The 57,671-nt window shown below is 64.6% G+C and carries 49 protein-coding genes; 16 read left to right on the top strand and 33 right to left on the bottom strand.

The window, feature by feature from the left end; all coding sequences use genetic code 11:
• Positions 1-123: 123 nt before the first annotated feature.
• The 5 genes from U9J41_RS14015 to U9J41_RS13995 form a co-directional block, all read right to left on the bottom strand.
• Complete coding sequence (locus U9J41_RS14015; RefSeq protein ID WP_322402815.1) at positions 124-651, bottom strand: YggT family protein; 528 nt, start codon at positions 649-651, stop codon at positions 124-126.
• Between the two features lie 75 nt (positions 652-726).
• Positions 727-2,232: a transcriptional regulator gene (locus U9J41_RS14010; protein WP_322402814.1), complete on the bottom strand. Its 1,506-nt coding sequence runs from the start codon at positions 2,230-2,232 to the stop codon at positions 727-729.
• A gap of 715 nt (positions 2,233-2,947) precedes the next feature.
• A complete protein-coding gene (locus U9J41_RS14005) occupies positions 2,948-4,603 on the bottom strand; it encodes a glycosyltransferase family 4 protein (protein ID WP_322402813.1) in 1,656 nt (551 codons plus the stop codon).
• Entirely contained in the window at positions 4,600-5,886 is a 1,287-nt protein-coding gene (locus U9J41_RS14000) for a glycosyltransferase family 4 protein (RefSeq protein WP_322402812.1), read from the bottom strand. Before U9J41_RS14000 ends, U9J41_RS14005 begins: the two co-directional genes overlap by 4 nt.
• 183 nt (positions 5,887-6,069) lie before the next feature.
• Positions 6,070-6,750, bottom strand: a complete 681-nt coding sequence (locus U9J41_RS13995) for a purine nucleoside phosphorylase YfiH/LACC1 family protein (RefSeq protein WP_322402811.1) — start codon at positions 6,748-6,750, stop codon at positions 6,070-6,072.
• Positions 6,751-6,836: 86 nt separating this feature from the next.
• On the opposite strand from U9J41_RS13995, the gene U9J41_RS13990 reads away from it, so the two are divergent.
• On the top strand, positions 6,837-7,577 hold the full coding sequence (locus tag U9J41_RS13990) for a DUF6445 family protein (protein ID WP_322402810.1): 741 nt from the start codon (positions 6,837-6,839) through the stop codon (positions 7,575-7,577).
• A 28-nt stretch (positions 7,578-7,605) separates the two neighbouring features.
• Here the strand turns inward: U9J41_RS13990 and U9J41_RS13985 are convergent, their stop codons facing one another.
• From U9J41_RS13985 to U9J41_RS13920, 14 genes are all read right to left on the bottom strand, one after another.
• Positions 7,606-8,508, bottom strand: a complete 903-nt coding sequence (locus U9J41_RS13985) for a T6SS immunity protein Tli4 family protein (protein WP_322402809.1) — start codon at positions 8,506-8,508, stop codon at positions 7,606-7,608.
• A 174-nt stretch (positions 8,509-8,682) separates the two neighbouring features.
• The gene (locus tag U9J41_RS13980) at positions 8,683-8,949 is read right to left on the bottom strand and encodes a PAAR domain-containing protein (protein ID WP_322402808.1); all 267 of its coding nucleotides are present in this window, start codon (positions 8,947-8,949) and stop codon (positions 8,683-8,685) included.
• A gap of 3 nt (positions 8,950-8,952) precedes the next feature.
• Positions 8,953-10,338: a T6SS immunity protein Tli4 family protein gene (locus tag U9J41_RS13975; RefSeq protein ID WP_322402807.1), complete on the bottom strand. Its 1,386-nt coding sequence runs from the start codon at positions 10,336-10,338 to the stop codon at positions 8,953-8,955.
• On the bottom strand, positions 10,335-12,062 hold the full coding sequence (locus U9J41_RS13970; protein ID WP_322402806.1) for an esterase/lipase family protein: 1,728 nt from the start codon (positions 12,060-12,062) through the stop codon (positions 10,335-10,337). The genes U9J41_RS13975 and U9J41_RS13970 overlap by 4 nt, the downstream gene beginning before the upstream one ends.
• A gap of 14 nt (positions 12,063-12,076) precedes the next feature.
• Positions 12,077-14,824 (bottom strand): type VI secretion system Vgr family protein, encoded by a 2,748-nt coding sequence (locus tag U9J41_RS13965; RefSeq protein WP_322402805.1) that lies wholly within the window; start codon positions 14,822-14,824, stop codon positions 12,077-12,079.
• A 423-nt stretch (positions 14,825-15,247) separates the two neighbouring features.
• Positions 15,248-16,351, bottom strand: a complete 1,104-nt coding sequence (locus U9J41_RS13960; RefSeq protein WP_322402804.1) for a ribonucleotide-diphosphate reductase subunit beta — start codon at positions 16,349-16,351, stop codon at positions 15,248-15,250.
• Between the two features lie 132 nt (positions 16,352-16,483).
• Complete coding sequence (locus tag U9J41_RS13955) at positions 16,484-19,402, bottom strand: ribonucleoside-diphosphate reductase subunit alpha (protein WP_322402803.1); 2,919 nt, start codon at positions 19,400-19,402, stop codon at positions 16,484-16,486.
• Positions 19,403-19,838: 436 nt separating this feature from the next.
• Positions 19,839-21,299, bottom strand: coding sequence for a sigma-54-dependent transcriptional regulator (locus tag U9J41_RS13950; RefSeq protein ID WP_322402802.1), 1,461 nt, complete (start codon positions 21,297-21,299; stop codon positions 19,839-19,841).
• Positions 21,300-21,316: 17 nt separating this feature from the next.
• Positions 21,317-23,005 carry a sensor histidine kinase gene (locus tag U9J41_RS13945; protein WP_322402801.1) on the bottom strand — a complete coding sequence of 563 codons (1,689 nt, stop codon included), beginning with the start codon at positions 23,003-23,005 and terminating at the stop codon, positions 21,317-21,319.
• Positions 23,006-23,013: 8 nt separating this feature from the next.
• Positions 23,014-23,301, bottom strand: a complete 288-nt coding sequence (locus U9J41_RS13940) for a PP0621 family protein (protein WP_322402800.1) — start codon at positions 23,299-23,301, stop codon at positions 23,014-23,016.
• Positions 23,298-24,101: a cytochrome C assembly family protein gene (locus tag U9J41_RS13935; RefSeq protein ID WP_322402799.1), complete on the bottom strand. Its 804-nt coding sequence runs from the start codon at positions 24,099-24,101 to the stop codon at positions 23,298-23,300. Before U9J41_RS13935 ends, U9J41_RS13940 begins: the two co-directional genes overlap by 4 nt.
• Positions 24,102-24,287: 186 nt before the next feature.
• Positions 24,288-25,097, bottom strand: a complete 810-nt coding sequence (locus U9J41_RS13930) for an ABC transporter ATP-binding protein (protein ID WP_322402798.1) — start codon at positions 25,095-25,097, stop codon at positions 24,288-24,290.
• Position 25,098: 1 nt separating this feature from the next.
• Positions 25,099-25,932 (bottom strand): ABC transporter permease, encoded by an 834-nt coding sequence (locus U9J41_RS13925; protein WP_322402797.1) that lies wholly within the window; start codon positions 25,930-25,932, stop codon positions 25,099-25,101.
• A gap of 86 nt (positions 25,933-26,018) precedes the next feature.
• Positions 26,019-26,993: an ABC transporter substrate-binding protein gene (locus U9J41_RS13920; protein WP_322402796.1), complete on the bottom strand. Its 975-nt coding sequence runs from the start codon at positions 26,991-26,993 to the stop codon at positions 26,019-26,021.
• Between the two features lie 250 nt (positions 26,994-27,243).
• On the opposite strand from U9J41_RS13920, the gene ffh reads away from it, so the two are divergent.
• The 3 genes from ffh (at position 27,244) to U9J41_RS13905 (ending at position 30,313) form a co-directional block, all read left to right on the top strand.
• The gene (ffh, locus tag U9J41_RS13915) at positions 27,244-28,611 is read left to right on the top strand and encodes a signal recognition particle protein (protein ID WP_322402795.1); all 1,368 of its coding nucleotides are present in this window, start codon (positions 27,244-27,246) and stop codon (positions 28,609-28,611) included.
• A 232-nt stretch (positions 28,612-28,843) separates the two neighbouring features.
• Positions 28,844-29,248 carry an SWIB/MDM2 domain-containing protein gene (locus U9J41_RS13910; protein WP_075793316.1) on the top strand — a complete coding sequence of 135 codons (405 nt, stop codon included), beginning with the start codon at positions 28,844-28,846 and terminating at the stop codon, positions 29,246-29,248.
• A gap of 171 nt (positions 29,249-29,419) precedes the next feature.
• Positions 29,420-30,313 carry a LysR substrate-binding domain-containing protein gene (locus U9J41_RS13905; RefSeq protein ID WP_322402794.1) on the top strand — a complete coding sequence of 298 codons (894 nt, stop codon included), beginning with the start codon at positions 29,420-29,422 and terminating at the stop codon, positions 30,311-30,313.
• A gap of 159 nt (positions 30,314-30,472) precedes the next feature.
• Here U9J41_RS13905 and U9J41_RS13900 read toward each other — a convergent pair whose 3' ends face one another.
• Together U9J41_RS13900 and U9J41_RS13895 are read right to left on the bottom strand one after the other, a co-directional pair.
• Complete coding sequence (locus U9J41_RS13900; protein WP_322402793.1) at positions 30,473-31,123, bottom strand: lytic transglycosylase domain-containing protein; 651 nt, start codon at positions 31,121-31,123, stop codon at positions 30,473-30,475.
• A complete protein-coding gene (locus U9J41_RS13895) occupies positions 31,123-32,856 on the bottom strand; it encodes a proline--tRNA ligase (protein WP_322402792.1) in 1,734 nt (577 codons plus the stop codon). The genes U9J41_RS13900 and U9J41_RS13895 overlap by 1 nt, the downstream gene beginning before the upstream one ends.
• Before the next feature lie 326 nt (positions 32,857-33,182).
• On the opposite strand from U9J41_RS13895, the gene U9J41_RS13890 reads away from it, so the two are divergent.
• The 3 genes from U9J41_RS13890 to U9J41_RS13880 all read left to right on the top strand — a co-directional run bounded on the left by U9J41_RS13890 (position 33,183) and on the right by U9J41_RS13880 (position 36,134).
• The gene (locus U9J41_RS13890) at positions 33,183-33,884 is read left to right on the top strand and encodes an RNA pyrophosphohydrolase (RefSeq protein WP_322402791.1); all 702 of its coding nucleotides are present in this window, start codon (positions 33,183-33,185) and stop codon (positions 33,882-33,884) included.
• 119 nt (positions 33,885-34,003) lie between these two features.
• On the top strand, positions 34,004-35,605 hold the full coding sequence (locus U9J41_RS13885; protein ID WP_322402790.1) for a retroviral-like aspartic protease family protein: 1,602 nt from the start codon (positions 34,004-34,006) through the stop codon (positions 35,603-35,605).
• A 103-nt stretch (positions 35,606-35,708) separates the two neighbouring features.
• The gene (locus tag U9J41_RS13880) at positions 35,709-36,134 is read left to right on the top strand and encodes a DUF1841 family protein (RefSeq protein ID WP_056450148.1); all 426 of its coding nucleotides are present in this window, start codon (positions 35,709-35,711) and stop codon (positions 36,132-36,134) included.
• A 60-nt stretch (positions 36,135-36,194) separates the two neighbouring features.
• Here the strand turns inward: U9J41_RS13880 and U9J41_RS13875 are convergent, their stop codons facing one another.
• The 3 genes from U9J41_RS13875 to U9J41_RS13865 form a co-directional block, all read right to left on the bottom strand.
• Positions 36,195-37,700, bottom strand: coding sequence for a SulP family inorganic anion transporter (locus U9J41_RS13875; protein ID WP_322402789.1), 1,506 nt, complete (start codon positions 37,698-37,700; stop codon positions 36,195-36,197).
• Between the two features lie 94 nt (positions 37,701-37,794).
• The gene (locus tag U9J41_RS13870; protein WP_322402788.1) at positions 37,795-38,151 is read right to left on the bottom strand and encodes a c-type cytochrome; all 357 of its coding nucleotides are present in this window, start codon (positions 38,149-38,151) and stop codon (positions 37,795-37,797) included.
• Positions 38,152-38,161: 10 nt separating this feature from the next.
• Positions 38,162-38,500, bottom strand: a complete 339-nt coding sequence (locus tag U9J41_RS13865; protein ID WP_322402787.1) for a c-type cytochrome — start codon at positions 38,498-38,500, stop codon at positions 38,162-38,164.
• Positions 38,501-38,728: 228 nt separating this feature from the next.
• Here U9J41_RS13865 and U9J41_RS13860 point away from each other — a divergent pair, with 228 nt between their 5' ends.
• From U9J41_RS13860 to U9J41_RS13835, 6 genes are all read left to right on the top strand, one after another.
• Entirely contained in the window at positions 38,729-39,583 is an 855-nt protein-coding gene (locus tag U9J41_RS13860) for an AAA family ATPase (protein ID WP_322402786.1), read from the top strand.
• Positions 39,580-40,167 carry a GNAT family N-acetyltransferase gene (locus U9J41_RS13855; RefSeq protein WP_322402785.1) on the top strand — a complete coding sequence of 196 codons (588 nt, stop codon included), beginning with the start codon at positions 39,580-39,582 and terminating at the stop codon, positions 40,165-40,167. The genes U9J41_RS13860 and U9J41_RS13855 overlap by 4 nt, the downstream gene beginning before the upstream one ends.
• A 12-nt stretch (positions 40,168-40,179) precedes the next feature.
• The gene (locus U9J41_RS13850; protein ID WP_322402784.1) at positions 40,180-41,349 is read left to right on the top strand and encodes a vWA domain-containing protein; all 1,170 of its coding nucleotides are present in this window, start codon (positions 40,180-40,182) and stop codon (positions 41,347-41,349) included.
• Positions 41,350-41,495: 146 nt separating this feature from the next.
• Positions 41,496-42,686 carry a cation:proton antiporter gene (locus U9J41_RS13845; RefSeq protein ID WP_322402783.1) on the top strand — a complete coding sequence of 397 codons (1,191 nt, stop codon included), beginning with the start codon at positions 41,496-41,498 and terminating at the stop codon, positions 42,684-42,686.
• A complete protein-coding gene (locus U9J41_RS13840; RefSeq protein ID WP_322402782.1) occupies positions 42,676-43,794 on the top strand; it encodes a YbdK family carboxylate-amine ligase in 1,119 nt (372 codons plus the stop codon). The genes U9J41_RS13845 and U9J41_RS13840 overlap by 11 nt, the downstream gene beginning before the upstream one ends.
• A 92-nt stretch (positions 43,795-43,886) precedes the next feature.
• On the top strand, positions 43,887-44,333 hold the full coding sequence (locus U9J41_RS13835) for an SRPBCC family protein (protein ID WP_322402781.1): 447 nt from the start codon (positions 43,887-43,889) through the stop codon (positions 44,331-44,333).
• On the opposite strand, the gene U9J41_RS13830 is transcribed toward U9J41_RS13835, so the two are convergent.
• On the bottom strand, positions 44,334-44,678 hold the full coding sequence (locus U9J41_RS13830; RefSeq protein WP_322402780.1) for an antibiotic biosynthesis monooxygenase family protein: 345 nt from the start codon (positions 44,676-44,678) through the stop codon (positions 44,334-44,336).
• On the bottom strand, positions 44,675-45,004 hold the full coding sequence (locus U9J41_RS13825; RefSeq protein ID WP_322402779.1) for an NIPSNAP family protein: 330 nt from the start codon (positions 45,002-45,004) through the stop codon (positions 44,675-44,677). Before U9J41_RS13825 ends, U9J41_RS13830 begins: the two co-directional genes overlap by 4 nt.
• 75 nt (positions 45,005-45,079) lie before the next feature.
• On the opposite strand from U9J41_RS13825, the gene U9J41_RS13820 reads away from it, so the two are divergent.
• Entirely contained in the window at positions 45,080-45,754 is a 675-nt protein-coding gene (locus U9J41_RS13820; protein WP_322402778.1) for an ArsR/SmtB family transcription factor, read from the top strand.
• A gap of 1 nt (position 45,755) precedes the next feature.
• Here U9J41_RS13820 and U9J41_RS13815 read toward each other — a convergent pair whose 3' ends face one another.
• Positions 45,756-46,106 carry a hypothetical protein gene (locus U9J41_RS13815; RefSeq protein WP_322402777.1) on the bottom strand — a complete coding sequence of 117 codons (351 nt, stop codon included), beginning with the start codon at positions 46,104-46,106 and terminating at the stop codon, positions 45,756-45,758.
• A gap of 170 nt (positions 46,107-46,276) precedes the next feature.
• Positions 46,277-47,278, bottom strand: coding sequence for a gamma-glutamyl-gamma-aminobutyrate hydrolase family protein (locus U9J41_RS13810; protein ID WP_322402776.1), 1,002 nt, complete (start codon positions 47,276-47,278; stop codon positions 46,277-46,279).
• Between the two features lie 305 nt (positions 47,279-47,583).
• Between U9J41_RS13810 and U9J41_RS13805 the strand changes: the two genes are divergently transcribed.
• On the top strand, positions 47,584-49,584 hold the full coding sequence (locus U9J41_RS13805; protein ID WP_322402775.1) for a DNA topoisomerase IV subunit B: 2,001 nt from the start codon (positions 47,584-47,586) through the stop codon (positions 49,582-49,584).
• A gap of 124 nt (positions 49,585-49,708) precedes the next feature.
• Entirely contained in the window at positions 49,709-52,048 is a 2,340-nt protein-coding gene (gene parC, locus U9J41_RS13800; protein WP_322402774.1) for a DNA topoisomerase IV subunit A, read from the top strand.
• A 225-nt stretch (positions 52,049-52,273) separates the two neighbouring features.
• Here the strand turns inward: parC and U9J41_RS13795 are convergent, their stop codons facing one another.
• The 5 genes from U9J41_RS13795 to ltrA form a co-directional block, all read right to left on the bottom strand.
• Positions 52,274-52,999, bottom strand: coding sequence for a DsbC family protein (locus U9J41_RS13795; RefSeq protein WP_322402773.1), 726 nt, complete (start codon positions 52,997-52,999; stop codon positions 52,274-52,276).
• Between the two features lie 20 nt (positions 53,000-53,019).
• Positions 53,020-53,751 (bottom strand): hypothetical protein, encoded by a 732-nt coding sequence (locus tag U9J41_RS13790; protein ID WP_322402772.1) that lies wholly within the window; start codon positions 53,749-53,751, stop codon positions 53,020-53,022.
• Between the two features lie 5 nt (positions 53,752-53,756).
• Positions 53,757-54,278, bottom strand: a complete 522-nt coding sequence (locus U9J41_RS13785) for a nuclear transport factor 2 family protein (protein WP_322402771.1) — start codon at positions 54,276-54,278, stop codon at positions 53,757-53,759.
• A gap of 104 nt (positions 54,279-54,382) precedes the next feature.
• Positions 54,383-55,315: a hypothetical protein gene (locus tag U9J41_RS13780; protein WP_322402770.1), complete on the bottom strand. Its 933-nt coding sequence runs from the start codon at positions 55,313-55,315 to the stop codon at positions 54,383-54,385.
• 588 nt (positions 55,316-55,903) lie between these two features.
• Entirely contained in the window at positions 55,904-57,271 is a 1,368-nt protein-coding gene (gene ltrA, locus U9J41_RS13775; RefSeq protein WP_322401867.1) for a group II intron reverse transcriptase/maturase, read from the bottom strand.
• Between the last annotated feature and the right edge of the window lie 400 nt (positions 57,272-57,671).

The following is a 57,671-nucleotide window of genomic DNA, read 5'->3' as shown; positions in this document are numbered from 1 at the left end:
CCGGCGCGCTTTTTTATTGCGCTTGCGTGGCCGCCAGCCGTAGGGTGGGCTCCCGGAGCCCACCATGCGTTCGCATACCGCACGCGCTTGGCGGACACGGGGTGCCCCCGCGTGAGGCAGCCGTCAGATGTAGAACACCTGGCGCAGCAGGTATTGCACGATCTGGATCAGGATCAGCGCCACCAGCACCGTGAGGTCGAGGCCGCCGACAGGCGGAATCACGCGGCGCAGCGGCCGCAGCAGCGGGTCGTTGAGGGCGTGGACGAACGGCGCCAGCGGCGCGTGCGGGTTGATCCAGCTGAAGATCACCTCGATGATCAACAGGCCCATGAAGCCGTACAGGATCCAGTCGAGAAGGCGGAACAGCGCGATCAGCACGACGGCCTGCCCGCTCGTCCCGGCCAGCAGCAGGATCGACGACGCCGCCAGCACGACGAGGAAGGCGCCGAGCAGGCTGGCCCAGTCGTAACCACCCATGCCCGGCACGATGCGGCGCAGCGGGCGCACGAGCCAGTCGGACAACGTGAACGTAAATTGCGCGACGGAAGCCGGTGGACGCACGCGCGTCACCTGCATCCAGAAACGCAGCAACAACACTCCACCCAGCACGCCGGCCACGGTATCGACGATCAATTTAAGAATGGGCAGCACGACGACTCCTTGAAAAAAAAACCGCTGTGTGAAAGCTCACACAGCGGTATTTTGCCTGAACCAGGCAGGAATGGCTTACGGACGGCTGCTCGTCGGGAACGGCCATGCTGCCGGTGCGATCACCGACTTGGCGGCCGGCGCCGGGCTTGCTGCCTGAGCGGCGCTGTCCTTGCCGTCGGTCTTGGCGTCGGTCTTCGTGTCCGCTTTCGCTTCGGTCTTGGCTTCCGGCTTGGCTTCGGCCTTGGCCGCGGGCTTCGCAGCGGCTTTCTTGACGGCCGGCTTCTTCGCTGCCGTTGCGGCAGCTTCCGGCTTGGCTTCGGCCTTGGCGGCAGGCTTCGCAGCGGCTTTCTTCACTGCCGGCTTGGACTCGGTGCTTTTGGCGGCCGGCGCTGCCTTGGTTGCGGCGGTCTTGGTGGCGCTCGCCTTCACCGTCGAAGCCGCACCCTTGGTCGCGGCCGGCTTGGTGGCGGCCGGCTTGGCGGCGGCGGTCTTGCCGGCGGCTTTGGTCGCGGTCGACTTGGTTGCAGCAGTCTTGCCGCTCGTCTTCGCAGACGAGCCCTTGGTGGCGGTCGACTTGGCGGCGGTCTTGCCGGCGGCTTTGGTGGCGGTCTTGGCAGCGGTCTTGGCAGCGGTCTTGCCGGCGGCTTTGGTCGCGGTCTTGGCGGCGGTCTTGCCTGCTGCTTTGGCCGCGGGTTTCTTGGCAGCGGTCTTGCTTGCTGCTTTGGTCGCGGTCGACTTGGCGGCGGTCTTGCCTGCTGCTTTGGTCGCAGGTTTCTTGGCAGCGGTCTTGCTTGCTGCTTTGGTCGCGGTCGACTTGGCGGCGGTCTTGCCTGCTGCTTTGGTCGCAGGTTTCTTGGCAGCGGTCTTGCTTGCTGCTTTGGTCGCGGTCGACTTGGCGGCGGTCTTGCCTGCTGCTTTGGTCGCAGGTTTCTTGGCAGCGGTCTTGCTTGCTGCTTTGGTCGCGGTCGACTTGGCAGCGGTCTTGCCAGCTGCTTTGGTCGCGGTCGACTTGGCAGCGGTCTTGCCTGCTGCTTTGGTCGCGGTCGACTTGGCAGCGGTCTTGCCAGCTGCTTTGGTCGCGGTCGACTTGGCAGCGGTCTTGCCCGCTGCTTTGGTCGCGGTCGACTTGGCGGCGGTCTTGCCTGCTGCTTTGGTCGCGGTCTTCTTGGCGGCGGTCTTGCCGCTCGTCTTCGCAGACGAGCCTTTGGTCGCGGTCGACTTGGTTGCAGCGGTCTTGGTTACTGCGGCCTTTTTAGCTGCCGGCTTGGCAGCGGTCTTGGTTGCAGCGGCCTTTTTAGCTGCCGGCTTGGCGGCGGTCTTGGTCGCAGCGGCCTTTTTAGCAGCCGGCTTGGCGGCGGTCTTGGTTACAGCGGCCTTTTTGGCAGCCGGTTTGGCAGCGGTCTTGGTGGCTGCCGGTTTGGCGGCGGTTTTGGTTGCAGCGGCTTTTTTCGCTGCCGGTTTGGCGGCTGCTTTAGCGGCTACGGTTTTGCTTGCCGGTTTTTCTGCTGCTGCCTTTGCGGCCGGTTTGGTGGCGGCTTTTGCGGCCGGCTTTGCTGCTGGTTTTTTCGCGGCGGTTGCCATTTTCTATTCTCCTTCTCTGCGATGAGAAATTACGCTACATGGTTTGAACCCGTCCAACCCGGTCTGCTTGGTCGGGCGAATTATTCATCGGCGCAAACGCTCTGTTTGCGTCAATGAATCCGGCACAGCCGAACTGCTGCGGCAATTCGATAAAACCCGAAAAACTTCCGGGCATTCATCCCCGATTTACGCTATACTGTGTTTTCATACAGTAGATTCAATCGGGGCTGTTCGACCTCCGCGACACTCCAGCTATCGTCGTCGCCGACGACCGAAACGACTAAAGTCCGATGGTTCACTGCGCTGTCCACATCGCAGCCCGTATGACCGCGAAAAGAAAAAGCCGCCATGCCCGACATTTATCAGGCAATGCGGCTTGTTCTTTTCGCTAAGCTTACGTGCATACTGAGTGAATCAGCGTCCCTTTTTTGATCGGTTTGTTTCACGTTCGACGCTCCAAAAATTGACGTCTTCACGTTTTGACAAATTCAATCACGTAAAGTACACGAAAACCTTGTCAGTGCGCAACCCGCACACAGTATTTTTCATGTCTTTCACAGGCGAACCAGCGATTACATCAACCGAAACGATCGCTGCGATAACACTTGATTCCTTCCTCGTTCTGCTCGGTCTCCAAAAACAAGCGCGCAAATCGATGCGCATTACCTTACTGCCATTTCGCATAACGCCTTTATATAAAGGCTTTATGCCGAATTCAATCCTCCGCCGCGCCGATGCGCAGCAAGTCCATCTTGCACAGCCACGCGAGTCCGCGCAGCAAAGTCGCCCGGTCGCACGGTCCGAGTGCGTCGAGCAGCTCGTCGACCTGCATCGGACGCGATTCGATCGATCCGAAGATCTGTCCGAACTCTTCCAGCGTCGGCAGCGACGCGTGCGCGAAGCGGTTGATCGCGAGCTCGCGATACTGGCGCAGCAGCGCGAGCGATGCGTCCGGCGCGAGTTCGACCATCGCCGCCGGCGTGATCTGCATGCTCGGATACGTCGCGAACAGTTCGAACGGATCGAGCCGGTCCGGCACCACCGCCGGCAACGCCGGACCCGGTAGCGCATCGGCGCGGCGCCGTTCGTCGAGCTCGCGCCACAACGCGCGGTAACGCCCGAACACGACGGGCCAATCGAATTCCTCGCGCACCCGCTGGCGCGCATTCTCGCCCAGCCGGCGCCGCAGGTCGGCATCGCCGGCAAGGCGCACGCACGCCTGCCTGAGCGCCGCGCCGTCCATGGCCACCGCCTGACTCGTATGACCGCAATACGCGTCATAGCTGTCCACGCCATCGTCGTAACGCTGCGCGAGATCAATTCCGGCGCCCGCACCGGGCATCACGGTCGGGATGCGGTAGCCGTCCACGCCGTCGCGCACCGTGTCGCGGTAGCCGTTCCAGTCGCTGACGATGCACGGCAAGCCGGCCGCCATCGCTTCCAGTGGCGTCAGGCCGAAGGTCTCCTGCACGTTGTCCGCAAGCGAGATGAAGACGTCGGCGGCGGCCCAGGCGTCAAGCTGGTTCGACGCCACGCGGCCATCCAGCACGGCCAGGCACACCGATGGGCACAGCTGCGCGGCCGCCTCGTGGAAGGCCTGGTCGATGGCCGCATTGGCGAGCCAGCCGCACAGCACGAGGTGCACGCGCCGGCCCGTTTGCGCCGCCCGCTCGAGCGCCAGGAACATCTGCTGCGGATGGGCCTTCGCGTGGAACGACAGGCGGCCGAAGAACAGGAAGGCAACGTCGTCGCCATCGATGCCCAGGCGCCGGCGCACGGCGGCGCGATGGGCGGCATCGATGCCGAAGTCGGCAGCGTGCACGCCGAGCGGGATCAGGGGCAGCTGCGGCAGTTCGAAGCGCTGTGCGCCAAGACGCGCGCCGAGGTACTCGGCCTGGCGCTCCAGCACGCGGCGCACGCTGTCGCGCACGACGCGCGACGTGCAGATCACCGCGTCCCAGCTGCGCACGGGCGCCACGAGCAGGTTCGCGAGGCCGGACATCACGGCGTGGCTGGCCGTCGCGTGCGTGATGCCGCACAGGCTGTAGCGGCGCGCGCCGATCCCCAGGCGGCGCCACGCGAGGCGCTCGATGCCGGGCGCGGGGTGGTACAGCGTGCCGTAGCGCTCCAGATCCTGCGGGCGGCCCTGGGCAATCCACTCGACCTTGCCGCCATAACCGTAGTCGCGCAGCAGGCGCTCGCCCTCGGCCGCGTGGGCCTGGCCGCCGGTGAAGCAGCCGACCGTGTCCAGGCCGGGCGCGCCCGCGATGGCGCGCAGCAGGCCGGCGCCTGCGGCCTGCCGTCCCATCAGGCGCGGGCCCGCGGTCGAGTAGCCGTCCGGCGCGTAGTGAATGGCGACGCGGTCCGTCATGCGACCTCCTGCGCATCAGCGTCCGCGCGTTCGTCCACGCGTTCGTCCAGGGGCTTGAGCAGGTCGAGGTAGACCGGCAGGCCGACCGTTTCGAAATCGTAGCGGGCGAGCACGGTCGCGCGGCCGGCCACGCCGACCTGCGCGATCTCGTGCCGGCGCGCGATGAGGTCAAGCGCGCGGTCGGCGAGCAGCGCGACGTCGAAGAACGGCGTGAGGAAGCCGTTCTCGCCGTCGCGGATCACTTCCCGCACCGGCGCGGTATCCGAACCCAGCACCGGCACGCCGACGGCCATCGCCTCCAGCATCGACCAGGACAGCACGAACGGATACGTCAAATAGAGATGCAGGCTCGCCACCTGCAGCGCGCTGCGGTAGGCGGCATACGGCACCTTGCCGAGGAAGTGCACGCGCGACCAGTCGACGGCATCAAAGCGCTCGTCCAGCTCGGCCTTGAGCGCCGCGCGGTAGCTCGCGTGACCTTGCGGCGGACGACGGCCGTAGCTGACGCCATCGCCGCCGATGACGACGATCTGCAGCTCCGGGTTTCCGGCCAGCAGGCGCGGCAGGCTGCGCATGAAGACGTGGAAGCCGCGGTAAGGCTCGAGGTTGCGCGCGACGAAGGTCAGCACCGGCTGCGCGCGCGTGAGCACGGCGCCGCCGGGCAGCACAAAGCGCGCGTGCGGATCGGGGGCGAGCTGCTGCGTGTCGATGCCTTCGTGAACCTCGCGGATCTTGCCGCGCAATTCGGCCGGATGCACGCCGCGCTGCCAGCGCGTGGGTGCCACGCCGTCGTCGGCCGCCAGCAGCGACTGCATCAGCACGGAGTTCTTGATGCGGATGCGCAGGCGGTCGTCGAGGCTCACCGGATACTCGGGATCGAAACCGACGTCCAGTCCATCCGCGGCCCACCAGAACTCGCAGAACACGACGAGGCGCGCGCGCGGAAACACGTCCTTGACGAACAGCGCCTCGCCCCAGCCCGGGTGGCACACGACGACGTCGGGCACGAAGCCCTCCTGCTTCAACCCCACGCAGACGCGCGCGACGGCCTGGCCGCGACGCACGCAGCCCTCGAAATGGCGCAGGTAGTGATGGGTCTTGTCGCCCGGACCGTCCGGCTTCGCATAGCCGATCACGCGCAGCTTCGGCCCTCCCGGCTCGCGCCGCACCGCAGTCTCTTCGCCGATCGCGACGACTTCGTAGTCGGGCCGCGTCTGCAGATACCGCATCAGCCGGCGGAACTGGCCCGGCAGATTCTGGTGGATGAAGAGAACTCGGATCATGACGTTCGGTTCGCGTGGCGACAACGACAAGTTGGAATTGAACGCATGATAGCCTCAGACTTCACCGAGTGGCGCGACGCACACGCAAAATCGTGACGAATGCGTGCGTTGCGCCACGCAAGACGGCATCTGGCTTGCCGTCGAAGGCACGGACGCAGGTCCGCGCGCGCGGTCTTCGCGGTCTTAACGGTGCGCGATGGCGATCGCGGACCAGTGCACGTCGACCACGGGCGTGCGCGTCTCGCGGTCGCGGCGGTAGCTGTGGAAGGTCCAGCGGCCATCGGCGCACGCGTGGCACATCGTGCATTCGGCACGCGCCGCCACGCTTCCCAGGCCGGCCCGTTGCAGCTGGTGGCGCACGATCGCGGGCAGGTCGAGCCGGCGCGGCCGCGGTGCGACGAAGCCGGGCGCGAGGTCCCAGCGCGCGACGAAACCGTCGATCACCTCCTGCCCCACTTCGTAGCAGCAGGCATGCGCCGCCGGTCCGGCGGCCGCGATCCACTCGGCCGGATCGCCGCCACGCGCACGCACAAGCGCCGCGAACGCATCGACGATGCCGGCCAGCGCGCCGCGCCAGCCGACGTGCAGCGCGGCCACTTCGCGCCCGTCCCGGCGCGCGAGCAGCACCGGGACGCAGTCGGCGGTGGCGATCGCCAGCAGCAGTCCGGGGCGGTCGGTGAGCATGCCGTCGGCTTCGCCGCAATCCTCGTTCGCTTGCGTGACGACCGCGATACGCGTGCCGTGGCGCTCATGCTGGACGGGGCGGCGCGGCCAGTAGTCGGGCAGCAGCGCGGCCATGTCGTCGTGCCGCGTGCCGAAGCCGTGCACGATGGCGGGGTGGTCGAGGAACGGGCTGGTGAGCATGACGGACTGCGGAGATCGCGGTGACGAAGTGGCGGCAGCATAGCATGGCGTTGTACCATGGGCACCCCGCCACGTCTGGAGCCATCATGCCGCACAGCGACGCCGCTGCCACGCTTCCCCTGCTCAATCCGCACCCGCACGTCAGCGTGGTGCCGATCTTCGACGGGCACCAATGCGTCATCATCGACGACTTCATGCTGGAGCCGGAAGCGCTGGTCGACTACGCGGCGCGCAACCACGCGCATTTTCAGGATGTGTCAGGCAACTACTATCCGGGCCCCGAACTGCCGATCTCCGGCACCTTTGCGGCGCGCATCCATGACAGCTTTCTGCAGCACGCGCGCGCGCCGCTGAAGGCGCGCCGGATACTCGACGTGAAGAGCCGCCTGTCGCTGGTGACCCGCCGCCCCGAGGAACTGCTGCCGGGCCAGCGCCTGCCGCACCGCGACTTCACCGGCCTGCCCCCGGGCCAGGGGGCGGGCGCCATGGTGCTGTATCTGTTCAAGGACGAGCGCTTCGGCGGCACCAGCTTCTTCAAGCCCAGGATGCCGGAGCACGAGATCAAGGCCCTGCTGGACGATCTGCAGCGCCGCGAGCAGGCCGGCGAAGCCGCGCCGCCGGATGTGCCGCCGACCTTCGCGATCGCATCGAGCCCGCACTTCGACAAGGTGCTGACGATCGCGCCGCGTTACAACCGGGCGATCTTCTACTGCGGCGAAGTGTTCCACTCGGGGCACATCGACGCCCCCGAACTGATGGTGAACGACCCGCTCACGGGGCGCCTGACGGTGAATGCGTTCTTCCGGCTGCGGATGGCGGCGGGCTGAGGGATCGGCAACGACACCGCCACCGTCCTCACTGCGCCGTCGGGGCCGGATCGCGCACGGGACGCAAGCGGAAGCTGCCGAGGACGTCGTCCCACAGCTTCATCGCCTCTTTATCAGTGAGGCTCGTTTTCTGTTGATTGCCCTTGCCGTCGCGGTAGCCGGTCGTCAGTTCGATCTTGATGGCGGGCGTGTCCAGCGTACCGTCGCCCTGCGTCTCCCACACGAACGCGTGGCCGCGCATGCCGTTGCTGCCGGGTGCGGACGCCAGGTGTTCCTGGCCCGGATATGGTCCGACCTGCCGGTCGCCCTTGCGCAGCACGCGGACCGACGTGACGAGGTTGCCAAGGAACTGCACCATGCCGCCCATCCGTTCTAATAGAGGTCTGTCGTGCTTGCTACTGGCGAGCGGATAGATCCAGACCGACAAGAATACGTCGGGGTGACCGGCGATGTCGATGTCCAGGCTGGTCTCTTCGTTACGCCAGTGCGGGTTGGCGATAAAACCGCCTGCGAAGCAGTAGCCGGGGTCAGCGGAAATGTCGGTATCGGCAGGGGAGCTTAGGCGAGAGAGCGCTTCTTGCATCCGCAATATACCTTGCTCCTGCTTGTCGCCAGCAACCTCCTTTTGAAACAGGAACCGGCTTCCATTGATCCAACGATAGCCAAAGATACTAATCTGATAGATACTAAAGTTCGCACTCCAAGCCGCAAATATCCTGGTACGGTTCTCCGGCTGCACAGACTTAAGCAACATGCTTTGCTCGGTCTTCTCGTTGACAGCAGATCGGAGCTTCGATTCAAACCCATCCACTTCCGCTCCAAACTCTTCCTTTGTCATGGCCTTGACCGGTTCAATACGGATGAAGTCATACTTGTAGTTTCCACCACTAAGGGTGGACCCGGCAGGCACGTCGATCAGGAAGCGTCCCATGCAAAACGTGGATATGGTCGAGGAAGGCGCGCCATTGGCGTTACGCGATGCATTGTTGGGTAGCGCCGTGCAGGCCCCGAGCGCCGCGCAGACAGCTGCCACGAGAGCGGAAGAGAGCGATCTATAAAACGTCATGATGCTGGTGGTGAGGTCATCGGATGAGACGAGATCGGGTTATTGCCCGCTGAAATTACCTGTCGTGGCAATCAGCGACGCGCCACACGTCGTTTTATGCCCTTCGTAGGCGACCGCGACGCCGTCGATCACATGGTGCGGATCGCCTTCGGCAATCGTGCAGACGGTGTGACCCGAGATGGGACAGATGCACACATCCCCAACGCGGGCGACGGGGATGCCGTCGACCGTAAATTGTTGGGCGCTTACGCTCACGACCTTGCCACCGTGTGACGTCGGGTCTCCAAGACGAATCACATTGCGCATCGTTCAGCCTTTGTCGTGGCTCGACGATGCGTCGTCGGGTGCAGCTTTTGCGATCGTCTGCGTGTGGTTCTCCTCGGCCGCGTGAGCGGGTGCCGCATCGTAATCGACCAGTTTCCACACCGTCGCCGTACGATAAGACGGTCGCGCGCCCTTGAATTTTTGCCACAAGGACGATTCGCCCAGCGTGGTCACCTGCGGCATCGTTTCGCCTTCCTTGAAATACTGACGCGCGCCGCCTTCGATCTCGCCAGCTTCACTGGCTTGCCACCAGCCTGTCTGCGGACATGCGCGCCCGGTTGCGGCGAGTTCGCCAAGCGGGACGTGTGGTTCAGGGCCGACGTCACTCGTCTTTACCGGGGTTCCGGTAGGACGCAAGCGGAAGCTGTTGAGGATGTCGTCCCACAGTTTCATTGCCTGCTCATCCGTGAGACTGGTTTTTTGTGGGTTACCCTTGAGATCCTGATTGCCCGTCGATAATTCGATCTTAATGGCAGGGGTATCCAGGGTACCATCGCCCTGCGTTTCCCAGACAAATGCATGTCCGCGCATGCCGCCACTACTGGGAGCAGACGCCAAATGCTCCTGTCCCTTATACGGCCCAACCTGCCGATCACCTTTACGGAGCACGTGCACGGAGGTGGCTAAATTTCCGAGGAGTTGTGTCATGCCCCCCATACGTTCAAGCAATGGCTTGTCGTGCTTGTAGATGGAAAGAGGATAAAACCAGACGGACACGATTGTGTCAGGATGGTCTGCAATACGAAAATCCACCCCGGCTTCTTCATTTTCCCATTCTGGGTTCGCGATAAAACCTCCCGCGAAGCAATAACCTGGCCCAGCCGGAATTTCAGTCCCAGTGCGAGTGCGCAGATAAGAGAGCGCCTCCCGCATCCGATTCATTCCAGACGCTTGTTTGCCATTACCAACATCCACTCGAAATAGAAATTGGCTGCCGTCGATCCAACGATAACCATCGATATTGATAAGCGCCGTACTGAAGTCGTCTTTCCACGAAGCCAATATCTTCATATTTCTCTCTGACTGGGCAGACTGGAGCAACATGCTTTGTTTAGTGCGTTCATTTGTGGCTGATTTGAGGGCAGTTTCACGCTCCGCTATTTCTTTATCAAAATCCTCAAGACTCATTACTTTTATCGATTCAATATCAATGAAATCGTATTTGTAATTTCCCCCTGTAACTTTAGAACCTACAGGCACGTCGATCAGGAAGCGTCCCATACAAAACGTAGATGTAGTTAAGGAAGATTTCGTGTTTGAACTGTTATTTGCCATGATCGATGACTCAGATTGATTGGATGCAGCCGAGCAAATATTGGCCGTCGCGTAAAAAAACGCAATGAAAACAATTAAGTATGAGCAAATTTTCATAATTTAGGCAAATTTTCTTTCAGCCAAGTGGAGTCAGCCACAATCTTGACGATAGAATACAGTGTCACCGCTTGCGCTATCTTCGCTTTGTAAGAGCTTTGATGATCGTAGCTCTCATGGCCTTTACTTTTGCCCTCGTGTCGAAAGATCTGCACTACATGCGGAGTAGGAGCAGCACCGGACTCCGCAGGCACAGTACCGTCGCCCGGGCCTTTCGGCTTCTGGATTTCAAAACTGTTTTTACTTGTCCCAAAGGATAGTTGCACCATTCCGTTTAAATCATCTTCTGTCAGCAGTCCGAGCTTGAGATCGCCATCAATCATTTTACCGCCCTTCCAATGAACTTCGTTCCATGCCAATTGTGCAGGATCAGCACCGTAATATGCGTAAGTATTCGGATGATATTTATCTTCAATTAGATTGTGGAGCTTAAACGCAGCATCCATATTACGCTGGAATCTTAGAAAGTCAGGTTTATCAGAATTTTCGCCGACGACCTTCCTTCCTTGCTGTCTAGATTTTTCTCGCTCCTCTTTACCGGCCGGATCGATCAGGTCTTCCTTCACCAATCTCCACCAGCTTTCACTATTATTCAGATAAACATTTGCATAAGGATCGCCGTCGCCAAGTAGGGCGTCGACTTCTTCCTCCATTCCTTGCATATTTACGCTTGTATAGCTTGCACGCAGCCAGTGCCGCGCTCCTTTATCGGATTGCGCTTTATACTGAGAAGTGGGTAACAACTCCAATGGCCCTGGGGCATTGGCCATGACCGCCGTACATTCCGCGGCGTTCCGCCCCAAGAGAATTTGCTCGATCTTTTCGAAGCCAGCCCGGATACGTTTATAGGTCGCGGGGGCGCCGATCGCCGGCATGACACCGTGCACGATGCCGAGAATGCGATCCGTCGCGCCTGGGACTTGCGTACAAGCCCGCGCGACGAGGCCGCCCATGCTGTGCGTGACGATAACGACTTTTTCGCAAGTTTTTCCCTTGCTGCGGTAATGAGCGGTAATGCGCTCGATTTCCTGAGCCAGCCGCTCTCCGGATTCCTTGTTACTGCGCAGCCAGTTGTATCCGACGCCATGCACAGGATAAAGCACATCGGCAGCATCGCGCAGATGGGCTTCCTCCAATGGCGCGAACGGTTTCTGCGCGCCGAGCTTGGCGGCATCCTGCTGGTCCATGACCAATGTTTTCCAGGTCGCGGTGAGTTTTTTTCCTTGGCTGGCCGGGTCGAAGATAAGCGCCAGGCTCTTCTCGAGCAAGGAAAGAATCTCGGCATAACTGACACCATATAGCTGTCCCCAACCCCGCCATTTGGCGCGCTCGGCGTCGGTGGCACCCGGCGCGATCGCCAGCAGAGCCTTGCTGGACTCGTCGGGGTGCGCAGGACCGTTATCATCGATTTCGGTATTGTCCGGATCGAGCATTTTTTGCCGGTCGGCGGCAGACTTGTTGAGATGTTTAAGTATCGTAACAATGCCTTCCCACGTATTTTCCGGCGGATACCAAGCCGAGGCATCTCTTTTTTTGACCTTGAGGCGCGTGCCCATGATGCCTGGCACGAACAGCACAGGCACGACAAGATCAGGCGTCGTCAGGCACAACGCCCGGACTTTCAAATTGGTGCCGGTCAGGACGGACTGCGCCGTATCGTTGCCATGTTCATCCCAGCCAGTGCCGACCAGGCGGGTAGCGGTATCGGTATCGGAATCGCTCATGCTTTACGCTTTCGTTACGCTTTCAAAAGGGTCAGGCGCGCGATCTTGAGCGCCATGTCTTGCGTCAGTTCGGTATGACCTTGATGGTTGGTCACACCTTCGATGGTGCGGCCATCGTCCAGCTCGATCCGGTAACGCTGGTTGGCGTGCGGACGGCCGCTGCCGCGGCGGGCGAGCACGAATTTCTCGTCCGTTTTCAATGTGCTGGTCGGAAGCTCCACACCCTGCGGCGTTCCGCCACCCGGCCCCACGTGCGCAAACGTCGACGACTTGATCGTATGCGCCCCGCTGCTCTGCTGCGTGATGGCGCCGCCGCCGATATCCACCTGCGCACCCTGCGTGACGAAGCGCACCTTGGGGGCCTGCAGCACGATCTCGTCGGCGGCCGTCAGCACGATGCGCTTGGCCGACGTCACGTCGATGTCGTCGCCGTGGGTCTGCAATTCGAGCTTGCCGGTGGCGGCGATCAGCTTGATGCCCAGGCGGTGTGCAAACAGGCTGATGCTTTCCGACACGCGCGCGAGCAGCCGTTTGCCGACAGAGAACTGGGTATTGCCGACGCTGACCACGTCGACATGCGTCTGCGCGCCGAGCGCGATATTGTTCTGGCTCGCCAGGGCCATCCCGGCCGGCGCGGACAGCGCGACGACGGGTTGCCCGCCCCCGCTCGCACCGCCGCTGGCCGTGTTGCTGCCGGCCTCCCATTGCTTCAAGTAACCGAGCAATTGCTTCAGTTCCTGGTCGTCGGTATCGTCCGCGTGGTGCGTCGTCGACAATTCGGACAACTGCCGCTGGACGCCTTGCAACACCTCGATCAGGCCGGTCAGTTCGGCGCGATCCAGTTGCTTGCCGCCGGCTTGCGTGCGCGCGTCGGCACTGATCAGGACGCCCTTCGCGCCGCGCACGGCGACGGCATGGTCGCTGCGCAATTCGGCCCCTTCACCGCGCGCCTCGCCCTTGCCCTCGCTGCGGGGATGCGTGAGCCAGCCCAGATTCAGTTCGCTATGGCCATGTTCGGAAGACAGCTGCGCATTGATTTCGCCCGGCGTGTCGTCCAGCCGCAGCTGGTTGTAGCGGGTGCCCTGCACTTCCTTGCTCTTAATGCCGGCGAGGTATTTATTACCGGGCAGTGTGCCGGTGTGGGTGAACGACGGCGGCGGCGCCGTGCCGCCATATACCTGCGCGACGATGATCGGCTTGTCCGGGTCGCCGCCCAGGAAATCGACGATGACTTCGTCGCCCACGCGGGGCAGCGTGATCGTGCCCCATTGATTGCTGGCCCACGTGCTGGCGACGCGGACCCAGGCGGAATCCCGATCGCTGTCGCTGGCACCGGCATCCTGCGCATGGCCGTGGTCGTCCGATCGGGTGCCGGGAAAGCGCACCTTGACCCGGCCATGTTCGTCGCAATGCACTTCCTCGCCCGCCGGCCCGACCACGCGCGCGCTTTGCAGCCGTGGCCTCGGCAAGTCGGTGCGCGGATCGAAAGCCGGCACGATGGGAATGCCGCGCCGTACGCACGAAAAGCGATTCGTGTAACGCACACCCCGTTCCCCGCTGGCTTGACGCAGCGCGTTATCGAATAAAGCGTCATCCCAGCGGTTCAGCGCGAACAGGCGTTGCGCCTGGTCGTCGACGGTCTTGGGCAGATTGTTTTCCGCATCGACTTCCAGCCGCGTCACGATGAATTCCCGCTCGTTCTCGGGGTGCGTGTCGATGTCCGGATGGCCCGTCAAGGCGACCCATTCCCCGACACACAAGGCGCGCACGCTTCCCTCGCCATAAAAGCATTTGGATTCGTATTCGTGGCGCTTCATGCGCAATTCGCCGAGCTTGCGGTAATCGTCGCCGTCCTCGCCCGCATGCGGCATGTCGATCAGGTAGTCGTCGAGGCTGGCCGCGAACTGGTTCCCGGTCGCTCCCTGGTCGATGCGGGACGATGTATTGCTCGTCATCGGACGGGATTGCAGATAATCCCAACTCTGGCGTGAAACGTTGCCCGGCCTGAGCGTGCGTACGGCACTCCAGGCGATCACGGTATCGCTTTGCTCCGTGCCGTCGTCGCGGTGATAGCGCACCGTGCCGGCGGCATTTTGCGGCAGCGTGAAGGCGTCGTCGGTCAACACGAGGGCATGGGCCGGCGTATCCTGATCGTGCGCTTGGCTGGCCCGGCCGGGACGGATGAACCATGCGATGCCGCGCCGTTTCCACAGGCGCCGCAAAAAGTCGGCGTCGGACTCGTTGTGCTGCATCGTGAATTCACGGGCCGGATACGTGCCGGCGATATGCGACCAGTCCACATCGAACGCCTTGGCCAGCACCGGATTATTCTGGCGCCATTCGTCCAGGATGACTTCGGTGATGTCGAGTTCGTTCTTGTTACGGAAGATGCGGGTATTGGTGCGGTGTTCCATCAATGCGAGGGCATCGCGCACCACGAGTTCATACGTCGCCAGGCCGCCATCGCCCTGGCCGGCCGCCGCCTGCGCCACGATGCCGCAGACGGCGCGCAGGTCGCCGCGATCCGTCACGAACTGGAGCTCGACCGGCAGGGTGATGAATTCCTTCAGCGGAAAATGAGCCTCCGTCGAGACGCACAACAACCGGTATTCCAGTCCGCCGCACAACGTCTCGCTGCCGGTCACGCGTTTGACCAGCAACACATCGTCGAGTACGTGCTGCTCTTGTGACAGCCGCAAACGGATGGGGCGCTTCGCTTCGGACAAGCCAGCGAATGCTTCTGTCAGATCCTTGAGGTTCATTCAAACTTCCTTGCCGGGCGCAATCGATTTGGTGGGGGTATTTAATGGTTCAGTCCAATACAACCCGATATATTATTTCTAAATATCAAACGCTGTCCACGCGCACGATTGACATTTTGAAGATATTTACCACGCCGGCCAAGCCCTTGATTTTCCTGCCGAATTTAGATCACCCCTCCTATTGCATTAATGCACATACATTTACTTTCACGACAATAGATAATAAAAACCTTGCCAGAAAAATGAAATAATTCGCGATTATTCGGAAAAAGAAAAAAGCCGGAATGCGTGAATATTCTCACTGCGCGATTCAAATCGACTCACCGTAATCCGATTCGGATATCGAAGTTATCGGGAAAATAAAAAAAGCCCGCCAGATGGCGGGCTTCGTCGTGCGTGAGCGGACAGCCGGGCGATCCGGGATCAATCCCAGTTCAACGCACCGCCGGTCTGATACTCGGTCACGCGCGTCTCGAAGAAGTTACGCTCCTTCTTCAGGTCGATCATCTCGCTCATCCACGGGAACGGGTTTTCCTCGTTCGGGAACAGCGCGTCGAGGCCGATCTGCACGGCGCGGCGGTTGGCGATGAAGCGCAGGTAGCCCTTGAACATGGCTGCGTTCAGGCCCAGCACGCCGCGCGGCATCGTGTCTTCGGCGTAGCGGTATTCCAGGTCGACGGCCTGCAGGAACAGCGTCTTGATCTCTTCGCGGAATTCCGGCGTCCAAAGCTGCGGGTTTTCCATCTTGATCGTGTTGATCAGGTCGATGCCGAAATTGCAGTGCATCGACTCGTCGCGCAGGATGTACTGGTACTGCTCGGCGGCGCCCGTCATCTTGTTCTGGCGGCCCAGCGCCAGGATCTGCGTGAAGCCGACGTAGAAGAACAGGCCTTCCATCAGGCAGGCGAACACGATGATCGAACGCAGCAGCTTCTGGTCGTTTTCCAGCGTGCCGGTGTGGAACGTCGGATCGTTGATGACTTCGATGAACGGGATCAGGAACTGGTCCTTGTCGCGGATCGACGGGATCTCGTTGTAGGCGTTGAAGATTTCCTTCTCGTCCAGGCCCAGCGATTCCACGATGTACTGGTAGGCGTGGGTGTGGATGGCTTCCTCGAACGCCTGGCGCAGCAGGTACTGGCGGCATTCCGGCGCCGTGATGTGGCGGTAGGTGCCCAGCACGATGTTGTTGGCGGCCAGCGAGTCGGCTGTGACGAAGAAGCCCAGGTTGCGCTTGACGATGCGGCGCTCGTCCTCGGTCAGGCCGTTCGGGTTCTTCCACAGCTCGATGTCGCGCTGCATGTTCACTTCCTGCGGCATCCAGTGGTTGGCGCAGCCGGCCAGGTATTTGTCCCACGCCCACTTGTACTTGAACGGCACCAGTTGGTTGACGTCGGTCTTGGCGTTGATGATGCGCTTGTCGTCCGCGTTCACGCGCTTGGCGACGTCGGCCGCGTTGGCTTCGGGGTTGGTGGCGGCGGCCAGAGCCGGCGCAGCGGCCGGTTCATCGTCCCAGGAGAGAGCCATGATGTTTCCTTCTTATCGTTTACTCAAAAACGTCGTCCCCGCACAGGCGGGGACCCAATTTACGCTAGCGTACTGCACACAAACTTGGATTCCCGCCAAGCGCCCGGCGAGGGCGGGAACGACGGGTCAAAATTACTGGCAGGCTTCGCACTCATCAAAACCCGCATCGCCCGGACGCAGGTAGCACGCGGCGCCGTCGACGACGTCCGGTGCGCTCGCGGCCGGCGCGGCCGCCGGTGCCGCCGCTGCTGCACCCGCTGCGGACAGCCCGCCATCGACCGCCACGGCGTTCAGCGCGCCGGTACGGGTGGTCGACTTCTCCATGTGCGTCGCGGCGATCGTGCGCAGGTAATAGGTCGTCTTCAGGCCGCGCAGCCAGGCCAGTTTATAGGTCTCGTCCAGCTTCTTGCCCGAGGCGCCGCCCATGTAGATGTTCAGCGACTGGGCCTGGTCGATCCACTTCTGGCGGCGCGATGCGGCTTCCACCAGCCACTTCGGCTCGACTTCGAACGCGGTGGCGTAGATGTCGCGCAGGTCCTGCGGCACGCGGTCGATGCGCGACAGCGAGCCGTCGAAGTATTTCAGGTCGTTGATCATGACCTCGTCCCACAGGCCGCGCGCCTTCAGGTCGCGCACCAGGTAGCCGTTGATCTCGGTGAATTCACCCGACAGGTTCGACTTCACGTACAGGTTCTGGAACGTCGGCTCGATGCAGGCCGAGACGCCGATGATGTTCGAGATGGTCGCGGTCGGCGCGATCGCCACGCAGTTCGAGTTGCGCATGCCGAACTGCTTGATGCGGTTACGGACGATGTTCCAGTCCATCGACTCGGATGCGTCCTGCTCGAGGTAGCCGCCGCGCTCTTCGGCCAGCAGCTTGATCGAGTCCTGCGGCAGGATGCCGCGGTCCCACAGCGAACCTTCGTACGACTGGTAGCGGCCGCGTTCCTCGGCCAGCTCGGTCGACGCCAGGTAGGCGTAGTAGCAGACGGCTTCCATCGAGCTGTCGGCGAACTTGACGGCCTTTTCCGATGCGAACGGCACGCGCATCATGTGCAGGCAGTCCTGGTAACCCATGATGCCCAGGCCGACCGGACGATGGCGCAGGTTCGAATTGCGCGCCTTGTCGACGGCGTAGTAGTTGATGTCGATGACGTTGTCGAGCATGCGCATCGCCGTGCGGATGGTCTTCTGCAGTTTGACCACGTCCAGGCCGTCGCCCTTCATGTGGGCCGGCAGGTTCACGGAGCCCAGGTTGCAGACGGCGATTTCGTCGGCGTTCGTGTTCAGCGTGATCTCGGTGCACAGGTTCGACGAGTGCACGACGCCCACGTGCTGCTGCGGCGAGCGGATGTTGCACGGATCCTTGAACGTGATCCACGGGTGGCCCGTTTCGAACAGCATCGACAGCATCTTGCGCCACAGGTCGAGCGCCTGCACCTTCTTGTGCACGGTCAGCTCGCCGCGGGCGGCCTTCTCTTCGTACTTCACGTAGGCTTCCTCGAACGCGCGGCCGACCTTGTCGTGCAGGTCCGGCGCTTCCGACGGCGACAGCAGGGTCCACTCGCCCTTTTCCATCACGCGCTTCATGAACAGGTCGGGAATCCAGTTCGCCGTGTTCATGTCGTGCGTGCGGCGGCGGTCGTCGCCCGTGTTCTTGCGCAGGTCGAGGAATTCCTCGATGTCCAGGTGCCAGGTTTCCAGGTAGGCGCAGACGGCGCCCTTGCGCTTGCCGCCCTGGTTGACGGCGACGGCGGTGTCGTTCGCGACCTTCAGGAACGGCACGACGCCCTGCGACTTGCCGTTCGTGCCCTTGATGCGCGAGCCCAGCGCGCGCACCGGGGTCCAGTCGTTACCCAGGCCGCCGGCGAATTTCGACAGCAGCGCGTTTTCCTTGATGGCGTCGTAGATGCCTTCCAGGTCGTCGGCGACGGTGGTGAGGTAGCACGACGACAGCTGCGAGCGGCGCGTGCCCGAGTTGAACAGCGTCGGGGTCGAGCTCATGAAGTCGAACGTCGACAGCAGGTTGTAGAACTCGATCGCGCGCGCTTCACGGTTTTCTTCGCGCAGGGCCAGGCCCATCGCGACGCGCATGTAGAACGCCTGCGGCATCTCGATGCGGGTGTCGCGGATGTGCAGGAAGTAGCGGTCGTACAGGGTCTGCAGGCCGATATAGCCGAATTGCAGGTCGCGGTCGGCGACGATCGCCTTCGCCAGTTTCTGCAGGTCGAACTTGCCCAGCTCCTCGTCCAGCAGCTCGGCGGCTATGCCCTTGGCGACGTATTGCGGGAAATAGGTGATGTATTCCGCGGCGGCGCCGGCCTGCGGCACTTCCTTGCCGAAGACTTCCTTGCGGATCGTGTGCAGCAGGATGCGCGCGGTGACCTGGCTGTACGCCGGGTCTTTTTCCATCAGCGCGCGCGCGGCCAGGATCGCGGACTTGTGCAGTTCCTCGACCGGCACGCCGTCGTACAGGTTCTTGACCGTCTCGGCCAGGATGGCGTCGGCGTCGACGTGCTTTTCCAGGCCGGCGCAGGCCGCATTGATCAGCGCCGCGACTTCGTTCATGTCCAGCGGACGGCGCACGCCGGCGTCGACGACGGTGAACTGCGGGGTGGCGATCTGCGTGGTGCCCGCCGCTTCCTTGGCGGCGCGGCGCTCTTCCATGCGCTTGGCGCGGTACAGCACGTATTCGCGCGCGACGTCATGCTCGCCCGAACGCATCAGGGACAATTCCACCTGGTCCTGCACATCCTCGATGTGGAAGGTACCGCCGTTCGGCTGGCGGCGCACGAGCGCCGCGACCACGTTGTTCGTCAGCTGCTCGACCAGTTCGCGGATGCGCGCCGACTCGCGACCCTGTTCGCCGTTCACGGCGAGGAAGGCCTTGGTCACCGCGACGGCGATCTTGTTCGGCGCGAACGGCACCACGGCGCCGTTGCGGCGGATGATGCGGTAGTCGCTGTTCGCGACCAACTCGGCCGCGCTCTTGCCGGCCGCCGTTTCTGCTGCGACGTGCGGATTGATGGAAATGTCCGAAGATGTTTGCATTGAGCCTCCCAGCATGGCGTTACGAACTGCCAGCGCCTTCTCGAATTTGGTAGATATGGACCCCTCGGAGAGGATCCAGGGACAGCTGCCAATACATAAAAATTGGCAACTAGATAACTTTTCGCCGACAAAAAATAGGAGCAACAATGTTGAGAAAACGCAGTTGCGCCCCTACTCAGCCTGTTCGGCATTAAGGCCGTTGACCACTAGATGTAGTAGACAACGGCCTTACAGACCTAATTGTAGTCGATGTACGCGAGTTTTAAGAGCACTGCTACTAAGATTTTTTTCTTGACATCGATCAGGTCCGATACTTGAAGCCTCCACGGCGAAGTAAGCGCTAACATTGATTTTATGGCGCGTTTTGCGCTGCTTACTATTCGTGCAAAATCGGCCCGTTTGGCTTTGCTGCATTGGCGAAAAGACCACGGCCGGGTCAGGGTTCGGGCGCCTGGATGTCCAGTTTTTGCATCTGATAACGGAGCTGGCGGACGCTGATGCCGAGCAGGCCGGCGGCCTGCGTGCGATTGAACTGGGTCTGGTTCAGCGCACGCAGGATGATGTCGCGCTCGACCTGGCTCAGGTAGTCCGGCAGGTTGCTCGGCAGCGCGTCGGCGGCCAGCGGCGGTGATGGTGGCGCGGCGGGTGCCTGCGTAACGACGCTTGCCTCTTGCGGCGCCGCGGCCGGCGTGTGCGCATCGGAAGCGGGTACGGCACCGCCCTGCGGCACCACGGCCGCATCGCCCAGCTTCGCCCCTTTCAGCAGCAGGTCGCCGGCCTCGATCACGCCATCGTCGGCGAAGGCGAGCGCGCGTTCCAGCACGTTTTCCAGTTCGCGCACATTGCCCGGAAAAGCATAGCCGCGCAGCGCGTCGAGCACGCCGGCACCGAGGCGCGCGCCGCCCGGACCGGCCAGGCGCGCGAGGATGGCGTCGACGAGCAGCGGCAGGTCGTCCAGGCGTTCGCGCAGCGGCGGCAGGGTCAGTTCGATGACGTTCAGGCGGTAGAACAGGTCCTGGCGGAACGCGCCCGCCTCGACACATTTCGCGAGGTCCTTGTGCGTGGCGCTGATGATGCGCACGTCCACCGGCTCCTCGACCGTGGCGCCGATCTTGCGCACGCGCCGCTCCTGGATCGCGCGCAGCAGCTTGACCTGCATCGCGAGCGGCAGGTCGGCCACCTCGTCGAGCATCAGCGTGCCCCCGTTGGCGGCCTGGAAAAAGCCATCGCGCTCATCGTTCGCGCCCGTGAAGGCGCCCTTGCGGTAGCCGAAGAACTCGGCCTCCATCAGCGCCTCGGGAATCGCGCCGCAGTTCACGGCGACGAACGGTTTGCCCGCGCGCGCGCTCTGGGCGTGGATCTCGCGCGCCGCCAGTTCCTTGCCGCTGCCGGATTCGCCGTTGATGGCGATCGGCGCCTGCGAGCGCGCCAGCCGTGCGATCTGCGCGCGCAGCGCCTGCATCGCGAGCGACGCTCCGATCAGGCGCGACGTCCCGCCACCCTGGCTGACTGCCGGCGCGGCCGCCGGGTCGGACAGCTTCAACGCCGCGCGCACCATCGCGCGCAAGTCGTCCAGCACGACCGGCTTCGACACGTAATCGAACGCGCCGGCCTTCAGCGCCACGACGGCATTCTCGGCGCTGCCGTACGCGGTGATCACGGCGATGGGCGTGCTCTTGTGATTGGCCGCCACCTCGCGCACCAGTTCCAGGCCCAGGCCGTCGGGCAGGCGCATGTCCGTCAGCACCAGCGCATACGTTTTCTGGCCGAGCAGCGCGCGCGCTTCGCGCACGGTCGCGGCGCTGTCCACGTCGAGCCCCATCTTGAGCAGGGTGATCTCGAGCAGCTCGCGCAGGTCGGGTTCGTCGTCGACCACCAGGATGCGGGGTGAGCTCATGCCTATCTTTCCGTGACTTAGATTGATGCTGCGAAGGTGATCACGAAGCGCCCGCTGGCCTCGCCCGTGCCGCCGGCCGGATCGGGTCCCACGTCCTCGGTGCGGTATTCGTAGTCGAGCATCGCGCCGTTGTTCAGGCACAGCTCGCGCGCCAGGTACAGGCCCAGGCCGGTGCCCTTGCTCGACGTCGTGTAGAACGGCTCGAACAGGTGGGCGCGCACTTCCGGCGTGATGCCGGGACCGTCGTCCTGCACGTGCAATTCCATGCGGCCGGTGGCGTCGAGCACCGGACACACGCGGATGCTGGCCGGCTTGCCGCTCGCGTAACGGATCGCGTTGCCGAGCAAATTCACGAGCACCTCGCGCAGGTGCAGGCCGTCGAAACGCACGCTGCGGCCGTGCGCACTCCCGACCCACACTATATCACCGGCCATGCCGTGCATTTCCGTGAACTCGGCGCGCAGCTCCGGCAGGAAGTCGTCGAGCGCCAGGGGCGTGCCGTTCGGCTGCACCTTGCGCGACAGTTTCAGGATGTCCTCGACCATGCGGTTCACGCGCGCCACGTTGTCGTTCACGATGCGCAGCAGGCGTACCTCGGCCGGCCCGTGCAGGTCTTCCGCGAGCAGCGACGTCGCATGGCCGATCGCCGACAGCGGATTCCTCACCTCGTGCGCGATGCTCGCCGTCAGCCGCCCCATCGACGCAAGCTTGAGTTGCTGCGCCTGGTTTTCGATGGCGCTCACGTCCTGCAGGAACACGAGGCTGCGCTCGTCCGCCCCCTCCGGAGTGTCGACCCGCGCGAAGCGCAGCTTGAGGTGCACCGGCTGGTCGAGGCGGCCGCGGACCTGCCCCTCCGTCTCGTGCCAGCGCTTGATCGTGACGTAGCCCCCCTTCACCGCGGCCGGCGCGTCCGCGCTGCCGCCGGCCCAGGCCGCGAAACGCTGCGCCACCGGTTCCAGCGCCGGCAGGTCGGTCAGCAGGAAGGCGTTGCCCTCCTCGCCCGGCTGCGTCTCCAGCCCGAGCATCCGCCGCGCCGCCGGGTTGCCGCCGAAGACGGTGCCGTCGCGTCCGAGCACGAGGATGCCGTCGGCGACGTCGTCCACGACGATGCGGTAGATAGCCTGCTGGATGCGCAGGTCGGCGCCGCGGCGCACGGCCAGTTCTTCCTGCTTGATGAGCCGCGCGGCCAGCCGGTTCACCACCAGCACCACCGCGAAGAACGCGGCGCCGGTGAGTCCGGCCTGGGTCAGCGGCTGGTCGTTCGCGCGCACGAAGATCTGCCAGGTGCTTTCGGCCAGCACGAACAGCGTCGCCAGCGCGGCCGAGAACAGGGCCACCAGCAACGGCGCGAGGATCGCGGCGCCGGCCAGCGGGAACAGATACAGCAGCGCGAGGCCGCTGCGCATGCCGCCGGCGGCCAGGTACAGCAGCGAGATCGCGACGATGTCGACGGCCACCTGGACCGACAGCTGCCACAGGAAGCGCCGGCGCCAGCGCTGGGCGACGAAGGCGAACAGCAGGGCCGCCAGCACGTAGGCGATGCACGTCTCGGCATAGAAGGTGCCGTCCACGCGGCCGTGGCGCACGTCCACGGACAGGTAGAGCAGCAGCACGAGCGCGATCACGATGCGCGTGACCGTGAGCGTCTGCAGCGAGCGCCAGAACGTCGAGCGCGACTCGGCGGAAAAGGGCAGCCAGGGCGCCATGCGGCGGCTTACCTGGCCTGCGGGTGCGCCTCGCGCGCGTGCGCCGTGCCGCAGTAATCGCGGCCATCGGCCCGCACGGCCTCCGACGATGGGAAATAGATGCCGCAATGGGCGCAGCAGGCCATCGCTTCCGGCTTGTCCGCGACGCGGCGCCAGGCTTTCGCCTCGCCGCCGGCGGGACCCGGTGCCGGCCCGGCGGCCGGACCTTGCGCGCGCGTCATCGCCGCGCGCACCTTGCTGCGCACCGCCATCACCACGAGGATGACGAGCGCAATCCAGAAAAGCAGTCGCGTCATACGAACCCCCGGTGCAGAACGACTTCAAAAACGAAACGGCTGCCGACATACGCCAGCGCCAGGGTGGCGAATCCCGCCAGCGTGAAGCGCAGCGCGGTCTTGCCGCGCCAGCCGCGCCAGCGGCGTCCGGCCAGCAGCGCGGCGAACAGGACCCACGACAGCAGCGCGAACACGTTTTTATGGTCCCAGCGCAGCGCGCGGCCGAACAGCTGTTCGGAGAACACGATGCCCGACAGGACGGTGAGACTGAGCAGGATGAAACCGATGCCGATCATGCGGAACAGCAGGCGCTCCATGGTCAGCAGCGCCGGCAGCTGGTCGATCGCGCCTCCCAGCCAGCCCTTCTTCGCGTTCTTCGCGTGCAGGCGCGCCTCCTGCAGCGCCATCAGCACGGCGTGGAAGGCGGCGATCGTGAGCGTACTGTATGCCGACACGGCCACGGCCACGTGCCAGCCGAACGCGGGCGACTGGTCCTGCACGGGCATCAGGTTGCCGGGGAACAGCGGCGGCAGGATCGCCGCGACGGCCGCGAACGGCATCACCATGCGGCGCATGCCGTCCAGCGCGAAGTTGCGGTTTTCGATCCAGTAGGCGGCGACGGAAATCCACAGCGCGGTCGACAGCATGAAGGCGAAGCCGACGCGCAGCGTGCCGTTCGTCACGATGTCCGGCCACAGCGCCGTGCCATGCACGGCCCAGGCGACAAAAGTCACGGCCGAAATGGCCGAGCCCTGCCGCGACGGCAGCAGGGCGCATACCGCGTACAGGATGGCCGCGGCGATAAATAGGGTGAGTTGCATACGCGCGAGTCTACACCATCCCGATGGGGAGGGTTGGGTTGTCAAAGGGATAATCGGGTCACCAAATGCCGTCGTTCCCGCGAAGGCGGGAACCCAATTTTGCGTGAACGGCGATGGTATTGCCCGTGGTCCGCAACGAACTTGGGTCCACGCCTGCGCGAGGACGACGTTTCAAATGACGTGGCCTCAATCGACGGCGGCGGCCTTGATCTCGGCATCGTGGTGGCGCTGCTGCTCTTCCATCACCATCAGCCCCAGTTCGCGCTTGAGCGCATTGAATTCGGGCGCCGCCGGATCGCGCAGGCGCGGCAGCTCGACGAGCAAGTCGCGCTTGATGGTGCCGGGCCGGTACGTCATCACGACGATGCGGTCGGCGAGGTAGATCGCTTCCTCGATGCTGTGCGTGACGAAGATGACGGTCTTCCTGAATTCCGCCCACAGGCGCAGCAGCTCGTCCTGCAGGTTGCGCCGCGTGAGGGCGTCGAGCGCGCCGAACGGCTCGTCCATCAGCATGATCGGCGAATCCAGCGCCAGCACGCGCGCGATCGCCACGCGCTGGCGCATGCCGCCGGACAGGTCTTTCGGATAGCGTTTCGCGAAGTCTTCCAGCGACAGGAGTTTCAACAGTTCGGCCACGCGCGCCGCGATCTGCGCGCGCGCCATGCCCTTGATCTCCAGGCCGAAGCCGACGTTCTGCTCCACCGTCATCCACGGGAACAGCGCGTATTCCTGGAACACCATGCCCCGCTGCGGCCCGGGTCCGGCGACCGGCACGCCGTCGGCCAGCACGCGGCCCGACGTCGGCGGCGCGAAGCCGGCGATGGCGTTCAGCAGCGTCGACTTGCCGCAGCCGGAAGGCCCCAGCAGGCAGACGAACTGGCCGTGCGGGATCTCGAGGCTGATGTCCTGCAGCGCGACCATCTTGCGGCCGTCGCCGTCGAACACTTTGCTGACGTTGGCGATGACGAGGTGGGCTCTTGCGTCAGGGGCGGTCATGTCAGTGCTCCAGGCCGCGGTGCCAGCGCAGCAGGTAGTTGTTCAGTTTATTCATGCCGACGTCGATCGCCAGCCCGAGGATGCCGATCGTGATCATGCCGGCGATGATCTTGTCCGACAAGAAGTACTCGCGCGCCTCCGAGATGCGGAAACCGAGGCCGTTGTTCACGGCGATCATCTCGGCCACGATCACGACGATGAACGCCGTGCCGATGCCGATCCGCATGCCGGTCAGAATGTACGGCACGGCCGCCGGCAGGATCACGCGCAGGAACATCGTCGTCCCGCTGGCGCCCAGGTTGCGCGCCGCGCGCAGGTAGATGCCGTCGACCTGGCGCACGCCCGCGATCGTATTCATCAGCACGGGAAAAAAAGCGCCCAGCGCGATGAGGAAGATGGCCGGCGGGTTGCCGAGGCCGAACCACAGCATCGACATCGGGATGTAGGCGATGGGCGGAATGGGCCGCAGCAGCTGGAACAAGGGATTCAGCCAGGCATGCGCGATGCGGCTCGCGCCCATGGCGAGGCCGACCGGCAACGCCAGCGCGGCGCCGACGAGGAAGCCGACGAACACGCGGTACAGGCTGCCGACGGCGTCGGTGAGCAATTCGCCGGAGACCATCCATGCGAGACGCCCGCCGCCGTTGGCCTCGTGCCAGGTGGCGAAGTCCTGCAGCGGCAGCAGGTAGGCGACCCACTTGCGCCACACCTGCAGCGGCGACGGCAGGACGTGCTCGTTGACCCATCCCCTGCTGACCACCAACTGCCAGATCGCGATCGCGACGACCGGCACGACCAGGCCGATTGCGATGTCCTGCCACCTGCGTTTTGCCATCTCCGCTCCTTGCGTGATCCGCGCGGGCGGGGGCCGCCCACCCTGTAAATCGGCCGTCGGGTGGGCACCCCGTGCCCACCAAAGGTCTACTTGATATTCAGGCTTTTCTTGGCCTCATCCAGCAGATCCGTCTTGACCCACTGCTTCGCCACGGGCGGCTTGGACATCCGCCCGACGCCCGTCTTGACCATGAGGTCCGTCGTGATCTGGATATGCTCCGGCGTGATGTCGTAGGTGTACGGCGAATTGCTGATCGCGTCGTCGAAATCGTCCTTGGTGATCTGGCCCTTGAACACGACGTCGCGCACGTACTTCTCGGCCAGCGCGCGGTCGCGGATGAAGGCGCTCGTGGCCATCACGAAGCAGCGCATGAATTTCTCGGCCACCGCATGCTTCGTGTCGTGGAATTTCTCGGTCATGACCATCGTCCGTATCGGCTCGCCGATCGGGGTGTCGTACGGCTTCATGACCTCGACGCCGTATCCCTTGTTGATCGCCTGCGACGACTGCGGCTCGGACTGCATCATCACATCGATGTTCTTGCCCAGCAGGGCCTGGTTGAGGTCGGCATAAGCCAGGTAGATGATCTGCACGTCCTTGCCGGGCGCGGAGTCGGCGGACAGGCCCGCCTTCTGCAGCTCGGCCATCAGCAGGACTTCCTGGATGCCGCCGCGCGTCACGCCCACCTTCTTGCCCTTGAGGTCCTTCACGCTCTTGACGTTGGCGTCCGGCCGCGCGACGAGGCGCACGCCCCCTTTGGCGAAGCCGGCCACGACATAGATCGGCGCACCGCTGGCGCGGCCCGAGATGGCCGCTTCGGACGCCGTCGCGCCGACGTCGAGCTCGCCCGCGATGATGGCCTGCATCACGTCCAGGCCTTTCGCGAACACGCGTTCCTCGACCTTGATGCCGCACTTGGGCGCGATTTCCTTGATATACGAGACCGCGCCGTAGTGCGCGAACTTGAGGTTGCCGAGGCGGACCACGTCCTGGGCCTGGGCGCCGCCAGCGGCCAGCAGCGCGGCGAGGACGAGGGTCTTGCGAAACACGATTGCTTTCATTCTGTCTCTCCGATCGGGGTCGAACTTTTATTGGAATGAACTAACGTGATGCAGCTCTGGAAAATAAACTCGAAGCAACACATTGTCAAACTGTACAAGCAGCTTTTACCAAGAATCAACCCGATCGGTTGACTGCGCGGCTTGCGAATGGCTGAATACGGGTCTTGACCGGGGAAAACGCGCCCCGACATGGGGTAAAATGGCGGACTGCGCCCCGCCCGCTTATATATATCAGTACAAAAGGTAGAACATGCTGGATAACCTGACCCAACGCCTTGCCAAGGTCGTCAAGACGATGCGCGGCGAGGCCCGCCTCACCGAGACGAACACCGCCGAGATGCTGCGCGAAGTGCGCCTGGCCCTGCTCGAGGCCGACGTGGCGCTGCCGGCCGTGCGCGAATTCATCGCCAAAGTGAAGGAAAAGGCGCTGGGCGAGGAAGTGATCGGCTCGCTGTCCCCCGGCCAGGCCCTCGTCGGCGTCGTGCAGAAGGAACTGGCCGCGCTGATGGGCGCCGACCTCGGTCCGGAAGCGTCGCAGCTGTCGTTCGCGCAGCAGCCGCCGGCCGTGATCCTGATGGCCGGCCTGCAGGGTGTCGGTAAAACGACCACCACCGGCAAGCTCGCCAAATACCTCAAGGAAGAGAAAAAGAAAAAGGTCCTGACCGTCTCCGCCGACGTCTACCGCCCCGCCGCGATCGCGCAGCTGGAATCGGTGACGAAGCAGGTCGGCGCCGACTTCTTCCCGTCCACCGCCAGCGACAAGCCGGTCGATATCGCGAAGAACGCGCTCGACTGGGCGCGCCGCCACTACCACGACGTCGTCATCATCGACACCGCCGGCCGCCTCGCTATCGACGAGGCGATGATGCAGGAAATCGCCGCCGTGCACGCGGCCGTGAATCCGATCGAAACGCTGTTCGTCGTCGACGCCATGGTCGGCCAGGACGCGATCAACACGGCGAAAGCCTTCAACGACGCGCTGCCGCTGACCGGCGTGATCCTGACGAAGCTCGACGGCGATTCGCGCGGCGGCGCGGCGCTGTCCGTGCGCCACGTGACGGGCAAGCCGATCAAGTTCGCCGGCGTGTCGGAAAAGCTGGACGGCCTGGAAGCGTTCGATCCGGCCCGCATGGCCAACCGCGTGCTGGGCATGGGCGACATCCTCGCGCTGGTCGAGGAAGCGCGCAAGGGCGTGGACATGAAGGCCGCGACCGACATGGCCAACAAGATCAAGTCGGGCGGTAAGTTCGACATGAACGACTTCCGCGCCCAGCTCGCGCAGATGAAGAAGATGGGCGGCATGGCCGGCCTGATGGATAAACTTCCGGCCCAGTTCCAGCAGGCGGCCAGCGGCGCCAACATGGATCAGGCCGAAAAGCAGGTGCGCCGGATGTGCGGCATCATCGATTCGATGACGCCGCTCGAACGCGCCAAGCCGGAACTGATCAAGGCCAACCGCAAGCGCCGCATCGCGGCCGGCGCCGGCGTGCAGGTGCAGGAAGTCAACCGCATGCTGACGCAGTACGACCAGATGAACACGATGATGAAGAAGCTCAAGGGCGGCGGCCTGATGAAGATGATGCGCGGGATGAAGGGCATGATGCCCGGCATGCGCTGATCGTCGACGCTCCCCAAAAGCCGTGCGCGACCACCGTCCCGCACGGCTTTTTTACGCTTGGGACGCCTGTTTTTTCACTCTAGAGAGGCCCGGGTAACACAACCGGCAGATTTAGGGCTTGTAAGAGTGAAAAAATTTCGAAAAAGACTTGCACGAACACTAAAACCCTACCAATATAAGCCGGGTGCGCTCACGCGTAAATTTCCATGTGTTCCGTTTAGGAGGCTCGAAGATGGCAACAGCCAAAAAAACCACCGCAGCACCCGCCAAGAAAGCCGCTGCCAAGCCTGCTGCTGCGGCGAAGCCGGCAGCGAAGAAGGCAGCGGCTCCTGCCAAAGCAGCAGCACCGAAAGCAACTGCAGCAGCAAAGAAGCCGGCTGCGGCACGCAAGCCCAACGCCGCTTTCATGAAAGAGATGACCCCGTCCGCACCGCTGGCTGCCGTCGTCGGCGCGAAACCGCTGCCGCGCACCGAAGTCACCAAGAAGGTCTGGGACTACATCAAGGCGCAAAACCTGCAGGACGCGGCCAACCGCCGCATGATCAACGCCGACGACAAGCTGAAAGCCGTCTTCGGTGGCAAGGCGCAGGTGTCGATGTTCGAAATGACGAAGCTGATCTCGGATCACCTCAAATAAGAAGACCTCGCCGGCTGTCCCACTGGCCCCGATACAAAAAGCCCCGGCGAGCCGGGGCTTTTTGCTATGTGCTGCGCCGCACGTAGGGCGGGCTCTCCGAGCCCACGCGTGACGCATGCAGTTTGCCGGCGTCACGCGTGGGCGGAGGCCGCCCACCCTACAGGAGCAACGATGCGATTCGACCTGGTGGACCTGCAGCTGTTCCTGCACGTGGTGGACGCCGGCAGCATCACGGGCGGCGCGGCCCGTGCGCACCTGGCGCTGGCGTCGACCAGTGAACGCATCCAGAACATGGAAGCGGCGCTGGGCGTGCCGCTGCTCGTGCGCGGCCGGCGCGGCGTGCAACCGACGGCCGCGGGCCTCGCGCTGCAGCGCCACGCCCGCCTCGTGTTCCAGCAACTGGCGCGCCTGCGCGCGGAACTGGGCGAGCACGCCGCTGGCCTCAAGGGACAGGTGCGGCTGCTGTGCAATACGGCTGCCTTGAGCGAATACCTGCCGGAGGTGCTGGCCGGCTTCATGGCGCGTCATCCGGACGTCGACATCGACCTGGAAGAGCGCACCTCCAGCGACATCGCGCGCGCGGTGCGCGAAGGCGGCGCGGATCTCGGCATCGTGGCCGACACGGTCGACCTGTCGGGCCTCGAGACCTTCCCGTTCTGCACCGACCGCCTCGTGGCCGTGGCGCAGCCGGCGCTGGCGCGCACGCTCGTCACGCAGGCCGGCCAGGCCGTGGCGTTCGCGCGCCTCGTGGATTTCGATCACGTCGCCCTGACCGGCGACAGCGCCCTGTTCCGCTACCTGAGCCAGCAGGCCGAGCGCGTCGGCCGCACGCTGCGCGCGCGCGTGCGCCTGCGCAGCTTCGACGCGGTGTGCCGCATGGTGGAGAGCGGCGTCGGGATCGGCATCGTGTCGGAACCGGCCGCACGGCGCTGCGCGCGCACGATGGACATCGCGGTGCTCGAGCTGGCCGACGCGTGGGCGTTGCGTCAGCTGTCGCTGTGCATGCGCAGTGTCGATGCGTTGCCGCGGCACGCGCAGCAACTGGTGGAAGAAATCCGCGCGTGAATGGTGGGCGGAGGCCGCCCACCCTACGATCGTCACGATGCCGTAGGGCGAGCACCCCGTGCCCACCAAACGTGTCCGTATTCAGCGGGCGGACGCCGCCCACCCGACAAGTACACTGCCGTAGGGTGGGCACCCCGTGCCCACCAAACGTTTCCGTAATCAGCGGCTGGACACCATCACGTCCTGCTTGAATTCCCAGTTCTTCCACGCCGCCAGCACCGCATTCGGATACTCGGGCCGTCCGCGGCTGCCGTTGTAGCGTCCCAGCGCGAGGTACAGGTTGCCGCCTTCCATGTCGATGTACATGCGCAGGATCGAGCAGCCGTAGCGCAGATTGGTCTGCATGTCGAACAGCGCGCGCCGGTTCGAGTCGCCGATGACCTTCGTCCAGAACGGCATCACCTGCATATAGCCGCGCGCGCCGACCATCGACACGGCGTACTTGCGATACGCCGACTCGACCTGGATCAGGCCCAGCACGAGGCCCGGATCGAGGCCCGCGCGCGTGGCCTCGTACCAGGCGATTTCGAGGAATTCCGTGCGCGTCTGCTCGTCCGGCAGGCGGCGCTTGAGGCGCGCCGACATCGCATCGAACCACTGCTGGTAGCGCACGCGCGCGACCTCGTCGCGGAACACCGGCTTGGGCGGGCGGCCGTCGCGGATCGCGTTTTCGAGCGCCAGCCGGACCGAATCGGCCAGCGCTTCCTCTTTCTGGTTGCCGGCCTGCGCCGCGCCGCTGCTCAACAACGCAGCGGCGAGCAAGACCGGGCCGAGCCGGGCTGCCGCCCGGCCAATCAACCGTTGCGCCATCACTTGCCCAGCTTGGCCTTGATGACGCCGACCATGTCGGCAGCCGGGACGGCGGTTGCCTCGGCATCGCGGCGGCCCTGGTATTCCAGGTTGCCTTCCTTGAGGCCGCGCTCGCCGATCACGACGCGATGCGGCACGCCGACCAGTTCCCAGTCGGCGAACATGGCGCCCGGACGCAGGCCGCGGTCGTCGACGATGACGTCCACGCCGGCCGACTGCAGCTCGGCATACAGGCGATCGGTCTCGGTTTTCACCAGCTCGCTGCGGTCATAGCCCATCGGGCACAAAACGAGTTCGAACGGCGCGATGGCGTCCGGCCAGACGATGCCCTTGTCGTCGAAATTCTGCTCGATGGCCGCGCCCAGGATGCGGGTCACGCCGATGCCGTAGCAACCCATCTGCATCGGCGCCGGCTGGCCCTTCTCGTCCAGGTAGACGCAGTTCATCGCGGCGGAGTATGCCGTGCCGAGCTGGAACACGTGGCCCACCTCGATGCCGCGTTCGATCGCAAGGACGCCCTTGCCGTCCGGCGCGGCGTCGCCTTCGACCACGTTGCGCAGGTCGGCGACGACAGGTTCGGCCACGTCGCGGCCCCAGTTCACGCCCGTCAGGTGGTATTCGGCTTCGTTGGCGCCGCATACGAAATCGGCCATGTTGGCGACGGTGCGGTCGGCTACGATGTTGACCGGCTGCTTCGTGCCCACCGGGCCGAGGTAGCCCGGCACGGTGCCGTAGGCGTCCTGGATTTCCGCTTCGGTGGCGAAGCGGAAGGTGGCCAGGCCCGGCACTTTCGAGACCTTGACTTCGTTCAGCTCATGGTCGCCGCGCAGCAGCAGCAGCCAGTTTTCCTTGACCTGCCTGCCGTCGACTTCCTTCTCGACCGTCAGCGCGATCGATTTCACGGTCTGCGCCAGCGCGATGCCGAGCAGCTCGGCGACCTTCTCGCACTTGGTCGTGTTCGGCGTCGACACCTTCGCCAGCGGCTGCGTGGCCGCGCCGCGCTGGGCGATCAGCGGCTGCGCCTCCGCCGCTTCCATGTTGGCGGCGTAGTCCGACGTCGGGCAGTAGACGACCGCGTCCTCGCCGGTGCTGGCGATCACGTGGAATTCGTGCGAGCCGGTACCGCCGATCGCGCCGTTGTCGGCCGCCACCGCGCGGAACTTCAGGCCGAAGCGGGTGAAGATGCTGACGTAGGCGTCGAACATCGTCTGGTAGGACTTCTGCATGCCTTCGACGTCACGGTCGAACGAATACGCGTCCTTCATCGTGAACTCGCGGCCGCGCATCAGGCCGAAGCGGGGACGGCGCTCGTCGCGGAACTTCGTCTGGATGTGATAGAAGTTCAGCGGCAGCTGGCGGTACGACTTGACCTCGGTGCGCACGACGTCGGTGATGACTTCTTCCGACGTCGGCTGCAGCGCGAAGTCGCGGCCGTGGCGATCCTTCAGGCGCAGCAGTTCCGGGCCCATCTTGTCCCAGCGGCCCGTCTCCTGCCACAGTTCGGCCGGTTGCACCATCGGCATCAGGAGTTCGAGCGCGCCCGCCTTGTTCATCTCTTCGCGGATGATGCCCTCGACCTTGCGGATGACGCGCAGGCCCAGCGGCATGTAGGTGTAGATGCCGGAGCCGAGTCGCTTGATCATCCCTGCACGCATCATCAGTTTATGGCTGACGATCTCGGCGTCGGAGGGCGCTTCTTTGAGCGTTGAAATAAAAAATCGTGAGGCGCGCATATCGGTGAATTCTTTTTAAAAAGAGAGGGTTATAATCGACCTAATTTTAAAGGATTAGCTGGCTGATGCATCCAATCTTTATACAAATGGGTCCGAAACACGTGGTGCTTACTGTTGTTCCTGTGCAGGTTCACGACAGAGGCACTCAAGGAGCCTTGCAAAACCGTTACGAACGGCAGCAGTTCTGATCGAGAAGCGCAGCTGTACGAGGGTACAGCGAGCATCGCAGGGCAGAAATGCAACGCGCAGTAGGTTTGGCAACGCTCCGTGGATTGCTAGGTAAAAATGTAAGAGGGATCGGCCGGCAGAAAGTTTCGAGGTGAATTATGCTCGATCGTGAAGGGTTCCGCCCCAACGTCGGCATCATCCTGCTGAACGCCAACAACGAGGTGTGGTGGGGCAAGCGGGTGCGTGAGCATTCTTGGCAATTTCCGCAAGGGGGTATCAAATACGGCGAGACGCCGGAACAGGCGATGTACCGCGAGCTCGAGGAAGAAATCGGCTTGCGCCAGGAGCACGTCAAGATCGTGGGCCGCACCCGCGACTGGCTGCGCTACGAAGTGCCCGATCACTTCATCAAGCGCGAAGTGCGCGGCCACTACCGTGGGCAGAAGCAGATCTGGTTCCTGCTCCGCATGGTGGCGCGCGACAACGACGTGAACCTGCGCCTGACCGACCATCCCGAATTCGACGCCTGGCGCTGGCACGACTACTGGGTTCCGCTGGACGTCGTCATCGAGTTCAAGCGCGACGTGTACCAGCGCGCCCTGCAGGAGTTGTCGCGCTTCATCACATGGCCCGCGAACGGCGATCGCCGCCACAGCTCGCGCTATCTGCGCCAGCCGCATGAGCGGCGCGGCCAGAACGGCAACGGCAACGGCAATGGCAATGGCGGCAAGGCGGCGACTGCAAGCAATGCCGCCAATGCCAGCAGCAAGGCGGTGGCGGTCGCCAGCAAGGCCATCGCCGACGCGGCCGGCAGTTCCAAGATGGTGTTGGCGCAGCAGGGTGTGACGCGCAAGGAGTAAGGCGCGAGTAGCGCAGACGCAACAAAACAAAGGCAAAGCAGCCGTGCGAACGGTTGTCTTTGCCTTTTTTACATTCTTGTAATGTATTTTTTACAAAATTGCGTTGTAGAATTGTTGTCATGATGACCATCGCCCTGCTCCGCTCCCGGTCCGTCCGGACCGCCTTCCTGCTCTGCCTGCTGTCCGGCATCGCCCATGCGGCCGACGACACGAAGCACTGCACCTACATCGACGTGGCCGACCTGCCCATCCGCTACACGAGCGAGAGTCTCATCCCCGCCGTCGACGGGACCATCAACGGCACGCCGGCCGTGATGCTCGTCGACACCGGCATGTCGACGACGGCATTGACCATGAACGCCGTCACGCGGCGCGATATCAACCCGTTCATGACGGGGCGCTGGATCGAGGGATTCGGCGGCATCTCGCGCCTCTACTCCGCGCGGCTGAAGGATTTTTCGGTCGGTCCGACGCACAGCACCCGCCGCATCGAACTGGACGTCATCGGCAGCACGTCGGTGACGCCCCCGTTCGACGCCATCCTCGGCGCGCCGTTCCTGCTGCAGATGGACCTGGAACTCGACCTGCGCGCCAAGCGGATGAAATTCTACCGTCCGCGCGACTGCGCCAAGGCGTCGCTGCTGCTGTGGAAGGAACCCACGGTCGTGCTGCCGTTCGAGCGCAACTACGGCAGGAGCCCGAATCCGCACTTCACCGTCGTCGTCAACGGCAAGGAGATGGACGCCATCATCGATTCCGGCGCCCACCGCAGCTTCATGATGCAGGACGCGGCCAAGCGGGCCGGCATCGACGTCAACGGGCCGGGTGCGATCCGCATGGGCGATACCGGCGGCATCGGCTCCGACCACGTGCCGTACTGGATCGCCCCCGTCAAGACCGTGCAGTTCGGCGACGAAACCATCCGCAACGTGGAGCTCGGCGTCATCGGCTCGACGGGCTCGCAAGGCGCCGACCTGTTCCTGGGCGAGGACTTCCTGCGCGCGCACCGCGTGCTGTTCGCGATGAGCCAGGACAAGCTGTACATCGCCTACCTGGGCGGCGACGTGTTCACGCGCGGCACGGGCCTGGAACCCTGGATGCGTGCGGAAGCCGACGACGGCAATGCCGATGCCCAGTATGCGCTCGCGAAGATGTATTACGACGGCCGCGGCGTGGCGCGCGACCCGGCCCAGGGCGACGCCTGGCTGGACAAGGCCGTGGCGCGGGGCCAGCCGAACGCCAACCTGCTGCTCGGCCGCCGGCAGATGCTGGCCGGGCGCCTGGACACGGCGATCCCGCAACTTCGGCGCGCGCTCGACCAGTTGCCGGCCGACCGCCTCGGCCCGTTGTGGCTGTACGTCGCCCGCGTGCGCCATGGCGACGCCGCGCTGGCGCAGACGGAACTGGAAGCGGCAATGAAGCAGCAGAAGGAAGACGACTGGCCCGCGCCGATCGCCGCTTTCTACCTCGGCAAAACCAATGCGGCGCACCTGCTGGAAGAAGCGGGCAAGGATGCGCAGCTCGCGCACGCACGCACGTGCATGGCGCAAGCCTATATGGCGGAATGGCATGACGCGCGCGGCGATGCGGCCGAGGCCAGCGCGCTGCGGGCCACCATGCGCACGAACTGCGCACCCGCGCCAGCCCCCGTCTCGAAACCCGCGCCCGCGCCTGTGCCGCTGCCGACCGGCGGCGCCGCGCCGCTGGACGGCGCGCCATGAAACCGATGGACACCGCGCGGGGCGGACCTGTGGCCGCGCTGCGGGACGGGCACCATCGCGCTACAATGACGCCCTTCCTCCAGTTTTTCCGACGGTTCCCGCCATGTTCACCCCCTCCTCCCACGACGTCCGCCGCTTCTTTTGCGAGGCCCTGCGCAAGCGCCGCGCCGGCGAGATCCTGACCCCGATGGACGCCATCGCCGCCGACTGGATCGACCAGCATCCCGAGTACCACGACGAGCTGGCGGATGCCGAGGAAGCCGTGGCGCGCGACTACGCCGTCGAAGGCGGCAAGCCGAATCCGTTCCTGCATTTGTCGATGCACCTGTCGATCACGGAACAGGTATCGATCGACCAGCCGCGCGGCATCCGCGCCGCGTTCGAGGCACTGGCCGCGCGCGTGGGCGAGCACGAGGCGCACCACGAGATGATGGAGTGCCTGGGCGAGATGATCTGGTCGGCGCAGCGCCACGGCACCCAGCCGGACACCGACGCCTACGTGGCCTGCGTGCGCAGGCGCGTGCGTTAATCCAGTGTTACCGCGGCGCGTACGTTCGGTGGGCGGAGGCCGCCCACCCTACCGGCAGGTTTAATCGAGCTTGTCGTCGGCCACGCGGTAACGCGGATCTTCCGGCAGGTTCACCTCGATCATGTCCTTCGCGCGCTCGAGCAAAGCGCGGCAGTCGGGGCTCAGGTGGCGCAGGTGCAGGCGCTTGCCGAGGGCGCGGTAGCGTTCCGCCAGGCCGTCGATGGCCTGGATCGCCGAGTGGTCCGCCACGCGCGCGCGGCGGAATTCGATCACGACGTCCTGCGGGTCGTCCCTGGGCGCGAACAGCGCCTGGAAGCCGCCCACCGACGCGAAGAACAGCGTCCCGTCCAGCTCGTAGACCTTCCAGCCGTCGGCGTCCTGCGTCGTCGTGACGCGGATCTGCTTCGCGTGCTGCCACGCGAACACCAGCGCCGACACGACCACGCCCACCAGCACCGCGGTCGCCAGGTTGAAGACGAGCGTGACGCCGGCCACCAGCACGATCACGAGCGCGTCGGCGCGCGGCACCTTGCCGAACAGGCGGAACGTGCCCCATTCGAACGTCTTCTCGCACACGACGAACATCACGCCGATCAGCGCGGCCAGCGGGATCCGCTCGATCACGCTGGAACCGAACAGGATGAACGACAGCAGGAACAGCGAGGCGCAGATGCCGGACAGCCGGCCGCGCGCGCCGTTGCCGACGTTGATCATGCTCTGGCCGATCATCGCGCAGCCGCCCATGCCGCCGAAGAAACCGGTGACGACGTTCGCCACGCCCTGCGCTAGGCTTTCGCGGTTCGGCTGGCCGCGCGTGTCCGTGATCTCGTCGATCAGGGTGAGCGTCAGCAGCGTCTCGATCAGGCCCACGCCGGCCAGCACCAGCGAATACGGGAACACGATCTTCAGCGTCTGCAGGTCGAACGGCACGTCCGGCACGTGGAACGCGGGCAGGCCGCCGGCGATGGAGCCGAGGTCGCCCACGGTTTTCGTCTGGATGCCGGCGAAGTGCGCCAGCAGCGCGACGGCGAGGATGCCGACCAGCGTGGCCGGCACGGCTTTCGTGATGCGCGGCGTCAGGTAGACGAGCGCCATCGTCAGCGCGACGAGGCCGAGCATCGTCCACAACTGCGTGCCGGCCATCCAGCCGCCGCCCACCTTGAAATGCTCGAACTGGGCGACGAAGATCACGATGGCGAGGCCGTTGACGAAGCCCAGCATCACGGGATGCGGCACCATGCGGATGAATTTGCCGAGCCGCGCGGCCGCGAACAGCATCTGCAGCACGCCCATCAGCACGATGGCGGCAAACAGGTATTGCACGCCATGCTGGACGACCAGCGCCACCATGACGACGGCCAGCGCGCCGGCCGCGCCGGAAATCATGCCGGGCCGGCCGCCGAACGCGGACGTGATGAAGGACACCAGGACGGCGGCATACAGGCCGGTCAGCGGCGCCACATGGGCGACCAGGGCGAAGGCGATGGCTTCCGGCACCAGGGCCAGCGCGACCGTCAGGCCGCTCAATACGTTCGTCTTGATATGGGAGGGGGATACGTCGGGCACGGCGGCACTCCAAAAAAACAAATCCCTCCGGCCGGTGCGGCAGGAGGGATTCCAGATGATCCGGATGGGCCGTCATTGTAACGGCCCGCGCGGATCAGCGCTTCGTGACGAGCGGTCCGGGCAGCGATTCCAGATAGGCGGCGATGTCCGCCATATCGCGGTCGGACAGCGGCTGGGCCATGCCGGCCATGATCGGATTGCTGCGGCCATTCGCGACCTTGGTGCCGCGCTTGTAGGCGGTCAGCGCATGCACCAGGTAGTCGGCGTGCTGGCCGGCCAGCTTGGGATAGGTCGGGTCGATCGGGGTCTTGAAGTCGGCGCCATGGCAGGACGCGCAATTGTATTTTTTCGTCAGTGCGGCACCGTTGGCGGCGTCGCCCGAGGCCAGGGCCTGGCCGGACAGGGCGAGTGACGCGGCGCCCAGGGTCAGCGCGATGATCAGTTTATTCATGGCGCGCTCCTTACTTGGCCGGGGTCTGTTGCGAGTAATACGCGGCGATGTCGGCGATGTCCTGGTCGGACAGGCTGGCCGCGATGCCGTGCATGGACGGGTGATTGCGGTCACCCTTTTTATACTCGTGCAGCGCGGCCTCGATGTACTTGGCCGACTGTCCGCCGATCTTGGGTACGCGATAGACTTCGGGGAAGCTGGTCTTGTAGTCGGCGATGCCGTGGCAACCGATACACATTTCGATCTTGTTGGGTGCTGCCTTGGGATTGCCGACGATGTCGGCCGCGCCGGCCGTGCCGGCCATCGAGGCGCCGGCGGCTAGCACGAGTAAAGCTGTTGAAATTTTCATGGATGACCTATCGTTGGGTTGAATCGATAGGGCGCCTTGGACCCGTGCGGCGGCAGCAGGTTTTTCAGACCCCCGGTACTGCGACTGCAATGGCATTTTTGCCACGATCCAATCGATTCTATCCGAAGAATATGGTCGAGTCCATTGGGCAGCGCAGCATGGACGACCTTCGCACCACGCCGTTCTGTCATATACTCGTTGGCATTCCCACACCAACCGCGCAGGCCCATGCACGCATCCCGACGCTTCGAAGGCAGCGACAACTATGTCGCCACCGCCGACCTGAAACTGGCGGTCAACGCCGCCCTCACCCTCGCCAGGCCCCTGCTGATCAAGGGCGAACCCGGTACCGGCAAGACCATGCTGGCCGAGGAAGTGGCGGCCGCGCTCGATATGCCGCTGCTGCAATGGCACATCAAGTCCACCACCAAGGCCCAGCAAGGCCTGTACGAATACGACGCCGTCTCGCGCCTGCGCGATTCGCAGCTGGGGGACGAGCGCGTGCGCGACATCCACAACTACATCGTCAAGGGCGTGCTGTGGCAGGCGTTCACGGCGCCCGAGCCAGTGGTGCTGCTGATCGACGAGATCGACAAGGCCGACATCGAATTCCCCAACGACCTGCTGCGTGAGCTGGACCGGATGGAGTTCTACGTCTACGAGACGCGCGAGATGGTCGTGGCGAAGCACCGGCCCCTCGTCATCATCACGTCGAACAACGAGAAGGACCTGCCGGACGCCTTCCTGCGCCGCTGCTTCTTCCACTACATCAAATTCCCCGACCGCGACACGATGGCCGACATCGTGAAGGTCCACTATCCGACGCTGAAAGCCGACCTGCTGGCCGCCGCGCTGCAGAGTTTTTATGAACTGCGCGACGTGCCGGGCCTGAAGAAAAAGCCGTCGACGTCCGAATTCCTCGACTGGCTGAAGCTCCTGCTGGCCGAGGACATCCCCGTCGAGGTCCTGCGCAGCCAGGACGGCAAGGCGATCGTGCCGCCGCTGGCCGGCGCGCTGCTCAAGAACGAGCAGGACGTCGGCCTGTTCGAGCGCCTGGTGGCGATGGCGAGGCACAACCGATGATCCACGTCGATCCCGTCACCCTCGAATTCAACGGCGTGCGCCTGGAACCGCTGGCGCCGCGCCACCTGGACGGCCTGCGCGCGGCGGCCGCCGACGGCGAGCTGTGGAACCTGCGCATCACGTCCGTGCCCGCACCGCACGAGACGGAAACCTATATCCGCACCGCGCTGGAGACGGCCAACCGCGTCGCCTTCGCCGTCGTCGACGCGTCCAGCGACACCGTCATCGGCACGACCAGCTACCACGACATCATGCCCGCGATCGACCGCGTCGAAATCGGCTACACCTGGTATGCGCGGAGCCGCCAGCGCAGCCACGTCAACACGAGCTGCAAGCTCCTGCTGCTGTCGCACGCGTTCGACACGCTAGGCTGCGCCGTCGTCGGCCTGCGCACCGATAATTTCAACTACGCGTCGCAGGCCGCGATCGAACGGCTGGGCGCAAAGAAGGACGGCGTGATCCGCCACCATGCGCCGCGCCGCGACGGCACCGTGCGCGACACCGTCATGTACAGCATCGTGCGCGGCGAGTGGCACGAGGTCAAGTCGCACCTGCATTACCGGCTCACGCGCAACGCGCAGTAACAGGAGCGCGGCATGCTGATCGACTTCTTCTTCACCCTGCGCGACGCCAAGGTGCCCGTCTCGATCAAGGAATTCCTCACGCTGCTGGAAGCGCTGCAGCAGCAGGTGATCGCGCCGTCGCTCGACGAGTTTTATTATCTCGCGCGCCTGACCCTGGTGAAGGACGAAGCCCATTTCGACAAGTTCGACCGCGCGTTCGGCGCCTTCTTCAAGGGCATCGAGACCGTGTTCGATGCCAAGGCGGACATTCCCCTCGACTGGCTGCTGAAACGCCTGGAACGCGAGCTGACGCCGGAACAGAAGGCGCAGCTGCAAAAGCTCGGCTACGACAAGCTGATGGACCGCCTGCATGAACTCCTGAAGGAACAGAAGGAGCGCCACGAGGGCGGCAACAAGTGGATCGGCACGGGCGGCACCTCCCCGTTCGGCAATGGCGGCACGAACCCGGAAGGCATCCGGATCGGCGGCAAGGGCGGCAACCGGTCTGCGGTGAAGGTCTGGGACCAGCGCACCTACCGCGACTACGACGGCGAACGCGAGCTGGGCATCCGCAACATCAAGGTCGCGCTGCGCCGCCTGCGCCGCTTCGCGCGCCAGGGCGCGGCCGACGAACTGGCGCTGGACGAGACGATCCGCTCCACCGCCAACAACGCCGGTTGGCTCGACATCAGGATGCAGCCGGAGCGGCGCAACCGCATCAAGGTGCTGATGCTGCTCGACGTGGGCGGCACGATGGACGACCACATCGAACGTACCGAAGAACTGTTTTCGGCGGCGAAGGCCGAGTTCAAGCACATGGAGTTCTACTATTTCCACAACTGCGTCTACGACCACCTGTGGAAGAACAACCGGCGCCGCCACGCGGAGCGCTTCCCGACGTGGGACGTGCTGCGCACCTATCCGTCCGACACGCGCCTGATCTTCGTCGGCGACGCGACGATGAGCCCCTACGAAATCCTGGCGCCGGGCGGTTCCGTCGAATACGCCAACGACGAAGCGGGCGCCGAATGGCTGGCGCGGTTCTGCCACGCGTTTCCCAAGTTCGCGTGGCTGAATCCGGAACCGGAGCACCTGTGGCAGTACCGGCAGTCGATCGACGTCGTCCGGAGAATCATGGGCAACCGCATGTTCCCGGTGACGATGGACGGTCTCGAACGGGCGATGCGCTTATTGAGCAAATAACGTCCACGGTGAGGGTCGTTCACGCAATGGCGGGCACCACGTGCCCACGCGTGACGTGTGCGCCGTGCCTGCCGTACGCAATCGTGCGGACATATCCATCTTGTAGAATCAGCCGCAAGTCATAACATCTTGGCAAAGGAGCCGCCATGCCGGAATTCCTGGCGATCCTGACCAGTCTCGCCTGGCCGTTCGCGATCACGGTGGCGTGGCTCGTCGGCGAATTCGGGCAGCGCTGGACAGGCCTGCCGCGCATCAGTTTTTATGGGCTCGTCGGTTTCGTGCTGGCCGCGCCCCAGCTGGGCGTGCTGCCGCGGCCGGAAACCGGCACGGCACTGCTGCTGGCCGACGTCGGGTTCGGGCTGATCCTGTTCGAGCTGGGCTACCGCATCAACCTGCACTGGCTGCGCACGAATCCGTGGATCGGCGTCACCGGCCTATTCGAAGCGGGCCTCACCTTCGTCGGCGTGTATCTCGTCGCGAACGCGTTCGGCGCGCCCCTGTTCGACCGGCTGATGCTCGCATCGCTGTCGATGGCGACGTCGCCCGCGACCGTCGTCCGCGTGATCAACGAGCAGAAAAGCTCGGGCCAGGTGACGGAACGGGCGCTGCACCTGTGCGCGCTGAACTGCGTGCTGGCCGTGTTCGCGTTCAACGCCGCCGTCGGCCTGTGGATCTTCCGCACGTCCGAAGACGTCGGCGACGCGCTGTGGAACAGCCTCGTCGTGCTGGGCGTGTCGGCCTTCACGGGCGCCGTGTTCGGGCTCGTCGTGCCGGGCGTCCTGCGCCTGCTCGGCAAGCTGGCGCAGGACGCCACCGTCGCCTTCGCGCTGGCCGTGATCCTGCTCGTGGCGATCACGCATGCGCTGGGGCTGTCGCCCGTCGTCGCCGCGCTCGCATTCGGGCTGACGGCGCGCCACCGCCGCGTCGCGTTCAGCCAGGCGCAGCGCAACTTCGGCGCGCTGGGCGAGCTGCTCACCGTCGTGCTGTTCGTGTTCGCGGCGTCCACGCTCGACTGGCGCCGCGTGTGGGCCGGCGCGCTGCTCGCCGTGGCGCTCGTGCTGGTGCGCCTGCTAGCGAAGACGGCCGGCGTGACCGCGTTCGCGCACCTCGCCGGCATCTCCTGGCGCAAGGGCGCGCTGACGGGCGTGGCGCTGACGCCGTTGTCGGTGTTCGTGGTCCTCCTGATCGAGCATGCACGCCAGGCGGGCGTCGCGGTGGTCGAGGAATTGCGCGCCGTGGCGGCGGTCACCATGCTGCTCGAAGTGTTCGGTCCCATCATCCTGCAGCGCGCCCTCGTGTGGGCGCGCGAAGCGCCGGAGCGCAACCATGCCGCTTGAAGCCTTCGCCACATCGAAGCCGCTGACGTTCGGGGTCGAGCTGGAACTGCAGCTCGTCAGCCTGTCCGACTTCGACCTCACGCCGGCCAGCCCCGACCTGATGCACCTCCTGAAGCGCAAGCCGTTCCCCGGCAACGTCACGCCCGAGATCACGGAGAGCATGATCGAGATAAATTCGAGCGTGCAGACCGGCTACGGCGCACTGCTGGCCGAACTGGTCGACATCCGCGACACGCTGGTCGCCGCCGGCGACGTGCTGAACATCGGCATCGCCGGCGGCGGCACGCATCCGTTCCAGCACTGGTCGGAGCAGCGCATCTCGGCCAAGCCGCGCTACCAGGAATTGTCGGCGCTGTACGGCTACCTGGCCAAGCAGTTCACCGTGTTCGGCCAGCACGTGCACATCGGCTGCGCCAGCGGCGACGACGCCCTGTTCCTGCTGCACGCGCTGTCGCGCTACATCCCGCACTTCATCGCCTTGTCCGCCTCGTCCCCGTTCGTGCAGGGCCACGACAGCGGCTTCGATTCCGCGCGCCTGAATTCCGTGTCGGCCTTCCCGCTCAGCGGCCGCGCGCCGTTCACGCTCAGCTGGGACGATTTCGCCAACGTCTACTTCGCCAAGATGGCGCGCACGCGCATCATCAAGAGCATGAAGGATTTTTACTGGGACCTGCGGCCCAAGCCGGAATACGGCACGATCGAGCTGCGCGTGTGCGACACGCCCCTCACCGTCGAGCGGGCCGCGGCACTGGCCGCCTATCTGCAGGCGCTGTGCCGTCACCTGCTCGAGCGGAACGACGTCCCGCCGCTGGAAGACGACTACCTCGTCTACAACTACAACCGCTTCCAGGCCAGCCGCTTCGGCCTCGACGGCGTGATCACCCATCCGAAGACCTACGAGCAGATCCCGCTGCGCGACGACATCCTCGCCACGCTCACCCTGATCGAACCGCATGCGCAGGCGCTGGGCAGCCTGGACGCGCTGCCGCACCTGGCCGCGGCCGCCGTCGACGGCGGCGACGCGACCTTCCTGCGCGGGCAGTACGAACGCCAGGGCAGCGCGGAAGGCATGGTCGACGCGGCGATCCGGCGCTTTCGCGGGCACTGAAAAAATCGTATCCTGCATGTCGATCCGGCGGCATCCCGTTCGTCGTAGGATCGGAGGGACGTCCTCTGCCACTCACGCCAAGGAAACCGATCATGTCCACGAATACCGTCGAGCTGCACCGCGTTCTCAAATCCACCGCCGACCGCGTCTACCGTGCCTTCCTCACGCCCGCCGCCATCGCCAAATGGCTGCCGCCGCACGGCTTCACCTGCACCGTGCACGAGCAGGACGGCCGCGTCGGTGGACGCTACAAGATGTCGTTCACGAATTTCACGACGGGCGCCAGCCATTCGTTCGGCGGCGAATACCTGGAACTGGAGCCGGGCGCGCGCCTGCGCTACACGGACGAATTCGACGATCCCAACCTGCCCGGCACAATGCAGACGACCGTGCTGCTCCGCGAGGTGTTCTGCGGCGTCGAAGTGAAGGTCAAGCAGGAAGGCATACCCGCCGCGATCCCGGTCGAACTGTGCTACCTCGGCTGGCAGGAGTCGCTCCAGCTCCTCGCGCAACTCGTCGAACCCGAGATCAAGGACTGATCAGCCGTGCACGGCGCGCGCATCGGCCGGCGCCTGGGCGCGGTCGTGCATGCCGTAGTCGCGCACGACGGCGGCCACGCGCAGGCGATAGTCGCGGAACATGCCGGCGCGGCCCGCCGCCTGCGCCGCCCGGTGCTCGGGCAGCGTGCGCCAGCGCTCGACGGCCTCCTCGTCGCGCCAGAACGACAGCGACAGGATGCGTTCCGGCCGCGCCAGCGATGCGAAGCGCTCGATCGAGATGAAGCCGTCGATCGCCTCCAGCTCGGGACGCAGCGCGGCGGCCGCGTCGAGGTAATCCTGGCGCCGCGCGGGGTCCGGCTCGACCTCGAAGATCACGGCGATCATGCCGACGTTCCCGCGGCCGGCGCGGCGACGTTGTCGAGGAAGGTGCGTTCCTCGCGCAGGATGAAGCGCTGTGCGCGCGCGAACTCGAAGTTGGCGCGTGCCTCGCCGTCGTCCTTCAGGCGCAGCCGATAGGCTTCGTAGGCGGCCAGGCTGTCGAAGCCGACGAGGCCCCACGCCTCGTAGTTCGTGCCCTCGTGCGGCAGGAAGTAGCCGAGCAGGCGACCGCCCAACCGGGGGATGATGCGGCCCCAGTTCTCGGCATAGCGGCGGAAGGCGTCGCGCTGGACGGGATCGATCTCGTAGCGGATAAAGCAGGTGATGGGCATGGTGGCGCTCCTCGTTTGTGTGAAACACCACTGTAGTCCCTGGCCCTCGCTTGACGCTTCGGCTAAGATCGAAGCATGAGGGACGGACCCAACATCGCCAATATCGCCGCACTGATCGGCGACCACGCGCGCGCCGAAGTGCTCAACGTACTGATGAGCGGCCTGGCGCTGACGGCAACGGAACTGGCCGACGCCGCCGGCGTCACGCGCCAGACCATCAGCACGCACCTGGCCAAGCTGCGCGACGCCGGCCTGCTCACCGTCGAGGCGCAGGGGCGGCATCGCTATTTCCGCATCGCCGACGCCGACGTCGCGCACCTGCTCGAATCCATGATGGGCATCGCGTTCGGCACGGGCGCGGTGCGCGTGCGCTCGGGCCCGCGCGAGCCGGCGCTGCGCAAGGCGCGCGTCTGCTACGACCATCTCGCGGGCGAACTCGGGGTGCTCGTCTACGCCGGCATGGCAAGGCGCGGCGCGTTCGCGCTGGATGCCGGCGACGTGACGCTCACGGACGTCGGCCGCGCCCTCGTCGCACAACTCGGCGTCGATCCGCTGCCGTCCGCCACGCGCCGGCCGCTGTGCCGCCACTGCCTGGACTGGAGCGAACGCCGCCATCACCTGGCCGGCGCCCTCGGGACGGCGCTGCTGGAGCGCTTCCAGCAACTCGGCTGGGCGCGTCGCGTGCCGGATTCGCGCGTGCTCGCGTTCAGCGCGGACGGCGAGGCGGCGCTGAGGGCCTGGCTGGGCTGACTCAGGTCGCGAGCGCCGGCCTGCCCGGCCCCAGGATGCGCGCCAGCAGCGGACGCCTGGCGGGCGCCGGCAAGGCGCGGTCGACCAGCGCCGCCCACTTCACGCTCAACTGCTCGCAGGTGGCGCGCAGCACCGGGTCGGCATCCGGCAGGCGCGCCAGCGCATTCAGGTGGCGCTCGATCACGGAAGCCAGTTTCACGCACGGGCCATCGGCCTGGCTGCAGTCGGCGGCGGCCGCGCTGGTGACGGTGTATTGCGACATCAGGTGCAGCAGGGCCGCCACGAGCAGTTCGTGGCGCGTGGTGCGCCGTGCATCCGGCGCGTTCAGTTCATCCAGCACATCGTCGTCCATAAGACCTCCTCGAAATGATTGAGAATGATTCTCATTTCGATTATGAGCCGACAACGAAGCGGATGCAAGCGCAATCTGCCTTGCGCGCCGTTCAATGCTTGCCGTCGAGTCCGGCGACGATCGCCATACGCACGCGGCACGCTTGCAAACAGCCGAGCCGAAGCGTGGAATCAGAGCCGCGTCTCGCGCGCCGCGCGCAGGAACTCGTCCAGCACGGGCGTGCAGTCGAGCAGGTCGCCGCCGGTGGCGCGGTGGAATTCCGGATGCCACTGCAGGCCCATCACGAACGGGGCGCGCTGGTAGCGGATCGCCTCGACGACGCCGTCCGGCTCCGACATCGCTTCCACGTGGATGTCGCGCCCCAGGTCCTTGACGGCCTGGTGGTGGATCGAATTCACGACGGCGTGTTCGTGCCTGGGAAACATCTTGCGCAGCGACGAACCCTGCGGGAACACGATCGCGTGGCGGTGCGCATCGTAGACGTCGTGCACGTGCGGCTGGGCACCGGGGACGTTCGTCGCAACGTCCTGGTACAAGGTGCCGCCGAACGCGACGTTGATCAGCTGGCAACCGCGGCAGATGCCCAGCACGGGCTTGCCGGCATCGACGAATTCGTGCAGCAGTTCCAGTTCGTAGACGTCGCGCGCGCGGTCGCCGCTCCACTCGGGCCGGGTCGGCGTTTCGGAATACGTCATCGGCGACACGTCCGCCCCGCCCTGCAGCACGAGGCCGTCCAGGTGGCGCGCGTAATGCCGCATCGTGATGTTGCTGGGGTGAAGCAGCCCGTTCGTGTTCACGGTCGGCACCATGAACACGAGCACGTCGCGCGACATCACCCATTGCGCGATCGATTCCTCGAGATATTGCAGGTTCTTGCTGCGCAGGCCGGTCGAGCCCGCTTCCGGATGGAAGATACGGGCGGACACGCCGATGCGCAGCGTGCGCCGCATGAAGTCGCGATTGAATTTATCGGCCAGCGCACGCCAGCGCGAGCGCAGCACGCGGCCGGCCAGGTTCAGCGCCGTGTCGTCCGTGCGCAGGTAGCGTGACCCGCCGCCCGCGGCACGGCGGTCGGGGACGCGCGGCGGGCCCGATGGGATGTCCTGCGACGGGTCGGATGCGCTCGCGGGTCCGCCCGGTTCGTTAGGGTGCTTGTCATTGTCCAAAGCCATGATCTCAATATATCCTTGCGACGGTCGCGCACGATTCGGATTTAGAAAAAATGTCGTTTTGTTACGAAATCTCTCCCGCCGCGCCCATATCAACAGGATGCCGGGATGCCGCCGTCTTGGCAATCCATGCAATGAGCGCTTGCAAACTTGCGCCTAACAGGCAAAAATACTGTATTTCCATACAGTTGTCTTGCCCTCACACCGTATCCCGTCCCCTGGAACAGGGCACATCCCGGGGCGTGAAGTCGCTTATTTTCCGCCCGACAAGATAGAATGCGCAGCATTCGAATGATTGAAGATCAAGCATGGCCACCAAGAAACCCGCACCCGATTACAGCGAATCATCCATCCGCGTCCTGAAAGGACTGGAGCCCGTCAAGCAGCGTCCGGGCATGTACACGCGCACCGAGAATCCGCTGCACATCATCCAGGAAGTGATCGACAACGCCTCGGACGAGGCGCTGGGCGGCTACTGCAAGAACATCGATGTGACGATGAATGCGGACGGCTCGATCACCGTCGAGGACGACGGCCGCGGCATCCCCGTCGGCCTGCATCCGGAAGAAGGCGTGTCCACGGTCGAGATCGTGTTCACCCGCCTGCACGCCGGCGGCAAGTTCGACAAGGGCTCGGGCGGCGCGTACGCGTTCTCGGGCGGCCTGCACGGCGTGGGCGTGTCCGTCACCAACGCGCTGTCCAGACGCCTCGAGATCACCGTCTGGCGCCGCGACGACCAGGGCAACGGCCAGCACCGCCTGGTGTTCGCCGGCGGCGACGTGATCGAGCCGCTGACCTCCAGCCCCGCGGACCGCGGCGGCAAGAAGAACGGCACGCGCGTCACCGCCTGGCCGGACGGCAAATACTTCGACTCGCCGAACATCCCGATGAGCGAGTTGCAGCGCCTGCTGCGCTCGAAGGCCGTGCTGCTGCCGGGCGTCACCGTCACGCTCACAAACGGCAAGACGGGCGACGTCCAGACCTGGCGCTACGACGAAGGCCTGCGCGGCTACCTGACCGAAGCGCTGTCGCAGACGGCGGGCGGCGGCCAGACCTTGATCCCGCTGTTCGAAGGCGCACAGTACGCGGCCGCGGGCGATGAAGGCTTTGCCGAAGGCGAAGGCGCGGCGTGGGTCGTCGCGTGGACGGAAGAAGGCGCCGTGGTGCGCGAATCGTACGTCAACCTGATCCCGACGCCGAGCGGCGGCACGCACGAATCCGGCCTGCGCGACGGCCTGTTCGGCGCCGTGAAGGGCTTCGTCGAGATGCACTCGCTGCTGCCGAAAGGCGTCAAGCTGCTGCCGGAAGACGTGTTCGCGCGCGTCTCGTTCGTGCTGTCGGCGAAGGTGCTGGACCCGCAGTTCCAGGGCCAGACGAAGGAACGCCTGAACTCGCGCGACGCGGTGAAACTCGTGTCGACGTTCACCAAGCCGCCGCTCGAACTGTGGCTGAACCAGCACGTCGAGTATGGCCGCAAGCTGGCGGAACTCGTCATCAAGCAGGCCCAATCCCGCCTGCGTTCGCTGCAGAAGGTCGAGAAGAAAAAATCGTCCGGCGTCGCCGTCCTGCCGGGCAAGCTGACGGACTGCGAATCGACGGACATCACCCGCAACGAACTGTTCCTCGTCGAGGGCGACTCGGCGGGCGGCTCCGCCAAGATGGGCCGCGACAAGGAATTCCAGGCCATCCTGCCGCTGCGCGGCAAGGTGCTGAACACGTGGGAGACGGACCGCGACCGCCTGTTCGCCAACAACGAGATCCACGACATCGCGGTCGCGATCGGCGTCGACCCGCACGGCCAGGACGACAACCCGGACCTGACCGGCCTGCGCTACGGGAAGATCTGCATCCTGTCCGATGCGGACGTGGACGGCTCGCACATCCAGGTCCTGCTCCTGACGCTGTTCTTCAAGCACTTCCCGGCCCTTTTTAAAAACGGCCACGTGTGCGTCGCGCGCCCGCCGCTGTACCGCGTGGACGTGCCGGCACGGGGCAAGAAGCCGATCCAGAAACTGTACGCGCTGGACGACGGCGAGCTGCTGGCCATCGAGGACAAGCTGAAAAAGGAAGGTCTCAAGGAAGGCGTGTGGAGCATTTCCCGCTTCAAGGGCCTGGGCGAGATGAACGCCGAACAGCTGTGGGAAACCACGATGAACCCGGACACCCGCCGCCTGCTGCCGGTAGCCTTCGGCGATTACGGCCTGGCCGAATCGTCGGCGCGCTTCAACATGCTGATGGGTAAAGGCGAAGCCGCGGCCCGCAGGGCGTGGCTCGAGGAACACGGGAACGAGACGGAAGCGGACATCTGATAACGGACGCGCCGCATGAAATTGGGTCCCTGCCTTCGCAGGGACGACGTATCGAGTGCGTTGGCTTTAAAACCGTCGTTCCCGCGCAGGCGGGAACCCAAGTTTGCATGAACGAACAACACATATGACCCAAGCAAGCCTCTTCGAACAAACCACTCCCCCCGGCGGCAGCGACGACGACGCCGAGACGCTGACCCTATCCACCTTCGCCGAGCGCGCCTACCTGGACTATGCCGTCTCGGTCGTGAAAGGCCGCGCGCTGCCGGACGTGTCGGACGGCCAGAAGCCCGTCCAGCGCCGCATCCTGTACTCGATGAACGAACTGGGCCTCGGCCCGACGGCGAAGCCGCGCAAGTCCGCGACCGTCGTCGGCGACGTGCTCGGCAAGCTGCACCCGCACGGCGACCAGTCGGTCTACGACGCCCTCGTGCGCATGGCCCAGGACTTTTCGTTGCGCTATCCGCTGATCGACGGCCAGGGCAACTTCGGCTCGCGCGACGGCGACGGCGCCGCGGCGATGCGTTACACGGAAGCGCGCCTGACGCCCGTCTCGCGCCTGCTGCTCGACGAGATCGACATGGGCACCGTCGACTTCCAGCCGAACTACGATGGTTCGAGCGAGGAACCGCGCACCTTGCCCGCGCGCCTGCCGATGCTGCTGCTGAACGGCGCATCCGGCATCGCGGTCGGCATGGCCACCGAGATCCCGTCGCACAACCTGCGCGACGTGGCGTCCGCCGCCGTCGCGATGATCCGCAATCCCAAGATCACGCACGCCGAGCTGATGACCATGATACCCGGTCCGGATTATCCGGGCGGCGGGCAGATCATCACGCCGGCGTCCGCCATCGCCGACATGTACGCATCGGGCCGCGGTTCGATGAAGGTGCGCGCGCGCTGGAAGATCGAGGAACTGGCGCGCGGCCAGTGGCAGGCCGTCGTCACCGAGCTGCCGCCGGGCGTCTCGTCGCAGCGCGTGCTGGAAGAGATCGAAGAACTCACGAACCCGAAGATCAAGGTCGGCAAGAAGACCCTGCTGCCCGACCAGTTGACGCTGAAGCAGACGATCCTCGGCGCGCTCGACGCCGTGCGCGACGAATCGGGCCGCGAAGCGCCGGTGCGCCTCGTGTTCGAGCCGAAGTCGAAGAACCAGGACCAGGCGGAATTCATGCTGATGCTGCTGGCGCACACGTCGCTGGAAACGTCGAGTCCGATCAACCTCGTGATGATCGGCGGCGACGGCCGGCCGCGCCAGAAGGGCCTGTCGGAGATCCTGCAGGAGTGGGTCGACTACCGCTTCGTCACAGTTCGCCGCCGCACCGAATTCAAGCTGGGCAAGGTCAACGACCGCATCCACATCCTGGAAGGCCGCGAGACCGTCCTGCTGAACATCGATGAGGTCATCCACATCATCCGCAACTCGGACGAGCCGAAGGCGGCGCTGATGGAGCGGTTTCGCCTGTCCGAGCGCCAGGCCGAAGACATCCTCGAGATCCGCCTGCGCCAGCTGGCGCGCCTGGAAGCGATCAAGATCCAGCAGGAGCTGGCCGAGCTGCGCAGCGAAAAGGAAAAGCTGGAAGACATCCTCAATAATCCGTCGTCGATGAAGCGCCTGATCATCCGCGAGATCGAAGCCGACTCGAAGCAGTACGGCGACGACCGCCGCACCTTGATCGAGGAAGCGCAGAAGGCCGTGGCCGAGCAGAAGATCGTCGACGAGCCGGTGACCGTCATCGTCTCCGAAAAAGGCTGGGTGCGCGCGCGCACCGGCGTCGGCCACGATCCGGCCCAGTTCACGTTCAAGGCGGGCGACTCGCTGTACGGCGCGTTCGAGTGCCGCACCGTCGATACGCTGCTGTGCGTCGGCGACAACGGTAAAGTCTATTCCGTGCCCGTCGCCGCCCTGCCCGGCGCGCGCGGGGACGGCGTGCCCATCACGACGCTCGTCGACCTGTCCGGCGGCGGTCGTATCCTGTACTACTTCGCCGGCAATGGCGACACGCGCCTGCTGCTCGCGTCGTCGACCGGCTTCGGCTTCATCACGAAGGCCGGTGACATGATCACGCGCCTGAAGGGCGGCAAATCGTTCGTCACGCTGGACGACGGCGCGGTGCCGCTGCCGCCGCGCGTCGTGCCGGACAATGCGGGCGCCATCGCCTGCCTGTCCGAAAAGGGCCGCGTGCTGGTGTTCGGCATCGACGAGATGAAGGTGCTGACCAACGGCGGCCGCGGCGTGATCCTGATGGCGCTGGATCCGAAGGAAACGCTGCTGGCCGTCCAGCCGATCAGCCAGAAAGGCCTGAACGTGGTCGGCACCTGGGCCGGCGACAAGCCGCGCACCGTGGAGCTGTTCGCGTCCGGCCTGGAGCCGCACTTCGGCAAGCGCGCCAACAAGGGCAAGCCGTTGTCGGCCAAGCTCAAGGCCAAGGACCTGGCCATGCGCACCACCGGCGAAGGTTCTTGATCGTCGCCCGGCGCAGGCCTGTTGATCGTCGCCCCGGCGCAGGCCTTTGATCGTCGCCCCGGCGCAGGCCTGTTGATCGTCGCCCCGGCGCAGGCCGGGGTCCAAGTTCGTAACCGTTCATGCAAACTTGGGTCCCCGCCTCCGCGGGGACGACGGGATGCTTACTGATGCGCGTGACGCAGGCCCCTCAACTGTGGTCCCGCCTCCGCCGGGACGACGGCGGGCTTACTGATGCGCGTGACGGAGGCGCGTCTCCAGGGTCGCCACGTCGAAACCGCTGCCGCTGCGCGAGCCGTCCGCGAAATAAATCGTCGGCGTGCCCTGCACGTGCAGCTTGCGGCCCAGCGCCAGTACCTGCTCGTTCGGCGTGACGCAGGCGGCGGGCGCGCCGGGAGCCGGCTTCGCCTCCGTCATCCACTGCTGCCAGGCGAGCGACCGGTCGGGCGCGCACCAGATGTTCTTCGACTTGGCGGCCGAATCGTCCGACAGGATATTCAGCAGGAACGTGTAGACGGTCACGTTGTCGATTTCGCGCAGCGTCTGGTGCAGCTTGCGGCAGTACGGGCAGTTCGGATCCTCGAACACGGCCATCACGCGCTGGCCGTTGCCCTTGACGGTCTTGATCGCCATCTCCAGCGGCAGGTCGGCGAAGCGGATCGCCGCCAGCTCGTCCGCGCGCGCGCGCGTGAGGTCCTGCAGCGTCGTGAGGTCGACGATCTTCCCCACGAACATATAGCGCGCACTGGCGTCCGTATAAAAGATGTCGGCGCCCGCGCGTATTTCGTACAGGCCGCCGTAACCGGTCTTGCTGACCGCGTCGACCTTCGCATTGCTGCCCATGCGCGGTTCCACCAGTTTGTGGACGCGCGCCTCGTCCGGCGTTTCGGCCTGCGCCCAAGCCGTCACGGCCAGTGCGGCCAACGCGGCGGCCAACGCCATGATGTTCTTCATTGTCTCGCTCCAGAATATCGTTACTCCGCCCCTGCCATCAGGCGGCTCGCACATGACTGCGCGCGCTCGTTGCGGCCCTGCTCCAGCACCGCCGCGTGCATCCGGCGCGCGCGCAGTTCGTTCGAATCCACTTCCTCGGCGCCGACCGGGGCGCGCATCTTGCGCCAGTCCTCCAGTGCGCTCCTGCAATCGTCGGCGGCGGCCCCGAACCAGGCTTGCGCCACGGCCGTGCCCAGCATGCGTTCGCGCAGGTGGCCCCTATCCTGCTGCCAGGCCAGCATGTGCGCCACCTGCTCGTCGTTCAGGCCGGACGGGTCGGGTGAGGTAAAGCGCACCTGCGCACGCAATTCCTTTTCGGCCTGCCGATAACGCAGGTAGGCGTCGACGAGATCGGCGGCCTGGCTGCGTGCCGGCGGCACGAGGCGGCTGTTCAGGTAAGCATGCAATTGGGCGGCGCCGCCGGGCTTCGCCAGGTAGCCGTCGAACAGCCTGCGCAGCGCGGGGTCGACCCGCAGGTTGCCGGCGCCGTCCGTCAGCGACGTGTCGTCCACACTCGGCGCGTGCCCGGCGGCGGCGCCGCCCGGACCGATCGGACCGTCCCAGCCGGCGCGCTGCGCGGCGGGTGCGGCGGCGGGTGCCGCGGCAGGCGCCGCGCTCCCGCCGCGCAACCAGACCACCGACCCGGCACCGATCGCCACCGCGACAACGCACGCCAGGCCGACCGCCGCCTTGCTGTCGAACAGTGAAGCCATGGCGCTCAAGGCTTCTTGCGCAGCGACTGGATGTCGGGAACGACGGTGCCCGGTACGGCCGCGGCATTCTCGTCCACCGGCGCGGCGTAGCGCACGGCGGCCTTCCAGTCGGTGCCGACGCGCTTCCAGGCGTCGACGACAAAATAGGACCGGGCCGCATCGCCTTGGGCGAGCGTCCACTTGAAGCTCACCAGCATCAGGTCGCCATACTCGTGCACCGCCATCTGGGCAATCGACGCACGCATCGCCGGCTGGCGGGCCCATTGGCCCAGGACATCGGCGAGCGCGGTGGGGACACCGGGGACCGGGCTTGAGCGGATCTCGAAATCGTCCGTGACGTAGCGCCTGATCGCCGGGGCGTCATGGCGCTGGATGGCATCGAACCAGTCGTTTTCAAGCTTGGTGAAGATGAGGACATTGCGGGTCGGCGTCAGGACGGCACCGCGGCCGCTCGGCGTCGCCTGCTCCGCCGCGAGCGCGCCGCCGCACGCCGCCAGCAGGCTTAGCGCAATCAGGAATCGATTCATATGCTCGACACAAAAGGAAGATAAGCAGAAAGAAAAGCAGCGGCCGCGGACGTCTCCACGGCCGCCGCGTACTCAGCTCAGGATGCGATTCAAGCAGCCGCCGCTCAGGGGTAATGTTGCACGCAACGCTGGGTGCTGGCAATCAGCCAGTTCTGCTGGATCAGATACTTCATCGTGCCGAACGTCTGGTTGTACTTGGCGCCGTTCGATGCGGTCGACGTCGTGCCGAAGTTCCAGGCGCACTTGTCGGCATTCTCCTGCCCGTCGAGGTTCGAATACCAGGCGTTCAAGGCCGGATCGGTCGTCGCCTCTTCCACTTCGTGCGCCATCACGCTCGCCGCGCCGTCCGCGCCCGGCGTATTGTTCGGGCTCGGGCTGGTGGCGCCGCAAGACGACGCGCACTGGGTTTCCGCATTGCCCACGAAGGCGTACTTGATGTCCTGGCCGCTGATCGTGGTGTGGTCGTGCCAGCCACAATACTGCGTGCAGAAACCGGACGTCGCGGTGGTCGAATGGTCGGTCAGCACCACATAGATGCCGTTCGCGTCGGCCGGCAATTTGCCCGCCGTGATCGCATCGGACACGATCGATGCGATGTTCGCATCGGTCAGCTTGGTACCGTACGTGCCGCTGTTGGTCGTGGTGCCGGCAAGGGCGAGGCTGTTCTGTACGGGCGCGCCGGCGGCGTTGTAATACGTGGTGTTGATGTTGAAGTAAGGCGAACCGCCGAGATGCTGGCCGATATTGGTCAGCACGTTCTGCGATGCGGCATCCCATTGCGAACCGTACCAGATGTAGTACAGGTTCTTGGGCGCAGTCATCACCGGGCCGCCGTGATAGGACAGGTTGCTGCGCGTGCTGGCACCGCCGCCTGCCTTACCGTTCGACGCCGCGGTGGCGACGTTGTCGAGCTCGCCCCAACCCTTGCCGGTGGGCCTGAATTGGGAATTCGGCGTTTCTCTTACGGTCTGGGCATGTGCTGCGAACGCATAGACGAGGCTGACGGTCAACAGGCTGAGTTTGCGGCTAAATTTCATTATTTCTCCTCCATAAAGGTTTTTATAGAAATGCGCCCGTATAGGGCTATCCAGCGACCACCTGCCAGGCTTGTGACCTGGACAGGCGACCTATCCCAGCGACGGACGTGACACGTCCTGGCGCTCGAATGCCTTGCAAACTCCGCCCTGCGATCCCGCGGCGGAATTCATCGATTCGGTAAGGTATGGATCAGCGCAGGCGTAATCGCACGTGCGCTCGCGAAGCGTGGAGGACAAACCGATGCGGACAGACTGGCGAACTTTGCATCGTCCAACGCCTCCGATTGAATTTGTAATGAAATGTAAGCAAAGTGTTGAGCAACCGAGTGTACGCAGACACAGATGGGCTCGCAAGGAGCGCTAGATTACAAATATTTAATGTTCAAAAAAACAACAACGGCCAAAAAACATGAGGAAAATCAAAGGCTAATCCATCTTTATATGCATGCGGAAGCAACTTCCGCAACGCCGACGTCACGCACGCCACGACGCGCAAGACAATCGGCATAGGGGGCAGCTAATGTTAGCTGCGCCCCTGCCACACCACCCGGCATGCGGGTCCGCACCGGGCGGTTCGAGTAGTTGAGGTCAGGACAAGCGTGGTACTCCCGACCGGTCGAAGTAGGCAACCGTAAGGACTGACTTCAACAGCCGGTCGGCGTTGCGCCACCAGCGACGGCTATTTGCCGCAACCTGCTCGGCAACAGCAGGCATTGCCCCGAGTCGAAGCAGTTCCCGATACATGGTCGTCCCGCGTTTCCAGTGCTTGAGCTGGATCGCCCGGAGCCTGTGACGCAGCCATTCGTCGAGTTGTCTCCATATCTTCGGGGTTTCGGCATATTTGAAGTACCCTTTCCAGCCAAGCATGTAGGAGCGCAGCCTCTCGACGATCTGGAGCATGCTGCGGCCGCCAGAGCGTCTTGTCAGTTCGCGGATGCGTTGCTTGAATGTTGCCAGCGGCTTCTCCGCGACCTTCAATTTCACCACCCTCCCCCTTCCCACCCACAGGCTGTAACCGAGGAACTTGCGACCGAAGGTGCTGCCGACCGCGCTTTTGGTTTCGTTGACCACGAGGTGCAACTTGGCATAGAGGCGGCGCAACAGCACCATCACCCGCTCGCCCGCACGCTTGCTGCGAACGTACACGTTCGCATCATCGGCGTAGCGCGCAAAGCAATGGCCGCGTCGTTCCAATTCCTTGTCCACTTCATCGAGCAGGACATTGGCCAGCAAGGGCGAGAGCGGACCGCCTTGCGGCGTGCCTTCATGCCGAGACTGCACCACGCCATGGTCCATGATGCCGCTGTTCAGATAGGCGCGCACCAGCCGGATCACGCCAGCGTCGTCGATGCGTTTCCGTAAGCGGTCGATCAGGATGTCATGGTTGACCCTGTCGAAGAATTTCGACAGGTCCACATCCACCACGATCCGCCGCCCCGACTGGACGTACGCTCGGGCGGCAAGTACCGCGTCCTGCGCACGCCGGCCTGGGCGGAAGCCGTAGCTGTGCTCGCTAAATGTGGGGTCAAGAATCGGTTGCAGCACTTGGAGCAGTGCCTGCTGGATCAGCCGATCCGTCACCGTCGGGATGCCAAGCTCGCGCTCGCCACCGTCGGGCTTCGGAATCGTTACCCTGCGTACCGGGCTGGGCCGGTACGTCCCCGCCAACAATTGTTCGCGTATCCCCGGCCAGGCCACGGCCAGGTAGCGCGAGGTTTCGTCGATGTCCCGACCATCCACCCCGGCTGCGCCCTTGTTGGCGCGCACACGCTTGAACGCTTGCAGCAGGTTTTCCCTTCTCAACGCTGCATGCAGCAGCATTGATCCCGCGTCTCCTGACGCATGTCGCGGGCGACAGGCTTCGTCGCTGGAGATTTCAGCCAAGGCTTCACCCTGACCTACGGCCTCCCGCCCCGCCTTGGCGGGCATCTGACGCATTGCCTGTCGCATCGACATGCCGGACAACACTCCTACTCGTTCGGTCCTTCGTCGGCGGGGTCGAGCCTTCCCGGCGCTACCGCCAACTACTATGACCTCTGCTGAGACCCCGCTACGGCAGCGCCGCCGCCCTTTCAGGCGTGAGGCGGGGCGTCCCCAGGTAAGGGCCGCACTCCTTCATCACACAACCGCCGCATCTACGCCGCTTCGCCTCGACCACAAGAGCTTCGCGGTTTGTCGCCCGCTCGCCCTGCTCGGCAGCGCCTTCTATGCGATTCTTGTCCATCGGCTCATGATTTACGATTCACGCTTCCTCCCCACGGTCGATTACTCTTCCGCAGTTGCGCTTCACTTCGCTCGCTGTGGTCAGCTTGCGGCGGGACTTTCACCCGCAAGAGTGCGCCCATGCTGGGCGCAC

The organism is Massilia luteola, from assembly GCF_034420155.1.
In the GTDB taxonomy this organism is placed as follows: domain Bacteria; phylum Pseudomonadota; class Gammaproteobacteria; order Burkholderiales; family Burkholderiaceae_D; genus Telluria; species Telluria luteola.
This window is presented reverse-complemented; position numbering and strand designations above follow the sequence as displayed.

Coding starts and splice junctions, on each gene's coding strand:
- U9J41_RS13940 (WP_322402800.1), bottom strand. CDS start 23,301: ATGACGCGACTGCTTTTCTGGATTGCGCTCGTCATCCTCGTGGTGATG.
- U9J41_RS13780 (WP_322402770.1), bottom strand. CDS start 55,315: ATGAAATTTAGCCGCAAACTCAGCCTGTTGACCGTCAGCCTCGTCTAT.
- U9J41_RS13795 (WP_322402773.1), bottom strand. CDS start 52,999: ATGAAGAACATCATGGCGTTGGCCGCCGCGTTGGCCGCACTGGCCGTG.
- U9J41_RS13910 (WP_075793316.1), top strand. CDS start 28,844: ATGGCAACAGCCAAAAAAACCACCGCAGCACCCGCCAAGAAAGCCGCT.
- U9J41_RS14000 (WP_322402812.1), bottom strand. CDS start 5,886: ATGATCCGAGTTCTCTTCATCCACCAGAATCTGCCGGGCCAGTTCCGC.
- U9J41_RS13950 (WP_322402802.1), bottom strand. CDS start 21,299: ATGAGCTCACCCCGCATCCTGGTGGTCGACGACGAACCCGACCTGCGC.
- ffh (WP_322402795.1), top strand. CDS start 27,244: ATGCTGGATAACCTGACCCAACGCCTTGCCAAGGTCGTCAAGACGATG.
- U9J41_RS13955 (WP_322402803.1), bottom strand. CDS start 19,402: ATGCAAACATCTTCGGACATTTCCATCAATCCGCACGTCGCAGCAGAA.
- U9J41_RS13935 (WP_322402799.1), bottom strand. CDS start 24,101: ATGCAACTCACCCTATTTATCGCCGCGGCCATCCTGTACGCGGTATGC.
- U9J41_RS13805 (WP_322402775.1), top strand. CDS start 47,584: ATGGCCACCAAGAAACCCGCACCCGATTACAGCGAATCATCCATCCGC.
- U9J41_RS13865 (WP_322402787.1), bottom strand. CDS start 38,500: ATGAAAATTTCAACAGCTTTACTCGTGCTAGCCGCCGGCGCCTCGATG.
- U9J41_RS13870 (WP_322402788.1), bottom strand. CDS start 38,151: ATGAATAAACTGATCATCGCGCTGACCCTGGGCGCCGCGTCACTCGCC.
- U9J41_RS13925 (WP_322402797.1), bottom strand. CDS start 25,932: ATGGCAAAACGCAGGTGGCAGGACATCGCAATCGGCCTGGTCGTGCCG.
- parC (WP_322402774.1), top strand. CDS start 49,709: ATGACCCAAGCAAGCCTCTTCGAACAAACCACTCCCCCCGGCGGCAGC.
- U9J41_RS13855 (WP_322402785.1), top strand. CDS start 39,580: ATGATCCACGTCGATCCCGTCACCCTCGAATTCAACGGCGTGCGCCTG.
- U9J41_RS13945 (WP_322402801.1), bottom strand. CDS start 23,005: ATGGCGCCCTGGCTGCCCTTTTCCGCCGAGTCGCGCTCGACGTTCTGG.
- U9J41_RS13840 (WP_322402782.1), top strand. CDS start 42,676: ATGCCGCTTGAAGCCTTCGCCACATCGAAGCCGCTGACGTTCGGGGTC.
- U9J41_RS13850 (WP_322402784.1), top strand. CDS start 40,180: ATGCTGATCGACTTCTTCTTCACCCTGCGCGACGCCAAGGTGCCCGTC.
- U9J41_RS13900 (WP_322402793.1), bottom strand. CDS start 31,123: ATGGCGCAACGGTTGATTGGCCGGGCGGCAGCCCGGCTCGGCCCGGTC.
- U9J41_RS13975 (WP_322402807.1), bottom strand. CDS start 10,338: ATGAAAATTTGCTCATACTTAATTGTTTTCATTGCGTTTTTTTACGCG.
- U9J41_RS13920 (WP_322402796.1), bottom strand. CDS start 26,993: ATGAAAGCAATCGTGTTTCGCAAGACCCTCGTCCTCGCCGCGCTGCTG.
- U9J41_RS14010 (WP_322402814.1), bottom strand. CDS start 2,232: ATGGCAACCGCCGCGAAAAAACCAGCAGCAAAGCCGGCCGCAAAAGCC.
- U9J41_RS13985 (WP_322402809.1), bottom strand. CDS start 8,508: ATGGGACGCTTCCTGATCGACGTGCCTGCCGGGTCCACCCTTAGTGGT.
- U9J41_RS13815 (WP_322402777.1), bottom strand. CDS start 46,106: ATGGACGACGATGTGCTGGATGAACTGAACGCGCCGGATGCACGGCGC.
- U9J41_RS13860 (WP_322402786.1), top strand. CDS start 38,729: ATGCACGCATCCCGACGCTTCGAAGGCAGCGACAACTATGTCGCCACC.
- U9J41_RS14005 (WP_322402813.1), bottom strand. CDS start 4,603: ATGACGGACCGCGTCGCCATTCACTACGCGCCGGACGGCTACTCGACC.
- U9J41_RS13880 (WP_056450148.1), top strand. CDS start 35,709: ATGTTCACCCCCTCCTCCCACGACGTCCGCCGCTTCTTTTGCGAGGCC.
- U9J41_RS13785 (WP_322402771.1), bottom strand. CDS start 54,278: ATGAATCGATTCCTGATTGCGCTAAGCCTGCTGGCGGCGTGCGGCGGC.
- U9J41_RS13830 (WP_322402780.1), bottom strand. CDS start 44,678: ATGATCGCCGTGATCTTCGAGGTCGAGCCGGACCCCGCGCGGCGCCAG.
- U9J41_RS13990 (WP_322402810.1), top strand. CDS start 6,837: ATGCCGCACAGCGACGCCGCTGCCACGCTTCCCCTGCTCAATCCGCAC.
- ltrA (WP_322401867.1), bottom strand. CDS start 57,271: ATGTCGATGCGACAGGCAATGCGTCAGATGCCCGCCAAGGCGGGGCGG.
- U9J41_RS13885 (WP_322402790.1), top strand. CDS start 34,004: ATGATGACCATCGCCCTGCTCCGCTCCCGGTCCGTCCGGACCGCCTTC.
- U9J41_RS13960 (WP_322402804.1), bottom strand. CDS start 16,351: ATGGCTCTCTCCTGGGACGATGAACCGGCCGCTGCGCCGGCTCTGGCC.
- U9J41_RS13835 (WP_322402781.1), top strand. CDS start 43,887: ATGTCCACGAATACCGTCGAGCTGCACCGCGTTCTCAAATCCACCGCC.
- U9J41_RS13845 (WP_322402783.1), top strand. CDS start 41,496: ATGCCGGAATTCCTGGCGATCCTGACCAGTCTCGCCTGGCCGTTCGCG.
- U9J41_RS13995 (WP_322402811.1), bottom strand. CDS start 6,750: ATGCTCACCAGCCCGTTCCTCGACCACCCCGCCATCGTGCACGGCTTC.
- U9J41_RS13930 (WP_322402798.1), bottom strand. CDS start 25,097: ATGACCGCCCCTGACGCAAGAGCCCACCTCGTCATCGCCAACGTCAGC.
- U9J41_RS13965 (WP_322402805.1), bottom strand. CDS start 14,824: ATGAACCTCAAGGATCTGACAGAAGCATTCGCTGGCTTGTCCGAAGCG.
- U9J41_RS13810 (WP_322402776.1), bottom strand. CDS start 47,278: ATGGCTTTGGACAATGACAAGCACCCTAACGAACCGGGCGGACCCGCG.
- U9J41_RS13905 (WP_322402794.1), top strand. CDS start 29,420: ATGCGATTCGACCTGGTGGACCTGCAGCTGTTCCTGCACGTGGTGGAC.
- U9J41_RS13970 (WP_322402806.1), bottom strand. CDS start 12,062: ATGAGCGATTCCGATACCGATACCGCTACCCGCCTGGTCGGCACTGGC.
- U9J41_RS13790 (WP_322402772.1), bottom strand. CDS start 53,751: ATGGCTTCACTGTTCGACAGCAAGGCGGCGGTCGGCCTGGCGTGCGTT.
- U9J41_RS13980 (WP_322402808.1), bottom strand. CDS start 8,949: ATGCGCAATGTGATTCGTCTTGGAGACCCGACGTCACACGGTGGCAAG.
- U9J41_RS13895 (WP_322402792.1), bottom strand. CDS start 32,856: ATGCGCGCCTCACGATTTTTTATTTCAACGCTCAAAGAAGCGCCCTCC.
- U9J41_RS13825 (WP_322402779.1), bottom strand. CDS start 45,004: ATGCCCATCACCTGCTTTATCCGCTACGAGATCGATCCCGTCCAGCGC.
- U9J41_RS13820 (WP_322402778.1), top strand. CDS start 45,080: ATGAGGGACGGACCCAACATCGCCAATATCGCCGCACTGATCGGCGAC.
- U9J41_RS13890 (WP_322402791.1), top strand. CDS start 33,183: ATGCTCGATCGTGAAGGGTTCCGCCCCAACGTCGGCATCATCCTGCTG.